Below are 57,671 nucleotides of genomic sequence, written 5' to 3'. Positions count from 1 at the left end.
TACGGCACGACGGGACTCTCGTTGGGGCAGCGGGTTTTCGGGATCACGGACTGGCATCGCGACGGGACCCTGGCCGAGTACGTGGCTGTCGAGGCGCGCAACCTCGCACCGCTGCCGGGCGACGTCGACTTCACGGTGGGGGCGAGCCTGCCGATCTCCGGCCTGACCGCGTGGCAGGGCTTGTTCCAGCACGGTCGTCTTCGAGCGGGGCAGAGCGTCCTCGCGCACGGCGCGGCCGGCGCGGTCGGGTCTGTGGTCACGCAACTCGCCCGCGAGTTCGGTGCCTACGTCATCGGTACCGGGCGGGCAGCGGACCGTCAGGCGGCACTCGACTTCGGTGCGAACGAGTTCATCGACCTCGGCAACGAGGATCTCGCCGACATCGGTGGAGTCGATCTGGTCTTCGACGTCATCGGCGGTGACGTCCAAAGGCGGTCGGCGGCGATCATCCGGCCTGGCGGGACGCTGGTGTCGGTGGTCGGACCTGCGCAGGCTCGCCCCGTCGACGGCCTCGCGGTCGACTTCGTCGTCGAGTCCGTCCCGAGTCAGTTGACGGAGATCGTCGACCGGGTGCGAGACGGGCGCCTTCGCACCCACATCGGCACCGTCGCGACCCTGGACGACGCCATCCCCGTGCTCAACCCGGCCGAGAGGCGCAAGGGGAAGACCGTCATTCGCGTGCGTGACTGAGCGCCCGGCGACAACTGCTGCTGCACCTAGTGAAACGCCTCCTGGTGGGCGTGCACCCACGCGGCGAAGCTGGTCGCCGGACGGCCCAAGATCTTCGGCACCTCGTCGGTCAGGAACGCGTACCTGCCCTCGGCGAGGCCGGCCATCCCCGCGACCGACTCCTTCGCGGTCTCCGGGGCCGTCCCGTCGCGGAGCATCATGTGATGCGCGGCATCCAACGCCACGTGCTGAGTCCTGATCTCCTTGCCCAGCACCTCGTTCAGGACGGCGATCTGCTGGTCGAACGTGAGCAGCTGCGGCCCGGTCAGCACGTATTCCTGTCCTGTGTGGTCAGCCGAGGTGAGCACTTCCGTTGCCACGGCGGCGACATCGCGCGGATCGATCACGCCGATGGCGCCTGCCGAGGTCCAGTTCGGCACCGGGTCGCCGTTCTTGATCATCGGCGCGTAGTGGAGCAGGTTGGAGGCGAAGGAGCCTGGCCGCAGAACGGTCCAGCCGAGCCCGCTGTCCCGAGTGGGCTGTTCGCTGCGGTGGTGCCAGCTGCCCGGCTCGGAGGCGCTGATCGCGGACAGTTTCACCAGCCGCCGGACACCTGCCGCCCGTGCGGCCAGCACGGCCGCCTCGTCGTGGTCGATGACCGGCTTCTGCGGCGCGGTCACCAGGAACACCCTCCACACCGGACATCGCCTCGATCAGCGAAGGCGGGTTCTCGAAGTCGCCCTGGACTATCTCGGCGCCGGGAATCTCGATCTCCCGGCGGCTCATCGCGCGGACCTTCACCGCTCGCTCGGCCAGCTGCTTGACCACTTCGCTTCCGATGGTGCCCGTGGCACCCGTGACCAGGATCATGATCAGAATCCTCGCGGCGAGCGCTGCGCGGTTCTATGAAATTCCGGCACAGTGGAGAGGTGCTGGAAGAGCGTTCTGTCGAAGTGGCGCCGCGGTTGCGCCCGTGGATCGCGGGGATCACCACATCGTCGGCGAGCGCCGAGACGATCGTGCGCGATGAACCGGACACCGCCACAACGCTGGCCCTGCGCACAGCGCCCGGCGAGAAACCCGAGCTGATGGTCATCGGGCCACGCACGCGCGCGCTGTACTACCGGGGCACACCCGGCCCGTCGTGTGCGAAGGTCCGGCTGCAACCAGGCGCGGCGAAACTGTTGCTCGGTCGTTCCGTCCGTGATCTTGTCGACCGCGTCGTCCCGCTGCGCGACATCCGACGCGAAGAGCCGGTCGGCCAGCGGTCTGACCCGGCACAGTTCCTGGAGGCGCTGATCGAGGACATGTCCGTCGGCCTGAGCAGGAATGGCGACTCGGTGGGCAAAGCCGCAGACTTGCTGTCCACAAGCGACGTACAGGCCAGCGCACAACGGCTGCACGTCAGCGAACGCCACCTGCGCAACGTCTTCGTGGACAGCGTCGGCCTGTCGCCCAAGCGGTTCGCCCGGATCGAACGCGTCAGGTCCATCCTCGCGCACGGGCCCACCAGGCCGTGGTCCGAGCTGGCGATCGAGGCCGGCTACTACGACCACTCGCACATGACCGCGGAATTCCGCGTGATCATGGGCGTGCCACCGACGGTGTTCTTCAGCCGCGGCGTCACACCCACCGTCGAGTGCAAAGGGATCTACGAATCGGTCCAGCTGATTCAGCCGTCGTAGCGCGACGCGCCTCAGCCGGGAATGTTGCGGGGGTCGCTGCTCCGCGGGTAGGTGTTCTTCTCGCTGATCGTGCCGTCCATGTTGCGGATGATGTGCTCGACTCCGTGCGCGGCGGCCATCTCACGGCCCTTGGCGATGGCCTCGTCCTTGGTGTCGTGCGTGCTGGAGGCCTGCGAGTTGCCCTCGACCTTGTTCTTCCAGGTTCCGTTCTCGTGGTAGGTCTCCACATCGCCCTGCATCACTGCCTCCTCGCTCGTCTGGTCAGAAGAGGGATGCCCAGCACCAAGATCTTCGACACGCGAACCCGGCTAGCGGTCGCGGCGGTTCTCGACGAGCCACGTCGCGGCGTGGTGCAGTTTGACGTTGGTCGACTGGGAGGCTTCCACGAGCATCCGGAAGGCGGACGCGTCGTCGAGGTCGTGGCGCTCCATCAGGATGCCCTTGGCCGAGGAGATGATGTCGCGGTTCTCGATGGCCACGTCGAGCTGTGCCTCCCGCTGCGCGCCGACCAGGGCGATCGCGGCGTGGGTGGCGAAGAGCTGACCGTCCTCTTCGGTGTGCTGGTCGAAGGCGTTGAAACGGGACGAGTAGAGGTTGAGCGCGCCGAGGGTGCGGTCTGTCACGAACAGCCGGTAGGACTGCAACGAATGGATGCCGTTCTCGGCCGCGGCCGGACCGAACGCGGGCCAGCGGGGCTCGGCGGCGACGTTGCCGACGCGGTAGGTCCGGTGCTTGGCGATCGCGTCGATGCACGGACCTTCGTGAAGGTCGTACTGCAGCTGGTCGATGGTCTCGACGATGGTGCTCGTCGGTGCCACGGTGCGGATCTTGCCGCTTTCGACCAGCGAGATGCCGGCGTGTTCGGCGCCAGGGACGTAGTCGACGACTGCCTTGACGATCGCCCGCAGCGTCGTGTCCACGTCCGGTTCCGCTTGCAGCATCCGCGCAACACTGCTGAGGGTATCGGCCAGTGCTCTGAATCTCGCGTCGTCAGTCGCGCTCATGATGCCTCCATCACCGGGTCGGCGCACTGCAGCTTCTTACCCGGAACAAATAGTGGATCAAACACATGGGCAGCGCACGCAAAGGCCGCGAGGCAGAACGACTACCGCCGTGTGGAGCGGCCAGATTGCTCCAAAGTGAGGTTTAAAACGATCTTTCCGTCTCCGGATGCGCTGCGCGGGTAGCGTGCGGCCGGCACGTGCGAATCCGTGCATTCCCCAGGCGGAGGAGCCCGTGAAAACCGTCGACGAAGGCCCGGCGTCCGTGGTGCTCGACTTGGAGGTCGAGCCGGCCATCGCGTTGTCGGCGTTGCGCGGCCACGTCGCCGGCACCTTGCGCGATCTCGGCGAGGACCACCGCTACGACGTGCTGCTCATCGTCACCGAACTGGTCAGCAACGTCCTGGACCACACGCCTGGGACCGGCCGGCTCCGCATCCTGCAGCAGAACGCAGGATGCGAGGTCACGATCGAAGTTGACGACAGGTCACCGGCACAACCCGTGTACGGGCGATCACGACTGGGGTGCGACCGAGGTCGCGGCATCGTGGTCGTCGACAACCTCGCCCGCGCGTGGGGCACCCGGCCTCTGCCGGGCGGAGGCAAGACGGTGTTCGCGTCGGTGCGCTGCCCGGACGATCAGAACGCCGCCGGCTCTTGCAGGTCCGACGAACGCGACTAGCTGTCCCAGGTCTTGTCGTATCGGGTGGCCACGCCTCGAGCTTGTTGATCAGGCGTTCGACGCGGGCAGGATCAGTTGTGCGCAGTGGCCAGTGGGCCGGCGATGGCGGCGAGTTGGAGCTTGGTCTCGTCCTCGCTACCGGGCACGGCGGTCATGATGACGATCTTGAGCTCGGAGTCGCCGTCGGTCAGGACGTCGCAGTCCACCGTGATCGGGCCCACCGACGGGTGGTCGATCGTCTTGTGGTCCTCGCGGTGCGCGGCCACCTCTCCGGTGGTCCACAGCTCGGCGAACCTCCTGTTGCCCGCGCTCAGTTCGCGGATCAGCACGGCCAAGCGGGTGTGCTGGGGGAAGCGGCCGGTGGCGCGGCGCAGGTCGGAGACGACGGCGGCGTCGGTGGCGTCGCGGTCCTGCTCGGTCACCGGCCACAGTGCGAGGTGGACGGGGCCGCCGTCCACCGGGAACCTGTCGCGGGCGAAGTTGCGCAGCCGCGGCGGCGAGGCGGAGGGGTCTCCCAGCAGGCCGGCCCACCCGCGGTTCCACCACACCAGTTGCCAGTCCGCCGCGAACACGGCGACCGCCACGTCCCCGAGCCGGGCGAGCACCCGCTGCATGCCGGGAGGCAGGTGGTCGGAGATCGCGTCGTTCGCGGGCGGGACGAGCCGGGCCAGCCGGTACAGGTGGTCCCGCTCGGCGGTGGACAGCTGCAGTGCGCGCGCCAGGGATGCCACCACCGACGACGAGGGTGTGGTGGCCCGCCCCTGCTCCAGGCGCACGACGTAGTCGACCGACACCCCGGCCAGGTCGGCCAGTTCCTCGCGTCGCAGCCCGGCTGCCCGGCGCCCTCGGGCCACCGGCAGCGCGGCGGCCGACGGGGGCAGCCGGTCCCGCCACGTGCGGATCATCGCTCCCAGCCCGGTTCCGGGGATCGTCGACATGATCTCCATCTTCCTGCATCTCCGGTCGTGCGGGTGGGCGCGAGGGTGGTACAGGTCTTCCTACCGTCGAAGCGTCCCTGGACCGCGTCTCTCATCGGGGTGATCGTCGAACGCATGACGATCACCTTCATCACCGGAGCCAACAAGGGGCTCGGTCGCGAGACCGCCCGCCGTCTGATCGAGTGCGGCCACACCGTGCTGCTCGGGGCCCGCGACCGCGAGCGGGGCGAGGAGGCCGCCGCCGCGCTCGGCGCACGCCACGTCCCCATCGACGTGACCGACGACGCTTCCGTCGCCGCCGCTGCCGCGAACGTCGCCGAACGCGAGGGCAGGATCGACGTCCTGATCAACAACGCCGGTGTCCACGGCCCCGTAGGCGACCCCGGCGACCTCACCGCCGCCGACGCCCGCGCAGTCCTCGACGTCAACGTCATCGGGGTCGTCCGCACCATCACCGCATTCCTGCCGCTGCTGCGCCGCTCGGACGACCCGGTGATCGTCAACGTCAGCAGCGGCATGGGCTCCCTCGCCCTCACCCACGACCCCTCCCGGCCCGAGTCGCACGTCGTCGCACCGCTGTACACCTCCTCGAAGGCGGCGCTGACGATGCTGACCACGCAGTACGCCAAGGGGCTCCAGGGCATCCGCGTCAACGCCGCTGACCCCGGCTACACCGCGACCGACCTCAACGGTCACAGCGGCCCCCAAACGGTCACCGAAGGCACGGACGCGATCGTCGCCCTCGCCACCGAGGGACCCGGCGCCGGCACCGGACGCTTCCTCTCCCGCCATGGCGAGATCGCCTGGTCCTGAAGCCGCGCCCCAGCCGACCGGCGATCACCCCGGCAGCGTGTCCGAGGGCAGGCAGCCGAACTTGCGCCGGTAGGCGGCGGCGAACCGGCCGTGGTGGAAGAAGCCCCAGCGTGCGGCGACGCCGGTGACGGTGCCGCCCGCGCGCAGGTCGGTGTGCACCCGCTCGAGCCGCAGTTCCCGCAGGTACGCCGTGGGGGAGAGGTCGAACGACCGCCTGAAGCCGTGCTGCAGCGTCCGCACGCTGACGGACACCTCGGCTGCCAGCGTGCCCGGTGTCCACGGACGTTCCGGCGCGTCGGAGATCAGCTCGACCGCCTTCCGGATCGCCGCGGGGACGTGGCGTTCCGGCGCGTCCAGCTGCTCGCGGTAGTTGTGCGGCTGGGTGAGCAGCAGGCCCGCGATCACCATGTTCTGCAGGTGCGTTGCGAGGAACGGGTGGTGCGTCTCCGGCCGTTCCAGCAGCTCCAGCACCTCGAGCCACGTCCGCGCGGCGAGCGTGGTGAGGTCCATCGCCGGCACGAACTCGATCGCGGCGCCGAGCGGCCGGTCGAGCTGGCGTTCCAGTTCCCGTTCCACCTCGATGCGGTCGATCATCAGGCAGAGCTGGCCGCAGCCCGGTTCCCAGCGCAGGTCGGCGGGGCGGCCCGGGGTGAAGACGGCCGCTCGCTCCAGGTCGCACTCCACCGGCGCGGCTGATCCGCATCGCTGCGAGCACCGTCCGGTGAGCGGGATGTTGACGTGGAAGTTGGTGGCGTCCACCGTCGTCAGCCGGACCGGCGCGCCGTAGCGGAGGTATCCGGCGGTGACGGCACCGACCTTGACCGCGTTGAGCCGCATGTCGAGCTGTGCCGACGGATCCTGCACGGTGAGCCGGTGCGGCAGGTAGGCGCGTTCGATGGCGATACGGGCCTCGTCGGCGTCGGTCGCTCGGGCGACGGGGAAGGCCGACAACGTGATCACTCCATCGACGATAGATCTTGCGCATTCCGGCCGGAACTCTGCGTCCTCCGGCTGGGCTAAGCATTCCCGGCGTCGTTGACTGGGGCGCGGGCACTCGGCGCGTGAGGGAGCCGTTCGTGGAACAGTACGACGTGATCGTGCTCCCGCTGGACGACATCCGGCCGGGCGCCAGGCTCGTGCGGATCTGCGGCGGCTCACCCGATCGCGCCATCATCGGGCTCATGGCCCTGGTCGGCAGGCAGATCGCCGGCGGGGCGGACCTGATCGTGCTCGAGCTGGCCGGGCGCTACGACGTGCATCCCATCACGGTGGAACTGCTCGGCAAGCTCACGGAAAGGCTGAGATCTCGGCAGGTCGGGCTCTGCCTGGTGCAGCGGCACGAGAACGTGGGTGTGGCACTGGAACAGGCGAGCGCGGAGGGCCTTCTGGTGTTGCACGAGACCGTGGAGGACGCGTTGCGGCTCTCTTGTCCTTCGAGGTGTCGGAGGTGAGTGGAACGGGCAAACCACGGCGGTGAGCGAAAGGAGCTGTCCCATGGAAGCTCGTGAGTTCTTCCACACCGTCGCGGAGCGCGCCGGGTTGTCCCGCGAGGAAGCCGCGGATCTGACCAGGTCCACGCTGAGCACGCTCGCCGAGCGCCTGAGCGCGGGCGAGACGCGGCACCTGGCCGGTCTGCTGCCGCCCTCCCTGAACGAGATGCCCGCCGGCCGTGCGGAGACGTTCGGTTTCGACGAGTTCGTCCGCAGGGTCAGCGAGCACACCGGTCTGACCGTCCGCGAGACCACCGACGGCGTCCGCGCCGTGTTCACCACGGTGCACGACGAGATCGGTGACGAGCAGTTCGAGCACGTGACGGCCCAGCTGCCGCGGGAGTTTCAGCCGGCGTCGTAGAACGTCGCCAGCGTGGTCGTCCCGTCCGGCTCGAGGACCCGCAGCACCGGGCCGTCGGCCACGTCGATCTCGTCAGGCCGCCACACCATGTGCCGCAGCACGACGGGATACCGCGCGGTCCCGCCGACGGCGATGATCGTGACGTCGTCCTTGGGGTCGTAGGTGGCGTAGACGAACGGCAGTCGTTCCACCTCGTGCTGGTCCCCGAACTCGCGATCGAGCACCTCGATCGTGACCACCTTGCCCTTGGCCTGCGCGGTCAGTTCGTCCAGCGCGTCCTTCCAGTCCTCACCCGACATGATCACCTGCTCCTTTCGGCTGATCTCGTACTGCGGCACTTCCCGGGGCCGGCCTGGTCACAGCAGGAGGTCGAACAGGCGGAACGCCGTCTCCCAGTGCCGGGTCTGCGGGTTCTTCAGGTCCGGTTCGATGATCTTGAACGTGCGGGCGAGGCCGATGCTCACGCCACCCGCGACCCGCGGCACCCAGGCCTCGGCCTCGTCGGACAACACGACGTCCGGCGGCCGGGACGTCATCTTGTCCAGCACGTCCTCGAGATCGGGGAAGAGCCCCTCGAACTCGCGGATGCGCTCCTGCAGGCCCTTGGTGATCGGGAAGTCGTAGGGTTGCAGCACGTCACGGGCGTTCGTCTTCGCGGTGACCTGGGCCATCAGGTACAGGTCGTGCAGCTTCCGGTCGACGAACTCGTTGTAGCGCTTGAGATCGTCCTTGTCGACGTCGAGACCCGCCGCGGTGCGGAAGAAGTGTTCGAACCTGGTCACGTTCATGACTGGCATCGGTGGCTCCTCGGTACTCTGGGGTCATGGCAGTGGACATGCGCAAGCGCACGTGCCCTTGGTGCACGGTGACGCACGTGTGGGCGGTGACAGAGGAGCGGCTGACGATCGCGCTCAGTGACCACCTCAAGGAGTGTCAGGGCGACGGTTCGCAGCCCCGCGACATCGAGTAGGCGCGCCTAAGGCATCACGCCCGCGAGATCCTTGGGCATGGACGCCTTGACGTCCTCCCACTCACCCTCGGTGATGTGCGCGCGCAGGACCTTCAGCACCGTCCGCACCACCTCGTCGACATCGGCGTCGTACACGAAGTCGTGACGGACCCGGCCGACGAACTCGTCGTGGTGCATCTTGATCGGCACGTCCGCGGGGCGCCAGCCCTCGTAGTACACCCCGCGGACGAGCATCGGCAGCTGAGCTCCGAGCTGCGCGGCCTCGTGGACGGTCAAGCGGTCCCTCAGCGCGTGCAGGACGCCGCGCAGTGCCGCGTAGGACTGGTTGCGGCGTTCGCGTGGCCAGCCGAACGCCTCCTCGATCTCGTGCAGCATCCGGTTCGTCTTGTCGATGGTGGCGGTGAACGGAGCGAAGCCGGTGCCGCTCATCGGACATCTCCCCTCTGCCTGGGCTGTGTCATGGCGTACGTGCCGATGCGGATGTGATGGGAGGACGCCGGTGGGCGCACCTCGCGGCGCGACCGGCGGACGAGCGACCACAGCCACAGCAGGCCGATGACCGAGATCAGTGCCAGGCCCAGCCAGTCCGTGACCGTGTAGACCGTCACCTGGGACGGGGTCGGCTCGGGCAGGGCGCCGCGCAGCAGCAGCTGGTACTGCCACGGTTCGCCGGTCAGCGCCAGGGTCACCAGCACCGCGATCATGGACATCGAGTCCCAGAGCGCGTGCAGCAGGGACACCCCGAGAAAGGCGAGCAGCAGCGGCCAGGTCAGCACGAAGTGGCGCCGGGTGCTCCACGCGAAGAGCGTGCCTCCGAGGATCGCCGTCCACAGCCCGTGCCCGACCGGTGCCAGCAGACCGCGCAGCAGCTCGGTCGTCACGAGATTGCTCAGCGACAGGCCGGACGCGGTGAACAGCGACGTCAGCGCGTACCCGGCGGACTCGAAGGCGGCGAACCCGAAGCCGACCGATGCGCCGAGGATCATCCCGTCGCGCATGGACTTCACCGCGAGGTGCCGGGTCAGCAGCGCCAGCGCCGCCAGCTTGACGGCCTCCTCGATCAGCCCCACGCCGACGTACATCCACGGCGACGGGTTGAGCAGGTAGGCCTCCAGCACGGACGCGCCCAGCACCCCGAGCACACCGCCGACCACGAACGTGCCGAACACCAGCTCCGCCGTGATCTCACCGGTGTCGCGGCGCCCGAAGGCCCACGTCACGAACGTCACCGGAACGAGAAAACTGCCCAGCAGCACCACGGTCGGGATCAGGATCGCGTTGCCGGTCAGGTACGTCACCCCGACCGCCAGCAGCCACAGCACGAGACCTGCCAGGAACATCCGCCGCCACGTCATGTCGTCGCTCCGAACGAGAGGTGTTCGTGGACGAGCCGGACCACCATCGCGCCCTCTCCGATCGCCGATCCGGCCCGTTTGATGGATCCGCTGCGCACGTCCCCGATCGCGAACACACCGGGTAGGTTCGTCTCCAGCGGGAACGGTCTTCTGCCCTTGTGCCACCAGGTGTCGCCGGTTGCGACGTGCTCGCCGGTCAGCACGAACCCGTCCTCGTCGAGCGCGACCACCTGGGAAAGCCATGCGGTGCACGGTTTGGCGCCGATGAACACGAAAAGCGCGCGGACCGGCAGCGTGTGCCGGTCGCCGTTCCGGTTGTCCTCGACGATGACGCCCTCGATGTTCTTGTCGCCCCGCAGCTCCACGACCTCGTGCCGCAGCAGCACTTCGATCCGCGGGTGCCGCGTGACCCGGTCGACCAGGTAGCGCGACATGTCCTTGTTGAGGTCGCCGGAACGCACGACGAGGTGCACCAGGGGGACGCGCTCGGCGAGGAACACCGCTGCCTGACCGGCCGAGTTGCCACCGCCCACGACCGCCACCGGGTTGCCCTGGCACGCGCGGGCCTCGTGGATCGTCGCCGCGTAGTGCACGTCGGTCGCCTCGAAGTCGGCCAGCCGCGGCACGTTGAGCCTGCGGTAGTGCGCCCCGGTCGCGATGACCACCGTCCTCGCCGGCACCTGGGAGGAGTCGTCGAAACTCACGACGTAATGCCCGTCGCGCGGGGAGAAGGTGATCGCTTCGACCGCGACGTTCACCTGCACGCCGAACTTGCGGGCCTGCAACACCGCGCGTTCGGCCAGTTCCGGGCCGGAGACGCCCGAGGGGAAGCCCAGGTAGTTCTCGATCCGCGACGTCGTGCCCGCCTGGCCGCCGACCGCCACGGAGTCGACGGCCACGACGCCCAGCCCGTCCGACGCGCCGTACACGACGGCCGCGAGTCCACCGGGGCCGGCGCCGACCACGAGCAGGTCCGTCACGTCGCCTGGCGGAGAGGCGGCGTGCAGGCCGAGTGTCCGTGCCAGTTCCCGGTTGCTGGGGTTGCGCAGCGTCTCGCCGCCGGGCACCACCACGACGGGCGTTTCCGCGGTGGTCACACCGAACCGGCGCAGCAGGACCTCGGCCTGGTCGTCCTTGTCCGTGTCGACCAGCCGGTGCGGAATCCGGTTGCGCGCGGCGAACTCCAGCAGCCGCTTGGTGTCGGGGGAGAAGCACGATCCGACGATCTGCAGTCCGCTGCCGCGGCCGATGAGCACCGCGCGCCGCATCAGGTACGCGCGCAGGATCACGTCTCCCAGCACGGGATCGTCCTGCACCACCGCGCGCAGTTGGTCCGCCGTCAGTCCGACCACTTCGCCCGGCTCGGCGACCACGGCCGTGGCGAACGACGGTTGTCGTTGCAGCAGACCGAGTTCGCCGAGGAACCTGCCGGGCCCGTGCACCCGCACGACCTGACCGTTCTCCAGCACGTGCGCCACTCCGCTGACGATCACGAAGATGTCGTGACCGGTGTCGCCCTCGGCGTACAGCACCTCGCCTTCTCGCACCGGGCGACGGGTTCCGTACCGCGCGAGCTGGTCGATCTGCTCGGAGTCGAGGCGGGGGAACGCCCCGTGCTCGTCCGGTGTCTCCAGCAGCTCAGACGTAGTTTTCGTGGACATAGCACCACCGCCAGTTCTCGCCGGGCTCGAAGGAACGCACGATCGGATGGCCTCCCGCGAACGCGTGGCGGCGTGCGTGCTTCATCGGCGACGAGTCGCAGCAGCCGACGTGGCCGCACGTCAGGCACAGTCGCAAGTGGACCCACGGCGTCCGGGCGATGAGGCACTCCCGGCAACCCTGCGGTGTCTGCGGTACGACCTCGCGCACCAGGGCGAGGTGTTCGTCCACAATGGCGGTCATCGGTCCTCCCGGGTCGCGTCGTCGAGCACCAGCGACAGGCCGATGCCCAGCAGCCAGACGTCCTTCGCGAGTGAGATGCCTTCCTCCGTCGGGCGCAGGCTCCCTTGCTTGCGCATTCCCGGCGTCTTCAGGTAGAGCCCGAGCAATCCGGCGGCGAACCCGGTGAGCGCGGCACCGGCGACCGCCGCCGGTACGAACGGCACCAGCAGCACCACGCCGGTCGTGATCTCTCCGAGTGCCAGCAGCCTCGCGAACTGCTGGGGATCGAGCTTGCCCAGCACCGGATAGGTGCTCGCGGCCCAGCCCTGCATCGACTCCGCGGCCTGGTGGTCGGCGTGCAGCTTGCCCAGGCCCGAGTTGAGCACGTACGCGCCGGTGGTGACGCGCGCGGGCAGCTGCCTCAGCAGAATGCGATTGATCATGTCTTCACCTCCGGGGTGAGCGCCTGGTCCAACCAGGCGCGCAGCTGGGGTGCGGGCAGTGCACCGGGTTGCCGGGCGATCACCTCGCCATGGCGCAGGATCAGCAGCGTGGGCACCGCGCGCACGTCGAACCGTTGCGAGAGTTGGGGTGCACGGTCCACGTCGACCCGCACGAGCTTGATCTCGCCCGCGCGTTCGTGTGCGATCTGGTCCAGCACCGGACTCACCATCCGGCACGGGCCGCACCAGGTCGCCCACAGGTCGACCAGCACGGGGACGTCCGCCTTCTCTGCCACGTCGGCGAAGTTGCCGTCGAGCGCGTCCACGATCCACGGCAGCGGCTGCCCGCAGTTGCCGCACTTGGGCCTGCCTTGTGCGGCAGCGGGAACGCGGTTGGTCTTGCCGCAGTTCTGGCACTTGATGGTCATGCGGCGGCCCTGCTCTTGCTGGTCGTGGCGATGGACAGCTCGCCGTCCACCTCGTCCACCCGGATCGTCGCGTCCTCCAGCACCTCGCCGGAGATCAGCGCCCGCGCGACGCGGGTCTCGACCTCGTGCGCGATGTAGCGGCGCAACGGCCGGGCGCCGTAGACCGGGTCGAACCCGCGCCGCGCGATGAGCTCTCGTGCCGCCGGCGTGAGGTCGACGTCGATCCGGCGCTCCGCGAGACGGGCGCGCAGTTCGGCGAACTGCAGGTCGACGATGCGTTCGAGCTGCTCCAGCCGCAACGGCGTGAACAGCACGACGTCGTCGACGCGGTTGAGGAACTCGGGGCGGAAGTGCTCGCGCAGCGACGCCATCACCGCGCCGCGCGCGTCCGGTTTGATCTCGCCGCCCGGTGTCACGCCGTCCAGCAGATACTCCGAGCCGATGTTGGACGTCATGATGATCACCGTGTTGCGGCAGTCGACCGTGCGGCCCTGCGAGTCGGTGATCCGTCCGTCGTCGAGCACCTGGAGGAACGTGTTGAACACCTCCGGGTGCGCCTTCTCGATCTCGTCCAGCAGCACGACGGAGTAGGGCTTGCGCCGCACGGCCTCCGTCAGCTGGCCGCCCTCGTCGTAGCCGACGTAACCGGGCGGCGCGCCGACGAGACGCGAGACCGTGTGCCTCTCCTGGTACTCGCTCATGTCCAGGCGCACCATGTTGTCCTCGCTGTCGAACAACGCGGCCGCCAGCGTCTTCGCCAGCTCGGTCTTCCCGACGCCGGTGGGGCCCAGGAAGATGAAGGAACCGATGGGCTTGCGCGGGTCCTTCACCCCGGCCCGTGCGCGGATGATCGCATCGGCGACCAGCCGCACCGCCTCGTCCTGGCCGATCAGCCGCTCGTGCAGGATCTCGTCCAGCTTCAGCAGCTTCTCGCGTTCGGTCTCCTTGAGCCGCGACACCGGGATGCCGGTCCACGCCGCGACGATCTCGGCGATCTCGTCCTCGGTCACGACCTCGCGCAGCAGCCGTCGCTCGCCCTGTTTGGCCGCAAGCCTTTCCTCCTCGGTCGCGAGCTGGCGCTGCAGCTCGGCGAGCCGGCCGTACCGCAGTTCCGCGGCCCGGTTGAGGTCGTAGGTCCGTTCCGCCTCCTCGGCTTCACGGCGCACGCGTTCCAGGTCACCGCGCAGTTCCTGCACGCGCCGGATGGCTTGGCGCTCCGCCTCCCACTGCGCCGTCATCGCGTCGAGCTCGGCGCGGAGGTCGGCGAGTTCCTTGCGCAGCGCCTCGAGCCGCTGCCTGCTCGCCTGGTCGGTCTCCTTGGCCAGCGCGGCTTCCTCGATCTCCAGGCGGGTCACCCGGCGGGAGATCTCGTCCAGTTCCGCGGGCATCGAGTCGATCTCGGTGCGCAGCCGCGCGCACGCCTCGTCCACCAGGTCGATCGCCTTGTCCGGCAGGAACCGGTCGGTGATGTAACGGCGGGACAGCACGACGGCGGACACCATCGCCGCGTCCTGGATCTTGACACCGTGGTAGACCTCGAGCCGTTCGCGCAACCCGCGCAGGATCGAGATCGCGTCCTCCGGCGTCGGCTCCTCCACCAGCACGGTCTGGAACCGGCGTTCCAGCGCGGCGTCCTTCTCGATGTGCTTGCGGTACTCGTCGAGCGTGGTCGCGCCGATCATGTGCAGCTCACCGCGTGCGAGCATCGGCTTGAGCATGTTGCCCGCGTCCATCGATCCCTCGGCGGCGCCCGCACCCACGACGGTGTGCAGCTCGTCGACGAACAGCAGGATCCGTCCCTCGGCGGCCTTGACCTCGGCGAGCACGGCCTTGAGCCGTTCCTCGAACTCGCCGCGGTACTTCGCGCCCGCCACCAGCGAACCCATGTCGAGTGCGAAGACCGTCTTGTCCCGCAACCCTTCCGGCACGTCACCGCGGACGATCCGTTGCGCCAGCCCTTCGACGATCGCGGTCTTGCCGACCCCGGGCTCGCCGATCAACACGGGGTTGTTCTTCGTCTTGCGGGACAGGATCTGGATCACGCGCCGGATCTCGGAGTCCCGTCCGATCACGGGGTCGAGGTCGCCTGTCCGCGCGTCGTCCACGAGGTCGCGGCCGTACTTCTCCAACGCCTCGTAGGTGCCCTCCGGCGTGGCGCTCTGCACGCGCTGGTTGCCGCGGATCTTCGTGAGCGACTCCAGGAACCTGTCCCGCGTGATGCCGTGCCTGGCCAGGATCTGGCTGGCCTTGGTGCGGCTGCCCTCCTCGGCCAGCGCGAGCAGCAGGTGTTCGACGCTGACGTAGGAGTCCTTGAGCCGCTTGGCTTCTCGTTCGGCGGCGTCCAGCACGGCCAGCAGGCGACGGGTGACGTTGATCTGTCCGGGTTGGACACCCGGCCCGGTCACCTTGGGGCGCCTGTCCAGTTCGGCGTTCACGTCGTCGCGGAGGGTCTGCACGTTCACGCCCACCTGGGCGAGCAGGCGCGGTACGAGACCGTCCGGTTGGTCGACCAGTGCGAGCAGGAGGTGTTCGCCGTCGGTCTCGGTGTGGCCGAGCCGCTGGGCTATGTCCTGGGCGGACTGCAGGGCTTCCTGTGACTTCTGTGTCAGCCTGTTCATGTCCACGGTCGTTCACTCCCGTGTAGTTGTGCTTCCAGGACACGGATTCGGTCGAGCAGGTCCAGCACGAGCCCGACCGCGGTGTAGTTGAGCGAGAGCCCGCCGCGCAGTCGCTGGATCCGCGCGAGGCGGACCACCGTTTCTGGTGGGAACCAGAGCCGTCCGGCGTCGTCCACCGCGCACTCGACCAGTCCCAGCGCGGCGAACCGGCGGATCAGCTCCGGGTGCAGTCCGGTGTGGACGGAGACCCGGTTCAGGCTCAACCGGACGGGTCTGGTCAGCGGATACATCACGAACCCCTCGGGTTGAAGTCGGAGACGGCGGCCAGTTCCTCGAAGAGCTCGCGTTCCCGCTTGCCGAGTTTCTTCGGCACCATGATCTTCACGACCGCGTACAGGTCACCCGGTGTGCCGCGCGGGTTCGGCATGCCCTCGCCGCGCAGCCGCAACCGCCGTCCGCTCGACGACGCCGGCACCACGCGGACCTTGACCTCCCCACCGGGCGTCATGATCGGCACGGTGGAGCCGAGAGCCGCCTCCCACGGCGTGACGGGCAGGTCGACCACGATGTCGCGGCCCTCCAGCCGGTACCGCGGGTCCGGGGCGATCCGCACCACCAGGAACAGATCACCCGAGGTGCCACCGCCGGAACCACGACCGCCCTCGCCGGACAGCCGGATCCGCTGTCCGTCGATCACTCCGGGCGGGATGGTCACGTCCAGTTCGCGGTCGCCGATGGTCAGCCTGCGCTGGCCACCCCGGTAGGCCTCCTCCACCGAGAGCGTCAGCACGGCCTCCTGGTCGGCACCGGGAATCGGCCCGCCCCGGCCACCGCGGCGGAAGAAACCACCGAGCAGGTCCTCGAAGTCGAAGTCCTCGAAACTGCCCTGCCCGGGCCCGCTGGTGTACACCGTGCGGCCACCGCGACCGGCGCCGGCAGCAGCTCGTTCCTCGTAGCCTTCAGGGATCCGGCGGAAGTCCGCGCCGAACCGGTCGTACCGCTTGCGCTGTTCCGGATCCGACAGGACCTCGTACGCCTCGCTGACCTCCTTGAACCGGTCCTCGGCGCCGGGATCGTGGTTGACGTCCGGGTGGTAGCGGCGCGCGAGCTTGCGGTACGCCCGTTGGATCTCCTCGCCGCTCGCCCCGCGTGGCACCCCGAGTGCCTCGTAGAAGTCCGTGGCCACGGCAGCTCACCCCTGGGCGGTGCGGGAGACGGCGACCGAGGCCGGGCGGAGGTCGCCGTAGCCAGGCCGCAGCACGCGCACGACCGTGTTGGGAGGTGAGTCCGGTTCGTCGAGCACCGTCACGACCTCGTGCCGGCGTGGGTCGAACGGCACACCGATCGCGTCCTGGCGCGGGTAGCCGAGCCGGGCGAGCACGTCGACCGCCTGGTCGCGGATCGCCCGGACGCCGTCGGTGAACGCGCCGCCGCCCGCATGGCCGAGTGCCAGCTCCAGGTTGTCCAGCACCGGCAACCACGCCGACGCCACCCGTGCGCGTTCGGCCGTTCGTTCCCGATCCAGCTCCCGGCCGTAACGCTTGCGCACGTTGTCCAGTTCGGCCACGGCGCGCAGCCAGCGGTCCTCCAGTTCGGCGAGTTCCGGGACCGGCGCCGGAGAGGGAGTGGCGCCGGTCCCGGCCTCGGCCGCGGAATCCACCACAGCCTCCGCGCCGGACTCCGGCGCGGAGGCTGCAGCGGAGCCCACGGCTTTCCCCTTGGTGGTCATGGGTCACACCCGATCGAAGTCGGCGTCGACGACGTCGTCATCCGATGGCGCACCTTGGTCCGCGGCGGGCGGGGGAGCCGACGACCGCGTCACCTGCAGGCCCTGCAGGACCTGGGTCAGCTCTCCGGTCAGTTCCCGCACGCGCTCGACGGGTGCGTCCGACTCCAGCGCCTCGCGCGCGTCGGAGATCAGCATCTCGGCACGCGCACGCTCGTGCGACGGGGCGTTATCGCCGAGATCGGACAGCGTCTTCTCGACCTGGTAGGCGATCGAGTCGAGCGTGTTGCGCGCGTCCACGGCCTCGCGCAGCCGCTGGTCCTCCGCCCGGTTCGCCTCGGCCTCGGACACCATCCGCTCGACCTCGGACGTGTCCAGGTTCGAGCTCTCACTGATGGTGATGCCCTGTTCGGCGTTGGTGTCCTTGTCACGGGCGGTCACGTTCAGGATGCCGTTCGCGTCCACGTCGAACGTGACCTCGACCTGCGGCTCACCGCGCGGCGCCGGCCTGATCCCGGTCAGCTGGAACCGGCCCAGCACCCTGTTGTCGGCCGCGCGTTCGCGTTCGCCCTGCAGGACCACCACGTCCACGGCCGGCTGGTTGTCCTCGGCGGTCGAGAACACCTCGGAGCGGCGCGCCGGGATCGTCGTGTTGCGCTCGATGATCCTGGTCATCACTCCGCCGCGGGTCTCCACGCCCAGCGACAGCGGGGTCACGTCGAGCAGCAGCACGTCCTTGACCTCGCCCTTGAGCACACCGGCCTGCACCGCGGCACCGAGCGCCACGACCTCGTCCGGGTTCACGCTCATGTTCGGGTCCTTACCGCCGGTGAGGCGGCGGACGAGCTTCTGCACGGCCGGAATCCGGGTCGAGCCGCCGACCAGGATGACCTCGTCGATGTCGTTCTCGGACACCTTGCCGTCGGCCATCGCCTGCTTGACCGGCTCGAGGCAGCGTTCCACGAGGTCGGCGGTGATCTGCTCGAACGTCGACCGCGTGACGGTCTCCGTCAGGTGTTTGGGACCGTCCTTGTCCGCGGTGATGAACGGCAGGCCCACCTGGGTCTGGGTGACCGCGCTCAGCTCGACCTTGGCCTTCTCCGCGGCCTCGTAGAGCCGTTGCAGGGCCTGCGGGTCGGTGCGCAGGTCAATGCCCGTGTCGTTCTTGAACTTGGAGGCCAGGTGATCCACCAGCCTGCGGTCGAAGTCGTCGCCGCCGAGGTGGGTGTCGCCGGAGGTGGAGCGGACCTCGACCACGCCGTCGCCGACGTCGAGCAGGGACACGTCGAACGTGCCGCCGCCGAGGTCGAACACGAGCACGGTCTCGTGCTCCTTCTTCTCCAGCCCGTAGGCCAGTGCGGCCGACGTCGGCTCGTTGATGATCCGCAGGACCTCAAGGCCGGCGATCTTGCCCGCGTCCTTGGTGGCCTGGCGCTGCGAGTCGTTGAAGTACGCGGGCACCGTGATCACGGCCTCGCGGACCTTCTCGCCGAGGTAGTTCGACGCGTCGTCCACCAGCTTGCGCAGCACCTGCGCGCTGATCTCCTCCGGCGCGTGCAGCTTGTCGCGCACCTTGAAGGCGGCCGCTCCGTTCGGGGCTTCGACGACGTCGAACGTGACCGTCGCCGCCTCCTCGGTGACCTCCTGGTAGCGGCGGCCGATGAACCGCTTGGCCGAGTAGATCGTGCCCTTGGGGTTCAGGATCGCCTGGCGCTTCGCCAACTGGCCGACCAGCCGCTCGCCGCTCTCGGTGAACGCGACCACGGACGGGGTCGTCCGGGCGCCCTCCGCGTTCGAGATGATCGTGGGCTGGCCGCCCTCCATCACCGCGATCGCGGAGTTCGTCGTGCCGAGGTCGATCCCCACTGCCTTGGCCATCAGGAACCACTCCCCGTGCCCAGCTTGGCCAGCAGCCGCTGCGCCTCGTCCGCGACCTCCTCGTCCACGACGAGGTCGTACCGGCTCGGCACCATCGCCGTGACGGAGCTGAAGTCGCGCCGGCCGCGTTGCATCCCGTAGAAGATCGCGCCCATGATGGCGCCGATCACGGCACCGAACACCAGGCCGTACAGGGCCAGCGTCAGCGCGGCGACGAGCGGGTTGACGAGGTCGAACAGGCCGAAGATCCAGCCGAACAGCACTCCGGGAACGGCACCCGACGCGGCGCCGTTGAGCAGCGCGCGGCCCCAGTTGAGCCGGCCGACGACCTGCTCGACCATGCGGACGTCGTTGCCGATGATCGCGGTGCGGTCCACCGGGAAGTTGTTGTCCGAGAGGTGATCCACGGCCCGTTCGGCGTCGCGGTAGTTGGTGAACGACGCGATCGTCCGCCGTTGGCCGGCGGCGGCCGTCGTACGCGAGTGCGAACCTGAGTGCTGGGTGGTCATCACTGCCTCCTCAGGAGATCTCGATCTGGCGAGGTTTGCTGGACTCGGCGACCGGGATGGTCAGCACGAGCACGCCGCGGTCGAAGTTCGCGGACAGGTTGGCGGCGTCGAGCATGTCGCCGAGGAAGAACTGGCGGCTGAACTCGCCGTGCGGCCGTTCGTCGATCAACACCTCGTCGTCCTCCTGCCACAGGGGGCGCCGCGAGGCCTTGACCGTGACCACGTTGCGTTCCACGGTCACGTCGACGTCCTCGCTGCCGACACCCGGAAGGTCGAGCGCGACGACGCACTCCTCGCCGCGGCGGAACGCTTCCATCGGCAGCGCTCGTGGTGTGCGGACCGTTTGCTCGGTGAGCCGGTCGAGTTCGCGGAACGGGTCGAAGCGCATGAGTGTCATGACCTCCACCGTGGCGAAGGCTCTGCTGCGGCGCGTCCGCCTGCGAGGACTAAATCGGCCCACTGTGCTGGACCCGGCAGCACAGTGACGGCGGAGATAGGCTGCTTGACAAAACGCAACCACGGCTTGGGGTAGGGGCATGGTCAGCGACGCCGGAGGTTTGGACAGTTGGGCACGGGCGCAACTGTCCAATCTCTACGGCCTGTTTGTGTTGTCGATGATGATGTTCGACACCAGGGACGCGGCGAAGATCCTCGCCCTGGCGGCGACTTCGGTTTCCTCACTCGGTCCGTGCGCGTCCGAGAACACCTATCTGATGGTCGACGGCGAGCTGGTGCACACGCCCTCGGACCAGCCCGTGGGCTCCGAGCTCGACCTGATCGTGTCCGAACTGGACGATCATGACTCCGCCGTGACGCTATCCGACGGAAAGTGGCGCTGGGCGTTCCTGTTGCGCGGCCTGAGCGGCGTCACCGGATGCCTGGTCGTGGTCGCGGTGCAGGAGCCGACGGTCGACGAGTTCTTCCTGCTCAAGACGCTCGGCCAGCAGACGAGTGCGGCGCTGGCGAACGCGGCGCTGTACCGCAAGGAACACGAGCAGCGGGTCGAGCTGCGCCGGTCCAACGACGAACGCGCGACGGTGAACGCCCAGCTGACCACGACGGTGTCCCGGTTGCGGCAGCAGGAACAGGTGCACGACGTGCTGAGTCGAGTGACCGCTCTCGGCAGTGGTGAACCGGGACTCGCGCATGCGTTGTGCGACCTGACCGGTTTGCCCGTCGCCATCGAGGACCGGTTCGGCAACCTGCGCGCCTGGGCGGGGGCGGGCCGCCCGGATCCGTACCCGAAGATGTCCGCGCGGCGTCAGGAGGACCTGTTGCGCCGTGCCGCCCGCCTGACGCGCCCGCTGCGCGAACGTGATCGGCTGATCTCGCTGGTCAAACCGCACCACGAGGTGCTGGGCGTGATCGCCCTGATCGATCCGGACAAGACCGCGCGTGACCACGAGATCTTCACCCTGGAGTACGGCACGACGGTGCTCGCGCTGGAGCTGGCCCACCAGCGCAGTCTCGCCGAGGTCGAGCTGAGGCTGCACCGCGACCTGGTGGACGACCTGGTGGTCGGCACGGACAATGAGAGCGCGTACGCGCGCGCCGACGCGCTGGGCCACGACCTGCGGGGCCCTCACCACGTCGTGGTCGTGCAGTGGCACGGTCTCCAGGCCGATGAGGCCATGTCCGACGCGACCGTTCGCGCGATGGCCGAACTGGAATGGAAAGCGTTGTGCGCACGGCGCTCCGGTGTGGTCGTGCTGCTCGTGAACGGCAACCCGGACGGTGAGGCGCTGTTCCGCGCGATGACGCGGGAACTGGGAGCCGACACCGGCGTGATCGCGATCGGCGGGCGCTGTGCCACGCCGGACGAACTGCCGCGCTCGTTCACCGAGGCGATGCGCACGCTGCGCATCCGGCAGACGTCGCACGCGCCACGCGGAGCAGCGTTGTTCGACCAGCTGGGTCTCTACCGGATCCTCGACACGGGCGACAGCCGCGGAGATGTCGCGGCGTTCGTGCGGGAGTGGCTGGGCGGCCTGATCGACTACGACGACAGCAGGTCCGCGGACATGGTCCACACGCTGTCCCAGTTCCTGGAGTGCGGCGGCAACTACGACCGGACGGCGACCGCGCTGTTCATCCACCGCAGCACGCTGCGCTACCGGCTCGGCCGGATCAGGAAGATCACCGGTTTCGATCTCGGTGATGTGGAAACTCGACTCAACGTCCACGTGGCCACCCGAGCGTGGCAGGTGCTGCAAGGGCAGGCCGGAGAGGCACAGCCATGAGTGCGACGTTCGACGGTGTGACCCTTGACGTCCACGCACACCTGTGCGTCTTCCACCACGGTCGTGATGAACGGGACTCGCTGCTGGTCCCTTTCCTGCGTGACGGGCTGCGCCGCGGTGAGGCGTGCCAGTACTTCGTCTCCGCTGGGGAGTCCGACGATGCCGTGAGCAGCCTGGACGGTCCGGACCCGCGGCTGGTGGTGCACGAGCCGAAAGGCGGTCACCTGCGCGGTGACACGCTCGCCAGCGAGGCGATGCTGGCCGACCTCGACGACTGGGCGGCGCGTTCCGGGACGATCTGCCGGGTGGCGGGCGACATGGGGTGGGTGGAGGAGTTCCTGCAACCCGCGGGACAGATGGACGCTCTGTTCCAGCACGAGCTGAACGCCGAGATGTGGGTGCGCACGCGGCCGGTGTACGTGCTCTGCTTCTACGACCTCGGGGTGTTCGGCGGTGACGTGGTCGTCGCGATGGTGAAGGCGCATTCCCAGATCTGGATGGGCGGCGTGCTGATCCACAACCCGTACCACCAGCGTGCACCGGTCTGAAGGTGTACCCGTGGTGGTGCTGAGGTACCCGACGATGCATGCAGAGGACCGTGGTGCTCGGCCTGCTCGCCGATCCCGGACTGGCCACCGACATCGTGCAGGACGTCGCGGGTGATCTGCCGCGCCGGTTGTCCCGTGACGTGGACGGTGACGTGACATGGCGGGTTGTGCCCGTGTGCGACCAGTTCGCGGCCGATGAGCACGGCACGGTGCGACATGTGGTGCAGGCCGTGCGGGATCAGGTCGTCGAGGAACGCTGCGATCTGTGGGTGTGCCTGACAGATCTGCCGCGCCGCGCGGGCACCGACCCGGTGGTGGCCGACGCGAGTGCTGACGACGGCCTGGCCGTGGCGTCGCTTCCCGCACTCGGCGGCTGGGGTCTGCGCAGGAAGACCGTGGACGTGGTCAGCGCGGTCGTGGGTGAGCTGACCGACAACGAGGTCCCGGTACCGCGGCTCGCCCGGCGGATCGACTCGCCCACCGACGACATCGGCGTGCGGTTCGTGGCCTCCCGTCCGGGCGGGAAGCTGCGCCTGATCGCGGGCATGATCAAGGCGAACCGGCCGTGGCGGCTCGCGATGGGCATGTCCAGCGTGCTCGTCGCCGCGTTCGGCACCGGCGCGTACGCGTTGATCAGCTCGACCATCTGGCAGCTCGGCGCGTCCGCGTCAGCCGCCCGGCTGGTGGCGGCGATGCTGGTGTCCATCACCGCGATGGTGATCTGGCTGATCGTCAGCCACAAACTGTGGGAACAGCCGTCCGACGAGGTCGAACGGGGACGGGCGCGGTTGTACAACCTGACCACGGTGATCACGATCGGCCTGGGGATCTTGACGCTCTACCTGGCCCTGTTCGTCCTCGTGCTCGCGGCGGGATGGCTCGTGCTCGACCCCGGCGTGCTGGCACGGCAGATCGAGCACCCTCCCGCCCTGCCGGACTATCTCGGGATCGCGTGGCTCGCGGCGTCGATCGGGACCGTGGCCGGCGCGCTGGGCGCACGGCTGGAGAGCGACGAGGCAGTGCGCAACGCCGCCTACGGTTACCGCCAGCAGCAGAGGCGCAAGAAACTCGGGGCGTGACACAGCAGGCCCATGGCGTACTGGTGAATTGCGCCTGGGGGAACGAAGCGTCGCACCTTTGAGGTACGCGATCGTCCACGCACGACAAAATGTGCTGGAGGTGAGCGTGGTGGTTCCCGTCGCCGTTGCGAAGGTGATCAGGGTCCGCGTCAGCGGGGAGATCGACGCGTACACAGTGGACAGACTGATCAAGGTGATCGAGCCGCATCTGGACATCTCGGACGCGTTGATCGTTGTGGATCTCAGCGACGTCACGTTCCTCGGCGCGGCGGGCCTGCGGGCGCTCGTGGAGGCCGAGAACCACGTGCGCCGGGTGGGATCGAGGCTGTACCTGATCTCCGCGACCGCGGCGGTGCAGCGGTCGCTCGCGTTGCTGGACGTGGTGCGCGAGTGATTCAGGAACGCTAGTTCGCTGTCGGCACCGCCAGCGTGTAGCCGTTTCCGTTGGTGGTGGTGACAGCCTGCTTGGACAGCTGCCTCACGCCCATGCCGGCACGACCGGCGATCGAGCGGTACAGCGATTCGTAGCGCGACGCCATCAGGTCCACGTCGAACCGGTCTCGCGCGTCCGAACGACATCGCTGCGGGCTCAGCGATTCCACGTCGCGCAGCCCGGAGATCAGCTCCGCCGGGGAGTCGCACACGAACCCGGTCTCTCCGTGCACGATCACCTCCGGTACGGAACCCCGGCGCAACGCCACGACCGGTGTGCCGCAGGCCAGCGCCTCCGCCATCACGATGCCGAACGGCTCCGCCCACCGGATCGGGAAGAGCAGGCATCGGGCGGCCGAGAGCAGGGAGAGCTTGCGCGCCCGGTTCACCTCGCCGAGCCACTCGACCCCGTCGCTCAGCATGGGTTCCACCACGTCCCGGAAGTACTCCAGCTCGGCGGGCTCACGGCACTTGGCCGCGATCAGCAGTCGCACACCGGCCTCTCGTGCGGCCGTGATCGCGGCCGGGATGCCTTTCTCCGGCGTCGCGCGGCCGGGGAACAACACGAAGTCCTCTTTCCGCGCGCAGAACGGGAAGTCCTCGACCCGCACGCCGTTGTGGACCATGCCGGCCCAGTGCAACGACGGTGCGGCGATGCGCTGGGCCTCCGACAGCGCCACGAGGTGCACGCTGTCGCCCAGGTCCCGGTAGTAGCGCCCCATCTCGCCGGTCACCGGTCCGTGTGCGGTGACCACGGTCGGCACGTCGCGGCCGCGAGCCAGCAGAGGGCCCGCCAGTGAGTGGTCGTGCACGACGTCCACGTCGAGGCGGTCGAGCAGGTCCGGCAGCGCGGCGGCGTGCGTGACCTCCGGCATGGCCTGCCCCATGCGTTCCGGTTGCGCCGCCGGGGAAACGGCGATGAACGAGGCGCGAGTCCGGTTGCGGCCGACGCCGATCAGGGTGACCTGGACGCCACGTCTTGTCAGCTCGTCGGTCAGGTCGGCGCACATGGACTCGATGCCGCCGTACGCGGTGGGCGGAAGCTCGAACCACGGCGGCGCCACCATCGCGACTTTCAGTTGCTCCATTCCGGACGGATCCCCGCCGCACGCGTCGTGAAACCTGACGGGACTTCGTACACGACCGAAATTCTCTCCGGCAGCCCGGAAACCCGGACCTCCGAGTCGACCTCCACGGTGACGCGCGCACCCGCGAGCGGCAGGTTGTCGATCGCGAGTGGCAGGAACTCGTCGGGCAACGCGGGCGCGAGCCGGATCTCGCCCTCCGGCACGGACGGTTCGAGCCGCAGCAACACGCGCAGCAGGTGCACCGGTGACGCCGAGGCCCACGCCTGCGGAGAGCACGATGTCGGGTACGGCACCGGGCGGGCGTAGGAGGCGCGGTCGAACCCGCAGAGCAGTTCGGGCAACCGGCCGCCGAACGCGTTCGCGGCGTCGAACACGGCGATGGCGACGCGTTGTGCGTGCTCGATGAACCCGTACCGCATGAGGCCGGCCGCGACGATGGTCGAGTCGTGCGGCCAGACGGACCCGTTGTGGTAGCTCATGGGGTTGTAGGCGCCCATGTCGGAGGCGAGCGTGCGCACACCCCAGCCGGTGAACATCTGGGGCGACAGCAGCGATGCCGCGACGTGCGGCGCCTTGTCGTCGTCGACGATGCCGGTCCACAGGCAGTGCCCGGCGTTGGAGGTGACGGCGTCGACCTGCCGTTTCTCGTGGTCCAGCGCCAAGGCGTAGCGGTTCAGCGATGGCATCCAGAACGCCTCGTTGAACCGCTTCTTCAACTCCGCCGCCCGTTCCAGCCAGTACCGGGGATCTGCGCCGGTCGCTCGGGCGAGACCGGCCCGTGCGCGAAACGCCGCGTAGACGTAGCCCTGCACCTCGCACAGTGCGAGCGGGCTTTGGGCGATCGTGCCGTCCGCGAAGTTGACGCCGTCCCAGGAGTCCTTCCAGCCCTGGTTCACCAGCCCGCGTTCGGTGTGCCGGTGGTACTCGACGAACCCGTCGCCGTCGCGGTCGCCGTAGCGATCCACCCACTCGAGCGCGCGGTCGGCGTGGGGCAGCAGTGCCTCGACCTGGTCACGCCCGATGCCCCACCGGCTGAGCTCGCCGAGCAGCACCACGAACAACGGTGTGGCGTCGGCGGTTCCGTAGTAGATGTTCCGGCCGCCCAGCGCCAGCGACACGTCCGCGCCGAACCTCATCTCGTGCGGGATCCGGCCGGGCTCCTCCTCGCTGTTGGGCTCGACCACCCGTCCCTGATGGCGGGCCAGCGTGTGCACCGTGCCGAGCGCGGGCGACGGATCGAGGGCGAGCGCCATGAGTGACGACAGAATCGAGTCACGCCCGAACAACGTCATGAACCACGGTGCTCCCGCCGCGATCACGGCGTCCTCCGGCCGGTCCGGGTCGAAGATCCGCAGCGCGCCCAGGTCCTCACGGCTCTGCCGCAATGTGCGCATCAGCGCGGGGTCGCCGAACACCCGCAGCACCGGTCCCAGCTCGTGCCACCGCCGCGCTCGCAGCACGGGTGCCGACTGCTCGATCGGGTGGTCCAGCGGGAACAACGGGGGAGCCGGCTCACCGTCCACCACCGGACGCGCGACGATGCGGGTCGACCACTCGCCGCGCGCGGGCACGAGCGCGTGGAACGTCATCCGGTCGAGCGTGTACTCGGCGTGCTCACCGCTCACCCACAGGCCACGGCTGCCACGACTGAGCCTCAGCCCGTCATCGCGCACTTCCGCGGCGTGCCGGTCGTCGAGGCGCACGCGGTCCTCCTTGACCTCGAAGAGATCCGCGAAGTCCGCCTGGACGTGCACGGACAGCGACACCGACACGTCGGCCGGCCCGTAGTTGCGCAGGACCACGTCCTCGCGCATGCCCGCGCCGACGTACCGGGTGCGTTCCACCAGCAGCGAGCTCTCGCCGCGCTGCCCGAGATGCGCGCGGCCGAGGAAGGTCGTGCGGAACGGCTCACCGGGCACCACGGTGATCGGCTCGATCGACGCGTCGTTGATCCGCACGCGCCATCCGGACACGATGCGGGTGTCCATGAAGAACGTGCCCTGCGGCCCGTCGGCGTGGATGTCACCGTCGTGCCCGCAGACGCAGAACGACGTGCCGTTGACGAGGGTGACCGTCCCGCCGGCGAGTCCCGACGACGACACCGGCGGCTGTCCTTCGAACGCCCAGCCCTCAGTCATGCTGTCCTGGCGGCGATGATCGCGGGCATCTGCCCTCCAGTGTCTGCGTCGGACATGTTCAGGTGTTCTGCGTCTCGATCACGCGCGACTGCTCGCTTCCGCCGGCGATCTCGACGCGCCGAGGCTTGCTCTCCTCCGACACCGGGATGCGCAGCGTGAGCACGCCCCGGTCGAAACTCGCGTTGAGCCCGTTCATGTCGAGGTTGTCGCCCAGGAAGAACTGGCGGCTGAACTCGCCCTGTGGCCGTTCGTTGATGATGACCTCGTCGTTCTCTCCGTGCAACGGACGCCGGGTCGCACGGATGGTGACGACGTTGCGCTCGACGGTCACGTCCACGGAGTCGGGGTCGACGCCGGGCAGGTCGATGTGCACGCACACCTCGTCACCCCGGCGGTAGGCCTCGATCGGCATCGTGGAGCGCGTCCGCGTCCCGCCGAACATCTGTTCGGCGGCCCGGTCGAGCTCGCGGAACGGGTCGAACCGCATGAGCGTCATTGTCCGTCTCCTCTCGTGGTTGCCTCCACGAGAAGGCTGGCAAACCTGCTCGTGTGCCCGCGTACGCCTGCGAGGTCGAACTTCCCGCCCCTAGTTCGTGCTCCCGAGTCAGGACCGCTCGCAGCGCCGAAGGGCATCAGCCCAGATCTTGGTCCGAAGTGGACACTTCCGCCACCGTGCAGTGGTTGGACGCGAGGTGGCCCCGCACCGCGATCGGGCGGTGCGGGGCCACCGGGGGTGGAGAAGTCCGGGCGGTTCGCGGATCGCTGCGCCCATGCGCTCGGGTGGCGTCAGTCGCTCTGGCCACCGCGGAGTTCGACTGTGCGAACGGTCGACCGGACGTACTCCGTTGCCGCGCCGATCGGTCAGGCGTTGATCTGCTTCACGTCCTGCTGGGTGTTCGCGATGGCGATCCTGCGCGGCTTCGCCTTCTCCAGCACCGGGATGCGCAGGGTCAGCACACCTGCGTCGTAGTCGGCCTGGATGTGTTCGGTGTCGAGGGTGTCGCCGAGGAACAGCTGGCGGGAGAACACGCCCAGCGGTCGTTCCGCGACCTGCATCTCGACGTTGTCGCCGGTCCTGGCCGGGCGCCGTTCCGCCTTCACGGTCAGCACGTTGCGCTCGACGTTCAGCTCGATCGCCTCAGCGGACACACCTGGCAGGTCGAACGCCACGACGAACTCGTCGCCCGCGCGGTAGGCGTCCATCGGCATCGCCGCGGGCCGTGTCCACGTCCCTGATCCGGTGAAGACCTGCTGGGTCAGGCGGTCCAGCTCCCGGAACGGGTCAGTGCGCATCAACATCGGTACCTCCTCGATCTCTCGACTGCTGTCAACGCGCACCTCCGTTGTAACACGTCGTCGGAACGATGACAAGTGGAATTGTCGTCGAAAAGATGACGAGAAGGCCGCCCGGCCCGTCGTGGCCGGGCGGCGCCCACGTCACCCCGCGGACATGCGTTCCCGCAGGCTGCGCGGCCTCATGTCGGTCCACACCTCGTCGACGTGCGCGGAGCACTCGTCCTTCGTGCCGCGGAACCCGTCCGGGCGCCAGCCCTGCGGCACCTCGTGCGTCGCGGGCCAGAGCGAGTACTGCTCCTCGTCGTTGACCAGGACCTGGTACTCGATGTCGTCCCTCATGCCATGACGTCCTTTCGTGGGTATGCGCGGAGAACGGGATGCACGGTGACCAGCACCGTGATGACCGCGATGCCGCCCGCGCACAGCAGCACCGCGCCTGGTCCTGGGACGAGCTCCGCCAGCACGCCGCCCAGTGCGGGGCCAAGAGCGGCGGCGGTGCCGACTACGACGTTCATCACGCCGCTCAGCCGGCCCCGCAGCTCGTCCGGGGTGAGGAGCAGTTGGTGGGTGGTGATCACGGTGTTCGCGGTGGGCGCGAGGAGTGCCATGCCCGCGAACAGCGCGCCCATCAGGTAACCGTTGGAGACGAACACGGCCAGCGGTGCCAGCAGGGTCAACGCCCAGAACACGCCCGCGATCGCCTGGTGCGGCGACAGCAGACCGCTGAGGCGCGGTGCCAGCAGTGCGCCGATCACGCCGCCTACGCCGAGCATCGCGGCCATCACGCCGATCTCGCCTGTCGGCACGCCGCGGGACTGCGCGAGCACGATGATCACCAGGTAGTAGGCGCTGAAGAACAGGTTGAGCGTCACCGCGCACCACGCCGTCACGCGCATCTCCGGCCTGCCCAGCACCCAGCGCAGACCGTCGAGCACCTCACGCACGAAGTGTTGGCGTTCGACCGGTTCGGACGCAGGCACTCGCACGAACAGCAGCCCCACGAACGCCAGCGAGTGCGTCAGGGCGTCGAAGACGAACGGCACCCAGCGGCCGACGGCCACCAGGAAACCGCCCAGTGCGGTGCCCGCCATCTGGCCGACGGACGACCGCGCGGCGTTGAGCGACACGGCGGTCGCGAGCTGCGACTCGGGCACGATGCGCGGCAGGCTCGCGTCCTCGGCCGGTTCGAACATCGCCCGGCAGGCGCCCAGAATCGCCGAGACAGCGACCATGTGCGGCACGGAAGCGGCGTTCTGCCACAACGCCACCGCGAGGCTCGCCACCGCGACCGCCTGCACGGCTTCGCAGACGAGCATGACGCGCCTGCGGTCCCAGCGGTCGGCCAGCGCGCCGCCGGGCAGGCCGACGACGAGCTGGGCGACCGCGTCCACCGCGAGCACCAGGCCCGAGGCCGCCGCCGAGCCGGTGACCACCAGCACGACCAGGGGGAACGCGATCAGCGTCGCGTTGAAGCCCACCTCGGACACCGCCTGGCTGCTCCACAGCAAGGTGTAGTTCCGGTTCCGGGACAACGGGGTCATCGCGCGCTCCTGCAGTCGTCGGCGATGGCGCGCAACGCCGCGGCGAAGTCTTCGACCAGTCCCGCGACCGGCCCGCGATGCACGACGCCGAACGTCATCCGCCCGTCCGCCACCTCGCCGACCACCTGCACCACGTGCGGGTCCGGATCGACGTGGTCGCGCCCGGCGGCGGGCAGCACCTCGCCGAACAACGACTCGTCCTCGGCCCGCGCGTCGAACTGACCGAGGTAGTTGAACGAGACCGGCGCCTGCACGCCCGGTACGCGGCCCGACCAGCGCAGCGCACCGTAGCCGAAACCGTTGCCGGGCAAGCGTCGCAGCTGCTTGCGCACGGATTTCACCAGCGTGCGCCACGATGCGTCCGCGACCTCCAGCCGCACCGGGAACATCGTGGTGAACCAGCCGACGGTCCTGGACAGGTCGACGTCGTCGAGCACGTCCTCCCGGCCGTGGCCCTCCAGGTCGATCGTCACGGCCTGCGTGCCCGTCCACCGCGACAGCGCCCACGCCAGCGCCGCGAGGAGCACGTCGTTGATGCCGGTGCGGTAGGCGGCGGGTGCGCCGCGCAGCAAGGCGTCCGTGTCCTCCGCGCTGAGTTCGAACGAGGATGCCGCTTCTTCGCCGGAAGCTTCGAGCGGCTCCGCGGTGATCGCTTGCCAGTGCTCGATCTCGTGGTCGAGGCCGCCGGACTCTACAAAGGACTCCAGTCGCGTCGCCCAGTCGAGCACCGACGTGGACTTGCGGCCCAGATCGGTCGGCTCGCCCCGCAGTGCCTGGTGGTAGGCGGTGTCGAGATCGTCGAGCAGGATGCGCCACGACACGCCGTCCACCACGAGGTGGTGCGCCACCAGGAACAACCGCCGCGTCCCGAACAGCGCTGCCCGCAGCAGCGGTCCGTGCGCCAGGTCGAAGCCCGCGTGCAGTTCGTCCGCCACCCGCTCGAGATCTTCCAACGGGTGCACCGACAACACCTCGACCGGCTCGAACGGCGGGTTGTACTGCCGCCAGCCGGATCCGTCCTGAGTGAACCGCGTCCGCAGCGCGTCGTGGTGTCGCAGCAACGCTTCCAACGCTTGTCGCAGCGCGGCGATGTCCACTTCCGACGTCAGCTCCACCAGATGCGACTGGTTGAAGTGGTGCGGCGCCGTGCGGTCGCCCGCGAAGAACCACCGCTGGATCGGCAGCAGCGGTACGTCGCCGACCACGTCCGCGCGGTCACCGGTGTCGATCTCGGCTGTCACGTGCGGCGCGAGCCCGGCGACCGTCTGGTGGGTGAACAGGTCCTTGGCGGTGAAGTGCAGTCCGGCGCGGCGGCCGCGGGCCACGACCTGGATGCTCAGGATCGAGTCGCCGCCGAGTGCGAAGAAGTTGTCCTCGACGCCGACCTCGGGCACGGCGAGGACGTCGGCCCAGAGCGAGCACAGTGCGCGCTCGACGTCGTTGCGCGGGGCGACGTGCGCGGTGGAGGTGAACTCCGGCACCGGCAACGCCTTGCGGTCGAGCTTGCCGTTCGGGCTCAGGGGGATCTCGTCGACCGCGACGAACGCGGACGGCACCAGGTAGTCCGGCAACGACGCCGCCAGGAACTCGCGCAGACCGTCGGTCTCGCCGACGACGTAGGCGACGAGCCGCTTGTGGCCGCCGAAGTCCTGCGCCACCACGACGGTCTCCCGCACCGACGGGTGCCGCAGCAGTGCCGAGGAGACCTCGCCCAGCTCCACGCGGAAGCCGCGGATCTTCACCTGGTCGTCCGCGCGTCCGACGAACTCCAGTTCGCCCTCGGAGTTCCACCGCACTACGTCGCCCGTCCGGTACATCCGGCCCGGCCCGAACGGGTTCGCGAGGAACCGTTCCGCCGTCAGCCCCGGCCGTCCGAGGTAGCCGCGGGCAAGCTGAGGACCGCTGACGTACAGCTCACCCGGTACGCCGACGGGAACCGGCCGCAGCAACGAGTCCAGCACGTGCACCTGGGTGCCGGGCAGCGGACGGCCGATCGGCGGCACACCGCCCGGTGTGAGCGGCGCGCTCCACGACGTGACCACAGTGGACTCGGTCGGGCCGTAGGCGTTGATCATGCGACGGCCGGGTGCCCAGCGCGCCACCAGTTCCGCGGTGCAGGCGTCACCGCCGACGACCAGCGTGCGGAAGTCGGGCAGCTCGACGTCCGGCACGGTCGCCATCGCCACAGGTGGGATCAGTGCGTGGGTGACCTTGTTGTCCCGCAAGACGTCGGCGAGCTGCTCGCCCAGCAGCGGCCCCTCCGGCGGCACAACCAGCGCCGCACCGGCGGGCAGCGACATGCACAGCTCCAGCACGGACGCGTCGAAGCTGGGGGAGGAGAACTCCAGCACGCGATCACCGGGCCGCACCTGGAAGTGCTCGATCTCGGCCGCCGAGAACGACGCGAGCCCGGCGTGCGTGACCACCACGCCCTTCGGCCGTCCCGTCGAACCGGACGTGTAGATCACGTAGGCCGGTTGCGCCAGGTCGATCGGGACGTCCAGGTTCGCCGCGTCGTAGTCGGCCGCGTCGAGCGGACCGTCCACGACGACGACCGGGCCGGCGTCGCGCAGCATGAACTCGACGCGCTCGGCCGGGTAGTCCGGGTCGACCGGCAGGAACGCCGCGCCGGTCTTCATCACCGCGAACTCGGTGACGATGATGTCCACCGACCGCGGCAGCTTCACCGCGACGATCCGCTCCGGGCCCGCGCCCAACTCGGCGAGCAACCGGGCCAGCCGGTTCGCTCGTGCGTTGAGCTCGGCGAAGCTGATCTCGCCACTGGAGTGGATCAGGGCCGGAGCGTCCGGGGTCAGGACGACCTGCCGTTCGATCAGGTGCGCGAACGAACAGGGCTCGGCCGCCGCGGCCGTGTCGTTCCAGACCTCCAGCTGGGCCAGTTCGGCCGGGGTGAGCATCGGCAACGCCGCCATCGGCCGCTCGGGCGCCGCCACGATGCCGTCGACGAGCACGGAGAGGTGCCGCGCCAGCCGCTCGATCGTGGTGTGGTCGAACAGGTCGGTGTTGTAGGTGATGGCGCCGTGCAGCGAGTCACCGGTCTCGGTGAACTCGAAAGCGACGTCGAACGACGCGGTGTGCACCGGCAGGTTGACGTCCTCCGCGGTCAGCCCTGGGAGCGTTCCGGCCCTGCTCGGTGCGTTCTGCAGCGCCACCAGCACCTGGAACAGCGGTGTGCGGCTCGGGTCGCGGTCGGGCTGCACGGCGTCCACGACCCGTTCGAACGGCACGTCCTGATGCGCGAACGCATCCTGGACGGTCGCACGCACCGCACCGAGGAACTCGGCGAAGCTCGCCGATTCGTCCACTGTGGACCGCAGGGTCAGCGTGTTGACGAAGAACCCGACGAGCCGTTCCAGCTCGGGGTGCTCGCGCCCGGAAGACACGGTGCCGACCGCGATGTCGTCCTGCCCGGTCCACCGGCGCAGCAACAACGTGCACGCGGCGACCAGCGCGGTGAACAACGTCGTGTCCTGGCCACGGGCGAGCGCGCGCAGACCGTCGGCGGGCAGCTCGACCTCCAGCGTCGCACCGTTCGTGGTGTGCGTGGCCGGACGCGGCCGGTCGGTCGGCAGTTCCAGGGCGGGCACGCCGGCGAGCCGGGTGCGCCAGTGGTCGAGCTGCTCCTCGAGCGGCAGGGACCGTTGCCACGCGGCGAAGTCCGCGTACTGCACGGGCAGTTCGGGGAGGGGCTCGCCCGTGTAGTGCGCGCTGAGCTCCTCCATGATCACTCCGCCGGACCAGCCGTCCGTGACGATGTGGTGCATCGTCAGCGCCAGCACGTGCTCGCGTGCCGATACGCGGATCAGCAACGGTCGCAGCAACGGGCCGGTCGTGAGGTCGAACGGCGTGTTCGCCTCCCGTGCCAGGATCTGCTCGACGTCGCCGATGGCCACGGGGATCTTTACCGGTGCGGGCGGATGCACCACCTGCACAGCCCTGCCGTCGACCTCGCGGAACGTCGTGCGCAGCGACTCGTGCCTGGCCACCAGCGCCGACATCGCCGCCGACAGCGCGGACACGTCGAGCTCGCCGTGCAACCGGACCGCGAGCGGCGTCACGTACTCCGTGTCACCGGGCGTGAGCTGGTCGAGGAACCACAACCGCTGCTGCGCGAACGACAACTCCAGCGAGCCGTCGCGCGGAACCAGCGGAATCGTGGTCATCCCACGCCCTGGCAGGACCTTCGCCAGCCCCTCGACGGTCGGCTGGTCGAACAGGTCACGCGGCGTCAGGTCGACGCCGAACTCCGCGCGCAGCCGCGAGATCACGCGGATGCTGCTGATCGAGTCACCGCCCAGCTCCACGAACCGGTCCGTGACACCGACCCGGTCGACCCCGAGCACGTCGGCCCAGATCTCGGCGATCGCGCGTTCGGCGTCCGTGCGCGCCTCCACGAACTCCTGCGTCGTGGCGGACTCGCGACCGGGCTCCGGCAACGCCCGCACATCCAGCTTGCCGTTGTTGTTGAGCGGCAGGCGATCCAGCCGGACGAACGCCGAAGGCACCATGTGCTCCGGAAGTGCCGCGGCAGCGCGTGCCCGCAGCTCGTCGACCGGCGCGTCACCCACCACGTAGGCGATGAGCCGCTGGTCCTTCGCGATGACGGCGACCTGGTCGAGGGCCGGGTGCAGCACGGCCTCGATCTCACCGAGCTCGATCCGGAACCCGCGGATCTTCACCTGGTGATCGGCCCGGCCGAGGTACTCCAAGTTCCCATCGGCACGCCACCGCGCCAGGTCGCCGGTGCGGTAGAGCCGGCCAGGCCCGAACGGGTTCGCGATGAACCGCGACGCCGTCAGCCCCGGCCGGTTCAGATAGCCGCGTGCCAGACCCTCGCCCGCCACGTACATCTCGCCGCTCACACCAGGTGGCACCGACCGCAGATCCTCGTCCAGCACGTAGACCCGCAGATCCGGAATCCCGGTGCCGATGAGGCTTCCCGTCATCGACGAATCCAGTGCGAGGTAGGTGACGTGCACGGTCGTCTCGGTGATGCCGTACATGTTCACGAGCTGGGCGTCGTGATGGGCGTACCAGTCCTGGAGCCGCCCCAGTTCGAGCGCCTCACCACCGAAGATCACGTACCGCAGTGCCAGCGGCACCTGTTCCTCGGCCATCAGCTGGTAGAACGCCGACGGCGTCTGGTTGAGCACCGTGACCTGCTCGTCGTGCAGCAGCTTCAGGAACGCCCGCGGCGAGCGCGACACCTCGTGCGGCACCACGATCAGCCGTCCGCCGTGCAGCAGCGGACCCCACAGCTCCCACACCGAGAAGTCGAACGCGACCGAGTGGAACAGCGTCCACACGTCGTTCTCATCGAACGAGAACAAGTGCGCGGTCTGCTCGAACAGCCGCACCACGTTCGCGTGCGGCACGACGACGCCCTTGGGCACACCGGTCGAGCCGGACGTGTAGATCACGTACGCCGGATGATCAGCAGACAGCGGCGTGACGGGGTTGGTGTCCGGATAACCGCTCAGGTCCGGCAACGAACCCAGCACCGCCACCGGATCGGCGTCGTCGATCATCCTGGCCACGCGGTCCTGCGGGTAGCTCTGGTCGATCGGCAGGTAGGCCGCACCGGACTTGAGCACGCCGAGGATCGCCACGACGAGGTCGGTGCCGCGGGGGAGCCGCAGTCCGACGTAGCGCTCGGGACCGGCGCCGGCCGCGATCAGCAGATGCGCCAACCGGTTCGCACGCGCGTTCAGCTCGGCGTAGGTGAGATCGCCGACCGCCACCCGGTCCGGCGTCCGCACGACCTGAGCCTCGAACAACTCGGGCAAGGTCACCGCGGGCCGTCCCGTGGCGGTGCCGTTCCACTCGACGAGAACCCGGTGGTCCTCCTCGGGTGTCGTCCACCGCACGTCCGCCAGCACCTTGGACGGCTCGGAGGCGAACTCCGCCAGCACCAACGCCATCCGGCCGGCCAGCGACGTGATCGTCGAAGCGTCGAACAGGCGCGGATCGTAGGTGAACTCGAAGTGCAGCATGCCGTCGTCGGCATGCGCCCGCACGGCGAACGGCAGCGTCGTGGTGTCCCGGCTCTCCACCACCTCGACGCCGAGGTCGTCGGCTTCCACCGGGTAGTTCTCGAACGCGAGCAGGCTGTGGAAGAGGTCACCGCCCAGCCGCGCCAGCGACACGTGGTCGTACGCCCGCGCCTCGCTCTGCGCCGCCTGGAGATCACGCAACCACTCCGCCACCGGGCGGTCGAGATCCACGTAGACCCGTGACGGCACGGTGTTGATGAACATGCCGATCATCGACTCGGCACCGGGCAGCTCGGCCGGACGCCCGGACACCGTGGTGCCGAAGACCACGTCGCGTTCGCCGCTCAGTCGCGCCAGCAACAACGCCCACGCACCCTGCACCACGGTGTTGGCGGTGAGCCCGTGTTCGCGCAGGTCCGCCAACGGCAGGTCGAGGCGCAGCACGGCACTCGACTCGGCCGGGCCGGAGGGCTTCCGGTCGAACGGCAGCGGCGTCGGCGTGGTGAACCCGTCCAGCACGCCGCGCCAGTACGTCTCGGCACCGTCCTGTTCGGACAGCCAGCGCAGGTGGTCGCGGAACGGCCTGCGCGCCACCGGCGGTTCACCCCGGTACTCGGCGATCACGTCGGCGAACACCTGCGCGGTGCTCCACCCGTCCAGCAGCACGTGGTGCGTGGCCCAGACGAGCCGCACGCGGTCGCCCTCCTGCGTGAAGTCGAGGCGCAGCAACGGTGACTGCTCACGCCGCACCACCTGCACCGGTTCGTCGACGCCCTCCCAGACGATGTCCGCGCGCAACGCGGGCGTGCGGGCGATCACCCGTTGCCAGGCCGCGCGGAACCGTTCGAGGTCGACGTCGACCAGCAGCTCCAGCCGGTCGACGTACGCGTCGGCGTCGTCGATGCTGTGGAACACCATGCCTGACTGCAACGGCGTCAACGGGTAGACGTCCTCGACGTCTCCCAGCGCGTCCACCTGCTCCTGCGTGAGCCGGACGAGCGGGAAGTCGGACGGCGTGTGCCCGCCCGCACTCGTGCGGCAGTGGTCGACGATCTCCCGCAACGCCACGAGCATGCCGTCGGCGAGCTGACGTGCCTCCATCTCGGCGAGCCCGTGGTCCCAGTCGAGGACGAGCCTGCCGCCCTCGACCGCGGCGGTGATCTCCACCCGGTGCGTGGGAATCTCCGGGATGCCGGTGTCGAGACGGCCGCGGAACAACCCGTCCTCATCGCCGTCGTCCCACTGGCCCAGGTAGTTGAAGCACACCTCCGGCAGGTCACCGGTCAGGCCGCTGTCCGGCGTGAGGTAGCGCAGGACCTCGTACGACAGGCCGTCGTGCGGAATCGCCCGCAGCTGTTCCTTCACCGACTTCAGCACAACGCCCCAGTCGCTCTCGGGGACGTCCAGCGCCACCGGGAACTGGCTCGTGAACCAGCCGACCGTGCGGGACACGCTGTCGTCACGGCCGTGGCCCTCCAGCGCGAACACCGGCGAGACGACCTTGCCGAGCGCGCTGAGCAGCACGTCGTTGATGCGCGTGTGGTAGACGCCCGGCACGTCGTGCAGCAACGCCGCCGTGGTCGTCTCGTCCAGTTCCACGCTGAAGTGGTGCCGTTCGGCGGGCACCGTCGACGAGCCGAGCTCGATCGCGCGCCAGTACGGTAGGGCATCGGCGAACTCGGGAGCACGGCGGTTCAGCTGGTGCGCCCACTGCGTGAACGGCAGCGTGGCCGGCGGCAGCGGCTTGCCGTGGTACGCGGTCTCCAGGTCTTCCAGCAGGATGCGCCACGACACCGCGTCGATCACTAGGTGGTGCGCGACGAGCAGCAACGAGCCGTCGACCATTTCGGCACGGAACAACGGTCCTGGCTCCGCGGTGGCCTCCTGCCTGCCATCAGTGAACCGCAGCCGCAACGCCTCGTGGTGCCCGATGACCACCTGGACCGCACGCATGAGCGCGTCAACGTCGGTGTCCGGCGCGAGTTCGAGACGCAGCGACATCGTGTAGTCGTCACGGTCGACGTTCTCGAAGAACCAGCGCTGGATCGGGGTGAGGGGCGCCGGCCCGGTGATCAGGTCGTGATCGACCGGGACCGGCGCCTCCCGTGCGGCGGCAGCGAGCGCGGCAACGGTCTGATGGACGAAGACATCCTTCGACGTGATCATCAGACCGTGTGCACGAGCGCGGGCGACCACCTGCATGCTGAGGATCGAGTCGCCGCCGAGGGCGAAGAAGTTGTCCTCGACCCCAACGGTCTCGATCCCCAGCGACTCGGCCCAGATCCGGGCCAAGAGCTCTTCTCGTTCCGTGCGCGGCGCGACGAACGCGCGTGACGTGAACTGCGGGGCCGGCAGCGCACGTCGATCCACCTTGCCGCTCGGCGTGAGTGGCAGCTCGTCCAGCTCGACGAACGCCGACGGCACCAGGTGTGCGGGCAGATACTTCCGCGCCCAGTCGCCGAGGTCCGCGGTGCCCACGACGTAAGCCACCAGCCGGGTGTCGCGGCCGACGACGACCGCCGCCGAGACGTCCGGATGGTTTAGCAGCACAGCCTCGACCTCACCGGGCTCGACGCGGAAGCCGCGGATCTTGAGCTGGTCGTCGGCCCGGCCGAGGAACTCCAGCTGCCCGTCTTCCGTCCACCGCACGCGGTCGCCGGTGCGGTACATCCGGCCTTCCCCGAACGGATCCGCGAGGAACCGTTCGGCGGTGAGGCCGGGGCGTCCGAGATAGCCACGCGCGACCTGCGCGCCCGCCACGTACAGCTCACCCGGCACCCCGACCGGGACCGGTCGCAGCTCGTCGTCGAGCACGTACGCCCGCTGGTTGGCGAGCGGCCGCCCGATCACCGGCCGTGGCCCGGCGATGCGGGACACCGTCGCGTCGACCGTGCATTCCGTTGGCCCGTAGAAGTTGTACGCCCGCACCTCGCCGAGTTGGTCCCACAGATCCTGGGGTACCGCCTCGCCGCCGATCGTGAGGATCTCCGGCGCCTGGTCCAGCAGTCCGGCGGCAATGAGCTGCCGCATGTGCGCGGGCGTGGCGTCCAGGACGTCGAGACTCCGTGCGCGCTCCACGAGCGCTGCCGCGTCGAGACGGACGTCGTCCAGGATGAGGTGCAGCTCGTGACCGCACGCCAGCAGCGCGAGACCCTCCAGCGCCGTGTCGAACGAGAACAACGCGGTGTGCGCGACCCGAAGAACCCGCGGCCCGAACAGTTCTCGATGGTGTACCACGAGGTTGGTGAGGTTGCGATGCTCGACCGCGACACCCTTCGGCGTGCCGGTCGATCCGGACGTGTAGATCACGTACGCGGTGCTCGCCGGGCCGATCTCCACGGCCGGATCGGTCTCCGGGAACGCGTCGAGATCGCCGATCTCGTCGAGCACGACCACCGGCCGTGCGTCACGCAGCAGCAAGTCGACGCGTTCGGCGGGCAGTTCGCGGTCCACCGGTAGGTAGGCGGCGCCGGACTTGAGCACCGCGAGCACGGCCACCACGAAGTCCGCCGACCGCGGCAACCGCAGCGCCACCAGGCGTTCCGGACCCGCGCCCAGCGCCATCAGGTGGTGCGCCAACCGGTTCGCCCGCGCGTTCAGCTCCGCGAACGTGAAGGTCTCGTCGGCGACCAGCGCGGTGGCGTCCGGTGTGCGCCGCGCCTGCGCCGCGAAGAGTTCGGGGAACGGCGGATCGGCGACCTCCAGCGCCGGACCCGCCTGGAGCGTGCGCTCGTCGACCAGCGAGGGCTCCCGGCCCGCGGCGACATCGGTGAGCAATCCGATGAGATGCCGCGTCATCCGCTCGATCGTGAGCGCGTCGAACAGGTCCGGGTTGTACTCGACCGCGCCGCGCAGGACGTCACCGCGTTCCTGGAACTCGAACGTCAGGTCGCACGTCGACGTGACGACGGGCGGCTGCACCTCCTCGACGGCGAGGCCGGCGATCTCCGGCACCTCGTCCGCGGTGTTCTGCAGCAGCACCATCACGTCGAACAGCGGGTTGCGGCTGGGATCGCGCTCCGGCCCCACGGCGTCCACGACCCGTTCGAACGGCACGTCCTGGTGCGCGAACGCATCCAGCACCGTCTGCCGCACGTCCGCCACGAGCTCGCGGAACGGTTTGTCCACCGTGGAGCGCAGCACGAGCGTGTTGACGAAGAACCCGACCACGTTCTCCAACTCGGCCCGCTCCCGCCCGGACGTCACGGTCCCCACCGCGACGTCGGACTGACCGGAGTACCGGCCGAACAGCAGCTGGCAGGCCGCGACCAGCGTCATGAACAACGTGGTGTCACCGTCACGCAGGCCCGCGACCGGCAGTTCGAACTCGTGCATCGCGCCGGACGTCGTGCGCACGGCAGGCCGCGGCCGGTCGGTCGGCAGCTCCAGCGGCGCCACCCCGCGCAGCTGCTCTTGCCAGTACGCCAGCTGTGTGTTGAGGTCGAGGTTCCGTTGCCACACTGCGAAGTCCGCGTACTGCACCGGCAGCTCCGGCAGTTCGCGACCCTCGTACAGCGCGGCCAGGTCGTCGGTGAGTACGGCCGTCGACCATCCGTCGGTGATGATGTGGTGCAACATCAGCACCAGCACGTGCTCCTCGGCGCCGACCCGGACCAGGCGAGCGCGCATCAGAGGCCCGGTGGTCAGGTCGAACGGCGTGGTCGTCTCTTCCAGAAGGATCGCGTCGAGGTCGCCCTCCTCCGGTCGCAACCGCAGCTCGAACGGCTCGCCGATGACCTGTACGCCGTCGCGGAAGGTCGTGCGCAGTGACTCGTGGCGTTCCACCAGCGCGTTTACCGCGTACGTCAGCGCCTCGACGTTCAGCGGACCGCGTAACCGCAGCGCGGTCGGCGTGATGTACTCGGTGCTGCCCGCCTCGAACTGGTCGAGGAACCACAACCGCTGCTGCGCGAACGACTGCGGCACGACAACCCGTGAGACGACGGGAATGGTGCTGGAGTCACCGTCCCGCAACGCTTCCGCGAGCAGCGCCACGGTCGGGTGCTGGAACAGCACGCGCGGCGACACCTGCACGCCGAACGCCGCCCGCAGCCGCGCGACGACCCGGATGCTCAGGATCGAGTCGCCGCCCAGCGCGAAGAAGTTGTCGTGCACGCCCACCTGGTCCACGCCGAGCACCTCGGTCCAGGCGGCAGCGACCGCGCGTTCGGACGAGGTGCGCGGCGCCACGAACTCCGCCGACGCGAACTCGGGCGCGGGCAACGCCTTGCGGTCCAGCTTGCCGCTCGACGTCATCGGCAGCTCGGCCAGCTCCACGAACGCCGACGGCACCAAGTTCGCGGGCAACGTCCGACTCAACGCCTCCCTGACGTCCACGGCAGGCGTGCCGACGAGGTAGGCGACGAGCTTGTCGTCCACCACCACGACCGCGGCCTGCCGCACACCGGGCACGTCGAGCAGTGCGGCGACGATCTCGCCGGGCTCGATCCGCATGCCGCGGATCTTGATCTGGTCGTCGGTGCGGCCGAGGTAGTCCAGGACCTCGCCGGAAAGCCACCGCACCCGGTCACCGGTGGCGTACATGCGAGTGCCGGGTTCGAAGGGGTTCGCCACGAACCGCTCAGCCGTCAGTCCCGCACGGCCGAGGTAGCCGCGAGCGACCTGTGTTCCCGCCAGGAACAGTTCGCCGGGCACACCCACCGGCACCGGTCGCAGCTCGGCGTCCAGCACGTACGCCCGCACGTTGTGCCCTGGCCTGCCGATCACCGGCCGGTCGTGGTCGGCGAGCGCGCAGTACGTGGCGTCGACGGCGAACTCGGTCGGGCCGTAGTAGTTGAGCCCGATCTCGCGGACCTCCTGCCACAGCGCCTCGTCCACGGCCTCGCCGCCGAGCATCAGCGTCCGCAGTCCGGTGTCGAGGAGATCAGGGACGAGCTGGCGTGCGTACGTCGGCGTCACGTCCATGACGTCGATGTCGTGTTCGCGCACGTACCGCACCAAAGCGGGCGGGTCGAGCCGCAGGTCCTCGCCGATCACGTGCAGCTCGTGCCCGGCGGCGAGGAACAGCAGGCCCTCCCACGACGTGTCGAACGAGAACGCGGCGGTCAAAGCGAACCGTTGCGGTGCATCGGGGATCAGCGTCGCCCGGTGGTCGGCGTAGAGGTTCGCGAGCTGGGCGTGCTCGATCACGACACCCTTGGGCGTGCCGGTCGAGCCGGATGTGTAGATCACGTACGCCGGGTGCGCCGGCAGCACCTCGACATCCGGGTCGTGCGACGGGAACGCACTTGTGTCAGGAAGTTCGTCCAGCACCAGCACGGGTTTCGCGTCGGCGAGCAGGAACTCGCGGCGGCCGGGCGGCAGGTCGCGGTCGATCGGCAGGTACGCGGCACCGGCCTTCATCACCGCGAGCAGCGCGACGACCATGTCTTGACGCGGCAACGCCAGGCCGACGAGGCGTTCGGGGCCGGCGCCGTCCGCGATCAGCCGGTGCGCCAGGCGGTTCGCGGCGGCGTTGACCTCGGCGAACGTGTGCGGCCACACCGCGATCGCGTCCGGTGTCGCGGCGGCCTGCCGTGCGAACACGTCGTGGTACAGCTCGCCGGAGGTGGCCAGATCGGTCTGCGGCACCAACGCGTCGAGCTCACCGGGACACGTCCACGGCAGCGCGCCGACCGGGCGCAGCGGTTCCGCCGCGATCCCGCTGAGCAGCACGTGCAGCCGATCGCTCAGCCGCCGCGCGGTGGCCGCGTCGAACAGGTGCGGGTCGTAGGCGAGGTCGAAGGTCAACCGGTCGTCGAGGTGCGCGGTCAGCGTGATTGGCAGGTTGGTCGTGTCGGTCGCGGTGACCTCCACGACGCGCGGTGCCGTGGTGTCGGAGTCGAACGGGTAGTTCTCGAACACCACGACGCTGTCGAACAGTCCGCCACCGAGCTGCGCCAGCGACACGTGCTCGTACGCCCGTGCTTCACTCTGCGTCCGCTGCAGATCACGCAACCAGGCCGCTGCCGGTTGATCATCGGCGATGACCACCCGCGTCGGCACGGTGTTGATGAACATGCCGATCATCGACTCGACCCCGGCGAGCTCGGCGGGCCGTCCGGACACGGTCGTGCCGAAGACGATGTCGCGCGAACCGCTGTGCCGTGCCAGCAACACGGCCCATGCACCCTGCACCGCGGTGTTCACGGTGATGCCGTGTTCACGTGCGGCCGTGCGCAGCGCCTCCGAGTCCTCGATGGACAGCGAGACGCGGATCGACTCGGTCGACTCGGCCTGATGTGCCTCGGCCGGCCTGCGGTCGTAGGGCAGGGGAGTGGGCTCGGCGCCGTCGAGCACCTCGTGCCAGTACCGCTGCGCGGCGGAGGTGTCCTGTTCGGCGAGCCACCGCAGGTAGTCGCGGAAGGGTCGGCGCGCGAAGGTCCGTTCGCCCCGGTACTCCGCGACGACCTCGGCGAACACCTGCGCGGTGCTCCAGCCGTCCAGCAGCACGTGGTGCGACTCCCACACCAGCCGCACGCGAGAACTAGCCAATGGCGTGATGTCGATGCGCAGCAACGGGGAAGCTTCCCGGTGCACCACCTGCACCGGCTCGTCGACGCCCTCCCACACGATGCTGGTGCGCAGGACCGGCGTCCTGGCGATCACCCGCCGCCACGCCGCGCGCAACGCGTCCGGATCGTCGACGCCGTCGAGCACCAGCTCCAGCCGGTCGACGTACGCGTTCGGGTCGAGCAGGTTGTGGAACAGCATGCCGGACTGCAGCGGCGTGAGCGGGTAGACGTCCTCGACGTCGGCCGGCAGCGCGTCGACCTGCTCCTGGGTGAGCCGGGCCAGCGGGAAGTCCGACGGCGTGTGGCCGCCGCGGCTCGTCCGGCAGTGTTCGACGATCTCCTTGAGCGACACCAGCATCCGCTCGGCCTCGGCCCGCGGGCTCTCACCGGTGTAGGACCACGTGAGGCGCAGGCACCCGTCGGCCACCATGCCGTTGACCTCGACCGGATGCCGTGCGAGATCAGGGCCGGGCACGTCGTGGCTCGGCCCGTCCCACACGCCGTGATAGTTGAAGCACAGGTCCGGCAGTTCGCCGCTCAGCCCGCTGTCCGGCGTGAGGTACCGCAACGCCTCGTACGACAGGCCCTTGTGCGGGATCGCCCGCAACTGCTCCTTGACCGACTTGAGGACCGCGCCCCAGTCACCGCTGGGGAACTCCAGCGAAACGGGGAACTGCGTGGTGAACCAGCCGATCGTGCGGGACACGTCGACGTCGAGCACGTCGCGGCCGTGACCCTCCAACGTCAGCTGCTCACGACCGAGTGCGGCGAGCAGCACGTCGTTGATCTGCGTGTGGTAGACGCCGGGCACGTCGTGCAGCAGCGCCGCTGTCGTCCGAGCGTCGAGGCTCACCGTGAAGCTGTGACGTTCTCCCGAAGCCGGGCTACCGGTGGGCTGCTGACGCCAGTGCGCCAGCGCGTCGCGGAAGTCCTGGTGCGTGAGGTGGTGCGCCCACTGCGTGAACGGCATCGTGAGCGGGTCGAGCGGCTCACCGCGCCACGCCTTCGCGAGGTCCTCCAGCAGGATGCGCCACGAGACGCCGTCGATCACCAGGTGGTGCGCGGACAGGTACAGCCGCGTGCCGACCAGCACAGCGCGCAGCAACGGGCCGTCCGCCAGGTCGAACTCGCGGTGCTCGAAGGAGTCCGCGACCTCCAGCACGGGCGTTCGCGCGCCACTCTCCATCCGGCCGTCGACGAACCGAAGCCGCAGCGCTTCGTGATGCGCCACCACGACGTCCAGCGCCCGTTGAACGTCCACATCGGACGGGACGTCGACGGCGAGCGACATCACGTAGCCCGCGCTGCCGTCGTGCTCGAAGAACCACCGCTGGATCGGCGTGAGCGGCGCGGGTCCTTCGACGTGCGCGATCTCCGTCTCGGCCGACGGCGCCGCGACCAGTGCCAGCTCGGCCACGGTCTGGTGCCGGAAGACGTCGCGCGACGACAGCTGTAGTCCCTCGCGCCGGGCCCGCGACACCAGCTGGATGGCGAGGATCGAGTCACCGCCGAGACCGAAGAAGTTCTCCTCGACACTCACGCGCTCGACGCCCAGCACCTCGGACCAGATGGCCGCCAGTGCCTCCTCGGCCGGCGTGCGCGGGGCCTGGAACTCCTCCCGCGCCAGCACCGGCGCGGGAAGCGCCTTGCGGTCCACCTTCCCGTTGGCGGTCAACGGCAAACGGTCCAGCGAGACGAACGCGGACGGCACCATGTAGTCCGGCAGGCTGTTCTTCAGCCACGGCCGCACATCGGCGTTCGTGCCCACGACGTACGCGACCAGCCGGTCATCGCGGGCGACCACGACCGCGTCGGTGACGTCCGGGTGCCGTACCAGCGCGGCCTCCACCTCACCGGGCTCGATCCGGAAACCCCGGATCTTCACCTGGTCGTCGACCCGACCCAGATACTCGATCGTTCCGTCGGCCGTCCACCGCACGCGGTCACCCGTGCGGTACATCCGGCCCGCGCCGAACGGGTTCGCGAGGAACCGGGACGCGGTCAGCCCCGGTTGCCCGAGATAGCCGCGGGCGACCTGCGCCCCGGCCAGGAACAGTTCCCCGGCCACCCCGACCGGCACCGGCCGCAGGTCGGCGTCGAGCACGTGCGCCTGCAGGTTGCGCAGTGGTTTACCGATCACCGGCCGGTCGCCCTCGACCCGGCACGAGATCGCGTCGACCGTGCATTCCGTTGGCCCGTAGAAGTTGTGGGCGTTGGTGCCGGCGAGCTCACGCCACAGCCGTTCGCCGAGCGCCTCGCCGCCGAGCATGAGCACGCGGGGGTGGTGGTCGAGCAGTCCGGCCGGGATGAGCTGCTGCAGGTAGGACGGCGTGAGGTCGAGGAAGTCGATCCGGTGCGCGCCGACGTAGGCGACCAGGGCGTCGGCGTCGAGCCGCACGTCGTCGCCGAGCAGGTGCAGCTCGTGCCCGGCGGCCATCAGGACCGGGCCCTCCCACGAGGTGTCGAACGAGAACACGGCGCTCAGGGCGACGCGCATGCGGTCGCCGCCGGCGAAGTCCGCGACGTGGCTGTGCAGGAGGTTCACCAGGTTGCGGTGCTCGACCACGACGCCCTTGGGGGTGCCGGTCGAACCCGACGTGTAGATGACGTAGGCGGCCTGGGACGGCAGGATCCGCACCGCAGGGTTCGCCGACGGCACACCGTCCGTGTCCGGTAGGGCATCGATCACCAGGACCGCCTCGGCGTCGGCCCTGAGGTGTTCGCGTCGTTCGTCCGGCAGTCCCGGATCGATCGGCAGGTAGACCGCACCCGACTTCAGCACGGCCAGCAGCGCCACGATCGCGTCCGCCGTGCGCGGCAACGACACCCCGACGACCTGCTCGGGCCGCACTCCTGACGTGATCAGCCAGTGCGCCAGGCGGTTCGCACGGACGTCGAGTTCGGCATACGTCAACGTCTCCGCGCCGCACACCAGCGCCGTGGCATGAGGCGTGCGCTGCACCTGTGTCTCGAAGATCGTCGTGAACGTCGACGTGGGCACATCGAGCGCCGTGGAGTTCCACTCCCGCATCCGATCCCGCTCGGCGGGGGTGAGCAGGGGCAACGCATGCACCGGCTGCGACGGATCGGCCACCACACCGCCGAGCAGCACGAGCAGGTGCTCCCCGAGGCGTTCCACCGTAGCCGGGTCGTAGAGGTCGGTGCTGTACTCCAGCACGCACTCCAGCTCGTGACCACGTGGGGTGAACTCCACCGTCAGGTCGAAGTCAGCCGCCCACCGCTCCAACGGCACGTCCTCGACGTCGAGCCCCGGAAACGACGGCAGGCCCTTCTCGGTGTTCTGCAACAACACCATCACGTCGAACAACGGGTTGCGGCTCGCGTCCCGGTGCGTGCCCTCGACCAGGAGCTCGAACGGAACCTCGTCGTGCAGCGCGTGGTCGTGGCGCAGCAAGTCGGTGAACCGTCCGTCCACAGTGGAACGCACGACCGCGGTGTTGACGAAGAACCCCACGACCCGGTTGAGCTCGGGACGGGTGCGGCCCGAGGTCACCGTGCCGAGCGCCACATCGGACTGGCCGCTGTAGCGGGCGAACAGCACCTGGCACGCCGCCATCAGCGTGCCGAACAACGTGGTGCCGTGCTCGCGCGCGATCCGCTCCAACCCTCCGGTGACCTCGGCGGGCACGACGAACCGGTGTGCGGAGCCGGCGCCGGTCCGCTCGGCTGGACGTGGCCGGTCCGTGGGAAGTTCGAGCGGTGCGAGGCCGGCGAGACGTTCCCGCCACCGCCCGAGCGCGTCGTCCCAGCGCTGCTCGCGGTGCCACGCCGCGAAGTCCGCGTACTGGATGGACATCTCGGGCAGCGACTCGCCGCGGTACAGCGCGGCCAGCTCGTCGGTCAGCACACCGAGCGACCAGCCGTCGGTGACGATGTGGTGTGCGCCGAGCAGCAGCACGTGGTCCTGCGGGCCGGACCGCACGACCATCGCGCGGAACAACGGCCCGGTCTCCAGGTCGTACGGCCGCGCGAACTCCGCCGTCAGATCACATGAGTCGACAACGGGCACCTCGATGTCCCGAGCCGGATGAACGACCTGCACGGCACCGCCGTCGCGTTCGGCGAAGGTCGTGCGCAGCGCCTCGTGCCGGTGCACCAGGGTTTGCACGCATCGCACCAGCTTCGGCACGTCCAGCGGGCCGCGGAAACGCAGCGCACGCCCGGAGTTGTGGTCGTTGCCGCCGGGACGCAGCCGGTCGAGCAGCCACAGCCGGTGCTGGGCGGGGGAGGTGGGCAACGGGCCGGTGCGCGCCACCGCCGGGATCGCCGGAGCGGCCGGCACGGAGCCCGCGAGGCGCTTGCGGAGCTGTTCGCGCAGGTGTGCGGGCAGCGCGGAAACGCGGTCCTGCTTGGACGTGGTCATGTGCTCGGGGATCCTCAGTTCTCGGAAGCGGTGTGCTCGAGCTCGCGCAGGATCAGTTCCTCGACGAGATCGGCGAGTGCGGCGACGGTGCGGACGGACAGCACCTCGCGTGGGCTCAGCGCGACACCGAACGCGTCACGCAGCAACGACGTGACGTGCATGCCGCGGATCGAGTCGCCGCCGAGCGCGAAGAAGTCGTCCTCGGCACCGACGCGGTCGACGTCGAGCGCCTGTGCCCAGATCGCGGCGACGGCCTCCTCGGTCGGTGTGCGCGGCGCGACGTGCTCGACCGGTGTCCACTCCGGATCAGGCAGCGCGCGCCGGTCGAGCTTGCCGTTGGGGCTCAACGGGAACTCGTCCAGCCGCACGATCACCGACGGCACCATGTACTCCGGCAGCGCGGCCTCCGCGGTCTTGCGCAACGCCTCCACGTCGGGTGTCGTCACGTAGGCGACGAGCCGCTCGTCCCGCACGACGACCACGGCGTCACCCAGCACGGCCTCGATCTCGCCGAGCTCCACCCGCAACCCGCGGATCTTCACCTGGTGGTCGGTGCGGCCCAGGTACTCCACAGCGCCGTCCGCACGCCACCGCGCGAGGTCACCGGTGCGGTACATGCGGGTGCCCACCGGACCGAACGGGTCGGCGACGAACCGCGAAGCCGTGAGCCCCGGCCGGTTGAGATAGCCGCGAGCGAGCTGGGTACCGGCGAGATACAGCTCGCCCGGCACACCCGGTGGCACCGGACGCAGTTCGGGATCGAGCACGCGCAGCGCGGTGTTCCAGACAGGCTTGCCGATCGGCACGCTGTCCGTGTCACGTCCGACGGCCCAGCTCGTGACGTCGACGGACGCCTCGGTCGGCCCGTAGAGGTTGTGCAGCGGCACGTCGAGCACCTCGTACCAGGCCTGCGCCAGATCCGGTGGCAGCGCCTCACCGCTGCACAGCACGCGTCGCAGCCCGGTGCACCCGGCGGCGGCCGGCTCACGCAGGAACGCGCGCAGCATCGACGGCACGAAGTGCACGGTCGTGATCGACTCGCGTTGGATGAGGTCGGCCAGGTACGCCGGGTCGCGGTGACCCTCCGGCTTGGCGACGACCAGCGTGACACCGGCGATCAGCGGCCAGAAGAACTCCCACACCGACACGTCGAAACTGGCCGGTGTCTTCTGCAGCACCCGGTCGTCCCGCGTGAGGCCGTACTCGTGCTGTGTCCACAAGAGACGGTTGACGATGCCGCGGTGTGGCACGACAACGGCTTTGGGCTTGCCGGTCGAGCCGGACGTGTAGATCACGTACGCGGGGTGGTCCGGGGTCAGGGCGATCTCCGGCGCGGTGGCCGGGAAACCGGACGCGTCCAGCGGCGTGTCGACCACGAGCACCGGGTCGGCGTCGCCGAGCATGAACTCGATGCGGTCGGCGGGCAGGTCCGCGTCGATCGGCAGATACGCGGCACCGGCCTTGAGCACCGCCAGCAGCGTCACGACCAGGTCGATCGAGCGCGGTAGCGACACGGCGACCACGCGTTCCGGACCGGCGCCCTCGGCGATCAGCCGGTGCGCCAGCCGGTTGGCCCGCCGCTCCAGCTCCGCGCCGGTGATCGTCTCGCCCTCGAACCGCACAGCCTCCTCGGCATGCGGCGCCAGCAGCTCCAGCAGCGTGCGGTCCGGCACCTCGTGCGCGGTGTCGTTCCACTTCGCCAGCACCAGCTCGCGTTCGCCCGAGGTCAGCATCGGCAGCGCGCCGACCTGCCGATCGGCGTCGTCCGCGATTGCGCGAAGCAGGACCTGGAGGTGCTCGCCCAGTCGTTGCGCGGTGGTCTCGTCGAACGCGGCGGGGTCGTAGCCGAGCAGCACGGTGAGCTCGGTGTCCGGGTACACCGTGGCGCTCAACGGGAAGTTCGTCGTCTCCACCGCTCGGAGGTCGCGCAGCGGCAGCCCGTCGGCCGGGTAGTTCTCGAACACCAGCACGCTGTCGAACAGGTTCACCCCGCCCTCGACGCCGCTCCACGCGTGCAGGTCGGTCAGCGGCACGTGTTCGAACCGCCGTGCCTCGACCTGCGCCGCCTGAAGGCCGCGCAGCCACGCCGCGACCGGCGCTCGGTCGTCGACGGCCACGCGCACGGGCAGGGTGTTGATGAAGATCCCGGTGATGTCGTCGACGCCGGGCAGGTCGGCGGGCCTGCCGGACACGGTGGCGCCGAAGCACACGTCGTCACGGCCGCCGTAGCGGGCGAGCAGCACGGCCCACGCGCCCTGCACGACCGTGCCCGGTGTCAGCCGCTGTTCGCGCGCGAAGGTGTACAGCGTGGCGGATTCCCTGGGAGACAAGGAGATCCGCAGGCTCGCCGTGGTGCTCGAGTCGTGCCGGCCGGACGGCGCGCGGTCGAACGGTAGCGGTGTCGGTTCGGTGAAGTCGCCGAGCACCTCGCGCCAATGGCGTTCGGCCGCCTCGTCGTCCTGACGGTGCAGCCAGTCGACGTAGTCGCGGAACGGCGGCCGCTCCACGGGCTCGCCCAGCACGTCGGACAGCACCTGGAAGACGCTCCAGCCGTCGAGCAGCACGTGGTGGAACGTCCACAGCACCTGCACCTCGCCCTCGGGCAGACGCGCCAGCGTCAGCCGCATCAACGGCGCGGTCGCGAGATCCATGCCTTCGGCGCGGTCGGTTTCCAGCAATGCTTGAAGCAGTTCCGCGCGGTCACCGGTCGTCCAGTCGAGGTGCCGGATCGGCACAGGTGTGTGCGCGTGCACGACCTGCACCGGCTGCGGTACGCCTTCCCAGACCACGCTGCTGCGCAATACGGGCGTGCGGTCCACCACGCGTTGCCACGCCGCCGCGAGCTCGTCCGGGTCCGCGGTCACGACGAAGCTGGTCTGCTGCAGGTACACGCCGTCCAGCGAGTGGAACACCATGCCCGCCTGCATCGGCGTGAGCGGGTAGACGTCCTCGACGTGCGGCAGCGCGATCCGGTCGCACGCAGCCTGGTCGAGGCGCGCCAGCGGGAAGTCCGACGGCGTGCGCCCGCCCGCGTCCGGCTTCGCGCAGTGGCGGGCGATGTCACGCAACGCCACCAGCATCTCGTCCGCCAGCCGCGTGATCGTCGCCTCGTCGTGCAAGTCGGTGCTGTAGAACCAGGTGACCTTCAGCTGGTCACCCTCGATGCGGCTGACCACGTCGATGGCGTGCGGCCGCGGCGCGTCGGGATCGGCGTCGAGGTCCATGCCGCGCTGGCTGTCGTCGAACCGGCCGAGGTGGTTGAACCCGACCTCCGGCGTCACGTCCGGCAGGCCCGCGCCGGTGAGGTAGCGCAGCGCGCCATAGCCGATGCCACGCCGCGGCACGGCCCGCAGCTGCTCTTTAACCGCTTTGAGCGTCTCGCCCCACCCTGCTTCTGGCAGCTCGAGCGCGACGGGGAACATCGAGGTGAACCAGCCGACCGTGCGGGAGAGGTCGATGCCGTCGAAGAGCTCCTCGCGGCCGTGGCCCTCCAGCGCCACCAGGACCCGTGACGACCCGGTCCAGCCGTTCAGCACGCAACCGAGCGCTGCCAGCAGGACGTCGTTGACCTGCGTGCGGTACACAGGTGGCACCTCGCGCAGGATCCGCGCGGTGTCCTGTTCGGACATTCGAACCGTGACACTGCGCTGGCTCGCGGTGGTGCCGGTGTCCGAGCTGCCGCCGGTGATCTGCTCCCAGTGCGCACGCTCGTCGTCGAACCCACCCTCTCGGTCGTAGCCGACGAGCCGCTCCGCCCACTCGCGCAACGACGTCGTCTTCGGTGGCAACGCCTCGCCGCGGTAGGCGGCGCGCAGGTCCTCCGCGATGACCCGCCACGAGATGCCGTCCACGACGAGGTGGTGCGCGGACAACCGGACCTGGCGCGGCGTCACGATCTCGGCCGCCAGCTGCGAGTGCCCGGCAGGCTCGATGCATTGGCACCACTCGCCGTTCTCCAGTGAGTAGCGCATCCGCAGCGCGTCGTGGTGTTCCACCACCGCGCGGACGGCCTCGTCGAGCTGCTCGGGGTCGACGTCCTCGGCGAAGTCCAGCAGCACCGACTGGTGGAACCGGCCCGGCTGCTCGTGCTGCTCGAAGAACCACCGCTGGATCGGCGTCAGCGGCACGTCACCGGTGACTCGGCCCTGTTCGGCGGTCGAGCCGCCGGCCGAACGCACGTGCGGCGCCAGCTCGGCGATCGTCTGGTGCCGGAAGACGTCCCGTGCGCTCAGGTGCAGACCGGCCGCCCGTGCCTTGGTGACCACGCTGATCGCGAGGATCGAGTCACCGCCCAGCTCCAGGAACCCGTCCCGCACACCGACCTTGCCGACCCCGAGCACCTCAGCGAACACCGACGCGAGCACGGCCTCGACCGGCGTGCGAGGTGCCACAAACCGGGCGCGGTCGGCCCGCAGTGCCGGTGGCTCCGGCAGGTTCTCGCGGTCGATCTCGTCCAGCACGACCCACGACGACGGGATGAGGTAGTCCGGCAGCACCTGGCTCAGGAAACCCTTGAGCTCAGCGGGATTCGCCTGCGTCACGTAACCGACGAGTCGGCCGTCGCACACCACGACGTGCGCGTCGGCGACGACGCGTAGCAGGACCTGCTCGACCACCGCCGGGTCGACGCGGAATCCGCGCACGCGGGCCACGTCGTCGGCCTCACCCGCGAACTCGACCAGGTCGCGGTCCGGGTTCGCGGTGACGGCCTCGCACAACGCGACGAGGTCGTCGGCCATGCGCTCGATCGTGCTCTCGTCGAACAGGTCGGTGTTGTACTCCAGCGTCAGCGTGAGGTCGTCGCCGCGCGGCCAGAACTCGGTGACGAGGTCGAACCGGGCGGCCGGGCGCGGCAGGTCGACCTCTTCGGCTTTGAGATCGCCGAAGTCCGTGCGCGTCAACAAAGGCTGCTGCAACGCGACGACGGCCTGCACCAGTGGCGTCCGGCTCGGGTCCCGGTCCGGCCGCAGCTCCTCGACGAGCTGGTCGAACGGCACGTCGTCGTGTGCGAACGCCTCCAGCGCGGTGTCCCGCACCTGGTCGAGGTAGGTGGTGAACGACTGCTCCGGGTCGAGCCACGTCCGCAGCACCAGCGTGTTGACGAAGAAACCGGCGACACCGTCCAGCTCGGCCCGGTCGCGCCCGGAGTTCACCGTGCCGACCGCGATGTCGCGCTGGCCGCTGTACCGCGCCATGATCACCTTCACCAGCGCGGTGAGCGTCATGAACAGTGTGGCGTCGTGAGCCCGGCCGACCGTCGCGATCCGGCGCACGAGATCGGCGCCGAGCGGGCGGCGCAGCACCGCGCCCGCCGTCGAGCGCAGCGGTGGTCGCACCCGGTCGGTGCGCAGGTCGAGCGGTTCGAGCCCGTCGAGCCGGTGCCGCCAGTAGTCGACGCTCGGGGTGGGCTGGTCCTGTTGCCACAGCGCGAAGTCCGGGTACTGCAGGTGCGGCGGCGGTAAGTGCTCGCCCGCGTACAACCTGGCCAGCTCGTCGAGCAGCACGGCGACCGACCGGCCGTCCGTGATGATGTGGTGCTGGCACAGCACGAGCACCTGGTCCCGCGTCAGCAGCGCCCGCGTCAGCGGCCCGGTGCGCAGGTCGAACGGCTGCGCCAGCTCGGCGGTGAGGTCGTCGACGAACTCCAGCGTCACCGTGCCGTGCGGGCTGATCACCTGCGTGTCGCCGTGCACCGTGGTGCGCAGCGCGTCGTGCCGGGCGACCAGCGCGTCCAGCGCCTGCTGCAGCCGGGTGAGGTCGAGTGGTCCGGTGAGTCGCACGCCGACCGCGGTGTTGCTGTCCGGTCCTTCCGCGCCCTGGAGCCGTTTCTGCGTGCGGGACAGCGGTACGGGCTGTCCCTTGTGGACACGCGGGATCTGCTCTGGCGAGTCGTCCGGGAGCACCTCGGCCAGTGCCGCCACCGTGCGGTGCTCGAAGAGCGCGCGCAACGACAACCCTCCGCCCAGCAGCGCCAGTGCCTGCGTGGCGAGCACCGAGTCGCCGCCGAGCTGGAAGAAGTCGTCGTCGCCGCCGACCGCGTCGAGCCCGAGCACCTCGGCCCAGACCTTCGCGACCCGTTCCTCCGCCGGTGTCCGAGGGGCCGTGAACCCCGGTGTCTCGGCGTGGGAGGAGGGCGCGGGCAGCGCCGACCGGTCGAGCTTGCCGTTGGGGCTCAACGGCAACGCGTCCAGCACGACGAACGCCGACGGCACCATGTGCTCGGGCAGCCTGGCCGCGACCAGCGCCCGCAGCTCGGCCCGGTCGGCCTCGCCGGTGACGTACGCGACCAGCCGTTTGAGCCCCTGATCCGTGCGCGCGACCACGACCGCCTCACGCACATCGGGGTGCTCGCGCAGCACGGCCTCGATCTCGCCGGGCTCGATGCGGAACCCGCGGATCTTCACCTGGTGGTCTGCACGGCCGACGAACTCCAGCACGCCGTCGCGCCGGCGCACGACGTCACCGGTCCGGTACATCCGGCCGGTGCCGAACGGGTTGGCGACGAACCGCTGCGCCGTGAGACCCGACCGGTCCAGGTACCCGCGGGCGAGACCGACGCCCGACACGTACAGCTCGCCCTCGTCCACCGGCCGCAGCTCGTCGTCCAGCACGTGGGCGGTGGTGCCGGGAATCTGCGCGCCGATCGGCGGGCTGCCACCGGGGATGAGCGGTTCGCTCCACGTCGACACGACCGTGGACTCGGTCGGGCCGTAAGCGTTGATCATCCGGCGGCCCCGCGCCCAGCGCTCGACCAGCTCCGGTGTGCAGGCATCACCGCCGACGATCAGCGTGCGGAAGTCCGGCAGCTGGACGTCCGGCACGGTCGCCATCGCCACCGGTGGGATCAGCGCGTGGGTGATCCTGTTGTCCCGCAACACTTCCGCGAGCTGCTCGCCCAGCAGCGGTCCCTGCGGCGGCACGACGAGCGCCGCACCGGACGGCAGCGCCATGCACAGCTCCAGCACCGAGGCGTCGAAGCTGGGAGAGGAGAACTGCAGCACCCGGTCGCCCGGCCGGACCTGGAAGTGCTCGATCTCGGCGGTCGCGAAGTTCGCGAGCCCGGTGTGCGTGACGACCACGCCTTTCGGCCGTCCGGTCGAGCCGGACGTGTAGATCACGTACGCGGGGTGTGCGAGGTCCGGCACGACACCGGGATCGGTCTCGGACAGCCCGCTCGTGTCCACTTCGGACTCGAGCGTCAGCAGTGGTGCGGCGTCGCGGAGCATGAAGTCGATCCGCTCGGCGGGGTAGGCGGGATCGACCGGCAGGTACGCCGCTCCCGCCTTGAGCACGGCGAGCTGTGCCACGACGATGTCAGCCGACCTGGGCATCCGCAGTGCCACGATCCGTTCGGGACCGGCTCCCCGCTCGCGCAACCAGTGGGCAAGCCGGTTGGCACGGGCGTCGAGCTCGGCGTAGGTGATCGTGCCTGTCGGGGAGATGACCGCGGGGGACTGCGGGTCGGCCGCGACTCTGGCGCGGAACAGCGTCGTGAGCAACATGGTGGGGAAGGAGCCTTCCGGGGGATCAGTCGGAAAAGTGAGGAATGGTCAGGCGGCGCGGCGGGCGAGCCTGCCGCCGACCTGGAGCCAGCCGATGCCGCGGTCGGGGGAACCGCGCAGGAATCGTCCGGTTTGGGTGTCATCGCCGGTGTCGACGTCGCGCATTCGGAACAGAAGTCCGTCGTAGAGCGTCAGTTCGGCGAAGGGCTCGCCGTCGACGACGAGTCGTAGTGGAGCGCTTTCACCTGGCTGAACGGAATATTCCGTATCGCCGTTGTAGAAACGTCCCAGGCAGTCCGGTAGCGGCGCGGTCGCGCGTTCTCCCAGTTCACTCAACGCGTCGTAGTCACCGACGCCGAGTTCGCGCGCCAATTCACGCCACATCGCGAATCCGGTGCTGCCATTGGTGGTGAGCGCGACCACGGTGCCGTTTTCCGGGTGCACGCGCAGGTGGCAGGACGTTCCGTCGCCCGTGCCGTCGTGGCCGAACCAGCCGCCCTCGAACAACGCCACGCCGAGCCCCCAGGCGTCGGCCATCCCGAACGGCTCCGCGCCGTCGGCGGGCATCCGCATCTCGCGCAACTCGGCGTCGCCCACCAGGCACGGCCCGTCGCCGGAGAGCATCCTCCCGAGCCGCACCAGATCGATCGCGCTCGCCGCGATGGCACCCGCGGGGGCGTCCACGAGCGTGAGCGACTGGTGCACCGGCACGACCCTGTGCCGCTCGGGGTTCACCGCATGCCCCGGCACGATGTCCTGCGGCCCGTCCGGCGCCACCACGAAGTGCGCCGCCACACCGAGCGGCCGCAACAGCACCGACGACATGGCCTCCCACCAGCTCATACCCGTGACGACCTCGATGAGGTGTCCTGCGGCGCTGTAGCCGATGTTCGAGTACGAGAACCCGTCACCCGGCTCGTGCAGAGGGTCGGCGCGGCGCAAGCACTCGGCCACGTGCTTGCTCAGCGTCGACGCGGTCACCTCGTCGGAGTCGGACGGCAGACCGCCCGTGTGGCTCAACAGATGCCGTGCGGTGAGCCGGTCGCTCAGGCTCGCCGCAGCGGGCACGTACTCGGCGAGCGGCTCGTCGAGATCGAGGTCCCCGTCCGACACGAGGATCATCGCGAGCGCCGCGGTGAAGGTCTTGCTCACCGAGCCCACCGGCACCCGTGCGGCCCGAGACATGGGCGGCCCGTCGGCGAGCTGGACGCCGAACTCGACCGCGCGCGTGATGCCGTCGCGGTGAACGGCGAGTTGTGAACCTGGAATCAGATGGCGTCTGGAGAGACTTTCCAACAATGGTTGGAGTTCACCGTCGTACATATCTCCTCGCAGTCCAAGTAGACCCCCAATATCGGCCTTCGTATCAACTTTCGTAGCGGGACACCAAGATCAGTCGGTTAGCCCGTTCAGCGGCTCGTACGCTGCCAAACCGTCAACACCGAGTGGGACCGCCAAATGGAGCACAGGCGTGGAATGACCCCCGATAGGAGGCCTTCTTAACACGATCAGTCACGCTCGGTTGTTGACCGATCCAGCGCAATCACTCGAACGGGTGCGTTTGGACTGAAACGTCTCGAAAATTTGCCTCGAATGGAGATGGATTTTTGGAAAATGTTTCGATTGCGGATCGTCACGGCCGATCACAGCGCGTGCGAATGTCGATATTCCGGAGGTTTGAGAGAGCGGACTCCTGGATTCCCGGTGCTCTCATCGCCGCGCGAAAACCTGTCGGGGTGAGGCCTGTGTGGCGGCGGAAGAACTTCGTGAACACCGTGGCCTCGGGGAAACCGAGCCGCTGCCCGATCGTGCCCGCGGGCAGGTCCGTGTGCACGAGCAGGCGTTTGGCCTCCAGCAGGACGCGGTTGTCGAGGTAGCCCTTGGCCCCGACGCCCACTCCCGCCTGGCAGGCCCTGGTGAGGGTGCGCACGCTGTACCCGAGCCGGGCGGCGTAGTCCTCCACGCGGTGGCTGCGGGTGAAATCCTGTTCGACGGCGGACTGGAAGCGGAGGAAGGCCTCTCCTCCCGCGGCCTGGTCCGCGTCTGCGCCGTGCACAGCAGCCAAGCGCAACACGAGCGCGGCGAGCAGGTGCCGCAGCACCTGGGTGTGGCGTTCGGCCTGCAGTCCGTCCCAGAGCGCGTACTCGTGTTCCAGCAGGTCGAGCAGCGGTCGCAGGCTGTCCTGCCTCGCGTCCGCCGGTGCCGAGGCGGGCCGCCACGTGCCTCGGTCCACGCCCGCCTGCTCAGCCGTGGCTTGGTCGAGGAATCCGGGCAGGAACAGCACGGCTCGTCCCTCGGCCGCGTCCAGTGACGAGTCGTAGCGCTGGACCTGTCCCGGCCGCACCCAGAGCCAGTCGCCGGGACGCAGCACGTGATCGGCGAAGTCCAGCGAGCACCGCACCGTTCCGGACAGCACCGCGATCAGCACGTGGAAGTCGGGTCGCCTGA

At 69.5% G+C, this 57,671-nt stretch carries 41 protein-coding genes and 1 pseudogene (2 of these 42 running past the window's edge); 11 read left to right on the top strand and 31 right to left on the bottom strand.

What is annotated here, in order from left to right; all coding sequences use genetic code 11:
- Positions 1–690 carry the 3' portion of an NADP-dependent oxidoreductase gene (locus ABZ345_RS06000; RefSeq protein WP_359843437.1) on the top strand. 228 nt of this gene lie to the left of the window's left edge, so 690 of the gene's 918 nt are visible here — the last part of the coding sequence; its start codon lies beyond the left edge, outside the window; its stop codon occupies positions 688–690.
- A gap of 26 nt (positions 691–716) precedes the next feature.
- Here the strand turns inward: ABZ345_RS06000 and ABZ345_RS05995 are convergent, their stop codons facing one another.
- Together ABZ345_RS05995 and ABZ345_RS05990 are read right to left on the bottom strand one after the other, a co-directional pair.
- Positions 717–1,349 (bottom strand): NAD(P)H-binding protein, encoded by a 633-nt coding sequence (locus tag ABZ345_RS05995; RefSeq protein ID WP_359843436.1) that lies wholly within the window; start codon positions 1,347–1,349, stop codon positions 717–719.
- 16 nt (positions 1,350–1,365) lie between these two features.
- Positions 1,366–1,539, bottom strand: a pseudogene (locus ABZ345_RS05990) (NAD(P)H-binding protein); the annotation flags it as partial.
- Positions 1,540–1,598: 59 nt separating this feature from the next.
- On the opposite strand from ABZ345_RS05990, the gene ABZ345_RS05985 reads away from it, so the two are divergent.
- Positions 1,599–2,354 carry a helix-turn-helix domain-containing protein gene (locus ABZ345_RS05985; protein ID WP_359843434.1) on the top strand — a complete coding sequence of 252 codons (756 nt, stop codon included), beginning with the start codon at positions 1,599–1,601 and terminating at the stop codon, positions 2,352–2,354.
- 11 nt (positions 2,355–2,365) lie between these two features.
- Here ABZ345_RS05985 and ABZ345_RS05980 read toward each other — a convergent pair whose 3' ends face one another.
- Positions 2,366–2,593, bottom strand: coding sequence for a DUF2188 domain-containing protein (locus ABZ345_RS05980; protein ID WP_359843432.1), 228 nt, complete (start codon positions 2,591–2,593; stop codon positions 2,366–2,368).
- A 69-nt stretch (positions 2,594–2,662) separates the two neighbouring features.
- Positions 2,663–3,295 (bottom strand): GAF and ANTAR domain-containing protein, encoded by a 633-nt coding sequence (locus tag ABZ345_RS05975; protein ID WP_359843430.1) that lies wholly within the window; start codon positions 3,293–3,295, stop codon positions 2,663–2,665.
- Positions 3,296–3,590: 295 nt separating this feature from the next.
- On the opposite strand from ABZ345_RS05975, the gene ABZ345_RS05970 reads away from it, so the two are divergent.
- Positions 3,591–4,037, top strand: coding sequence for an ATP-binding protein (locus tag ABZ345_RS05970; protein WP_359843428.1), 447 nt, complete (start codon positions 3,591–3,593; stop codon positions 4,035–4,037).
- Between the two features lie 71 nt (positions 4,038–4,108).
- Here ABZ345_RS05970 and ABZ345_RS05965 read toward each other — a convergent pair whose 3' ends face one another.
- Positions 4,109–4,984, bottom strand: a complete 876-nt coding sequence (locus ABZ345_RS05965; protein ID WP_359843426.1) for a helix-turn-helix transcriptional regulator — start codon at positions 4,982–4,984, stop codon at positions 4,109–4,111.
- Between the two features lie 105 nt (positions 4,985–5,089).
- Between ABZ345_RS05965 and ABZ345_RS05960 the strand changes: the two genes are divergently transcribed.
- On the top strand, positions 5,090–5,788 hold the full coding sequence (locus tag ABZ345_RS05960; RefSeq protein WP_359843424.1) for an SDR family NAD(P)-dependent oxidoreductase: 699 nt from the start codon (positions 5,090–5,092) through the stop codon (positions 5,786–5,788).
- 24 nt (positions 5,789–5,812) lie between these two features.
- Here ABZ345_RS05960 and ABZ345_RS05955 read toward each other — a convergent pair whose 3' ends face one another.
- Positions 5,813–6,748 (bottom strand): AraC family transcriptional regulator, encoded by a 936-nt coding sequence (locus ABZ345_RS05955; RefSeq protein ID WP_359843422.1) that lies wholly within the window; start codon positions 6,746–6,748, stop codon positions 5,813–5,815.
- A gap of 116 nt (positions 6,749–6,864) precedes the next feature.
- On the opposite strand from ABZ345_RS05955, the gene ABZ345_RS05950 reads away from it, so the two are divergent.
- Both ABZ345_RS05950 and ABZ345_RS05945 read left to right on the top strand, forming a co-directional pair.
- Positions 6,865–7,239, top strand: a complete 375-nt coding sequence (locus ABZ345_RS05950; protein ID WP_359843421.1) for a hypothetical protein — start codon at positions 6,865–6,867, stop codon at positions 7,237–7,239.
- Positions 7,240–7,282: 43 nt separating this feature from the next.
- Complete coding sequence (locus ABZ345_RS05945; RefSeq protein ID WP_359843419.1) at positions 7,283–7,639, top strand: DUF2267 domain-containing protein; 357 nt, start codon at positions 7,283–7,285, stop codon at positions 7,637–7,639.
- Here ABZ345_RS05945 and ABZ345_RS05940 read toward each other — a convergent pair.
- Positions 7,624–7,938 carry a DUF5335 family protein gene (locus ABZ345_RS05940; protein WP_359843417.1) on the bottom strand — a complete coding sequence of 105 codons (315 nt, stop codon included), beginning with the start codon at positions 7,936–7,938 and terminating at the stop codon, positions 7,624–7,626. The genes ABZ345_RS05945 and ABZ345_RS05940 overlap by 16 nt on opposite strands.
- A gap of 57 nt (positions 7,939–7,995) precedes the next feature.
- Positions 7,996–8,436, bottom strand: a complete 441-nt coding sequence (locus ABZ345_RS05935) for a DUF1931 family protein (protein WP_359843415.1) — start codon at positions 8,434–8,436, stop codon at positions 7,996–7,998.
- A 26-nt stretch (positions 8,437–8,462) separates the two neighbouring features.
- On the opposite strand from ABZ345_RS05935, the gene ABZ345_RS05930 reads away from it, so the two are divergent.
- Positions 8,463–8,609, top strand: a complete 147-nt coding sequence (locus ABZ345_RS05930) for a hypothetical protein (RefSeq protein WP_359843414.1) — start codon at positions 8,463–8,465, stop codon at positions 8,607–8,609.
- A gap of 6 nt (positions 8,610–8,615) precedes the next feature.
- Here ABZ345_RS05930 and ABZ345_RS05925 read toward each other — a convergent pair whose 3' ends face one another.
- Genes ABZ345_RS05925 through ABZ345_RS05865 form a run of 13 tightly spaced genes read right to left on the bottom strand, consistent with a single transcriptional unit; the run spans position 8,616 to position 19,844 of the window.
- On the bottom strand, positions 8,616–9,038 hold the full coding sequence (locus tag ABZ345_RS05925) for a DUF2267 domain-containing protein (protein ID WP_359843412.1): 423 nt from the start codon (positions 9,036–9,038) through the stop codon (positions 8,616–8,618).
- Complete coding sequence (locus ABZ345_RS05920) at positions 9,035–9,964, bottom strand: PrsW family glutamic-type intramembrane protease (RefSeq protein WP_359843410.1); 930 nt, start codon at positions 9,962–9,964, stop codon at positions 9,035–9,037. Before ABZ345_RS05920 ends, ABZ345_RS05925 begins: the two co-directional genes overlap by 4 nt.
- Positions 9,961–11,625 (bottom strand): FAD-dependent oxidoreductase, encoded by a 1,665-nt coding sequence (locus ABZ345_RS05915; RefSeq protein ID WP_359843408.1) that lies wholly within the window; start codon positions 11,623–11,625, stop codon positions 9,961–9,963. Before ABZ345_RS05915 ends, ABZ345_RS05920 begins: the two co-directional genes overlap by 4 nt.
- A complete protein-coding gene (locus ABZ345_RS05910; protein WP_359843406.1) occupies positions 11,603–11,866 on the bottom strand; it encodes a UBP-type zinc finger domain-containing protein in 264 nt (87 codons plus the stop codon). Before ABZ345_RS05910 ends, ABZ345_RS05915 begins: the two co-directional genes overlap by 23 nt.
- A complete protein-coding gene (locus ABZ345_RS05905; RefSeq protein ID WP_359843404.1) occupies positions 11,863–12,288 on the bottom strand; it encodes a hypothetical protein in 426 nt (141 codons plus the stop codon). The genes ABZ345_RS05910 and ABZ345_RS05905 overlap by 4 nt, the downstream gene beginning before the upstream one ends.
- Positions 12,285–12,716 (bottom strand): thioredoxin, encoded by a 432-nt coding sequence (gene trxA, locus ABZ345_RS05900; protein WP_359843402.1) that lies wholly within the window; start codon positions 12,714–12,716, stop codon positions 12,285–12,287. The genes ABZ345_RS05905 and trxA overlap by 4 nt, the downstream gene beginning before the upstream one ends.
- Entirely contained in the window at positions 12,713–15,340 is a 2,628-nt protein-coding gene (clpB, locus tag ABZ345_RS05895) for an ATP-dependent chaperone ClpB (protein ID WP_359843400.1), read from the bottom strand. Before clpB ends, trxA begins: the two co-directional genes overlap by 4 nt.
- Complete coding sequence (locus ABZ345_RS05890; protein WP_359843398.1) at positions 15,331–15,624, bottom strand: chaperone modulator CbpM; 294 nt, start codon at positions 15,622–15,624, stop codon at positions 15,331–15,333. The genes clpB and ABZ345_RS05890 overlap by 10 nt, the downstream gene beginning before the upstream one ends.
- Entirely contained in the window at positions 15,624–16,520 is an 897-nt protein-coding gene (locus tag ABZ345_RS05885; protein WP_359843396.1) for a J domain-containing protein, read from the bottom strand. Before ABZ345_RS05885 ends, ABZ345_RS05890 begins: the two co-directional genes overlap by 1 nt.
- Positions 16,521–16,526: 6 nt before the next feature.
- Positions 16,527–17,063, bottom strand: a complete 537-nt coding sequence (locus tag ABZ345_RS05880) for a nucleotide exchange factor GrpE (RefSeq protein WP_359843394.1) — start codon at positions 17,061–17,063, stop codon at positions 16,527–16,529.
- A gap of 3 nt (positions 17,064–17,066) precedes the next feature.
- Positions 17,067–18,938: a molecular chaperone DnaK gene (dnaK, locus tag ABZ345_RS05875; protein ID WP_359843392.1), complete on the bottom strand. Its 1,872-nt coding sequence runs from the start codon at positions 18,936–18,938 to the stop codon at positions 17,067–17,069.
- A complete protein-coding gene (locus tag ABZ345_RS05870) occupies positions 18,938–19,447 on the bottom strand; it encodes a general stress protein (RefSeq protein ID WP_359843390.1) in 510 nt (169 codons plus the stop codon). The genes dnaK and ABZ345_RS05870 overlap by 1 nt, the downstream gene beginning before the upstream one ends.
- Positions 19,448–19,457: 10 nt before the next feature.
- Positions 19,458–19,844 (bottom strand): Hsp20/alpha crystallin family protein, encoded by a 387-nt coding sequence (locus ABZ345_RS05865; RefSeq protein WP_359843388.1) that lies wholly within the window; start codon positions 19,842–19,844, stop codon positions 19,458–19,460.
- A 139-nt stretch (positions 19,845–19,983) separates the two neighbouring features.
- On the opposite strand from ABZ345_RS05865, the gene ABZ345_RS05860 reads away from it, so the two are divergent.
- From ABZ345_RS05860 to ABZ345_RS05845, 4 genes are all read left to right on the top strand, one after another.
- The gene (locus tag ABZ345_RS05860) at positions 19,984–21,687 is read left to right on the top strand and encodes a helix-turn-helix domain-containing protein (RefSeq protein WP_359843386.1); all 1,704 of its coding nucleotides are present in this window, start codon (positions 19,984–19,986) and stop codon (positions 21,685–21,687) included.
- Positions 21,684–22,235 carry an MEDS domain-containing protein gene (locus ABZ345_RS05855; protein ID WP_359843384.1) on the top strand — a complete coding sequence of 184 codons (552 nt, stop codon included), beginning with the start codon at positions 21,684–21,686 and terminating at the stop codon, positions 22,233–22,235. The genes ABZ345_RS05860 and ABZ345_RS05855 overlap by 4 nt, the downstream gene beginning before the upstream one ends.
- Before the next feature lie 38 nt (positions 22,236–22,273).
- Positions 22,274–23,314 carry a hypothetical protein gene (locus ABZ345_RS05850; RefSeq protein ID WP_359843382.1) on the top strand — a complete coding sequence of 347 codons (1,041 nt, stop codon included), beginning with the start codon at positions 22,274–22,276 and terminating at the stop codon, positions 23,312–23,314.
- Between the two features lie 100 nt (positions 23,315–23,414).
- Positions 23,415–23,708, top strand: a complete 294-nt coding sequence (locus ABZ345_RS05845; RefSeq protein ID WP_359843380.1) for an STAS domain-containing protein — start codon at positions 23,415–23,417, stop codon at positions 23,706–23,708.
- A 10-nt stretch (positions 23,709–23,718) separates the two neighbouring features.
- Here ABZ345_RS05845 and ABZ345_RS05840 read toward each other — a convergent pair whose 3' ends face one another.
- From ABZ345_RS05840 to ABZ345_RS05795, 10 genes are all read right to left on the bottom strand, one after another.
- On the bottom strand, positions 23,719–24,834 hold the full coding sequence (locus ABZ345_RS05840) for a glycosyltransferase family 4 protein (protein WP_359843378.1): 1,116 nt from the start codon (positions 24,832–24,834) through the stop codon (positions 23,719–23,721).
- Positions 24,822–26,972: a glycogen debranching N-terminal domain-containing protein gene (locus ABZ345_RS05835; protein WP_359843376.1), complete on the bottom strand. Its 2,151-nt coding sequence runs from the start codon at positions 26,970–26,972 to the stop codon at positions 24,822–24,824. The genes ABZ345_RS05840 and ABZ345_RS05835 overlap by 13 nt, the downstream gene beginning before the upstream one ends.
- A 58-nt stretch (positions 26,973–27,030) precedes the next feature.
- A complete protein-coding gene (locus tag ABZ345_RS05830; protein WP_359843375.1) occupies positions 27,031–27,468 on the bottom strand; it encodes an Hsp20/alpha crystallin family protein in 438 nt (145 codons plus the stop codon).
- A gap of 365 nt (positions 27,469–27,833) precedes the next feature.
- Positions 27,834–28,271 (bottom strand): Hsp20/alpha crystallin family protein, encoded by a 438-nt coding sequence (locus tag ABZ345_RS05825; protein WP_359843373.1) that lies wholly within the window; start codon positions 28,269–28,271, stop codon positions 27,834–27,836.
- Positions 28,272–28,409: 138 nt separating this feature from the next.
- On the bottom strand, positions 28,410–28,607 hold the full coding sequence (locus ABZ345_RS05820) for an MbtH family NRPS accessory protein (protein WP_359843371.1): 198 nt from the start codon (positions 28,605–28,607) through the stop codon (positions 28,410–28,412).
- Positions 28,604–29,809, bottom strand: a complete 1,206-nt coding sequence (locus ABZ345_RS05815) for an MFS transporter (protein ID WP_359843369.1) — start codon at positions 29,807–29,809, stop codon at positions 28,604–28,606. Before ABZ345_RS05815 ends, ABZ345_RS05820 begins: the two co-directional genes overlap by 4 nt.
- A complete protein-coding gene (locus ABZ345_RS05810; protein WP_359843367.1) occupies positions 29,806–47,721 on the bottom strand; it encodes a non-ribosomal peptide synthase/polyketide synthase in 17,916 nt (5,971 codons plus the stop codon). The genes ABZ345_RS05815 and ABZ345_RS05810 overlap by 4 nt, the downstream gene beginning before the upstream one ends.
- A gap of 14 nt (positions 47,722–47,735) precedes the next feature.
- A complete protein-coding gene (locus tag ABZ345_RS05805; RefSeq protein WP_359843366.1) occupies positions 47,736–55,223 on the bottom strand; it encodes an amino acid adenylation domain-containing protein in 7,488 nt (2,495 codons plus the stop codon).
- A gap of 48 nt (positions 55,224–55,271) precedes the next feature.
- On the bottom strand, positions 55,272–56,546 hold the full coding sequence (locus tag ABZ345_RS05800; protein WP_359843364.1) for a serine hydrolase domain-containing protein: 1,275 nt from the start codon (positions 56,544–56,546) through the stop codon (positions 55,272–55,274).
- Between the two features lie 310 nt (positions 56,547–56,856).
- On the bottom strand, positions 56,857–57,671 hold the 3' portion of the coding sequence (locus ABZ345_RS05795; protein ID WP_359843363.1) for an AraC family transcriptional regulator. It continues 136 nt past the right edge of the window; 815 of the gene's 951 nt are visible here — the last part of the coding sequence; its start codon lies off the right edge, out of view; the stop codon is at positions 56,857–56,859.

Source organism: Lentzea sp. NPDC005914 (assembly GCF_040629405.1).
Lineage (GTDB): Bacteria > Actinomycetota > Actinomycetes > Mycobacteriales > Pseudonocardiaceae > Lentzea.
This window is presented reverse-complemented; position numbering and strand designations above follow the sequence as displayed.

What these genes read in the sequence shown, in the direction of transcription:
- ABZ345_RS05870 (WP_359843390.1), bottom strand. Translation starts at nt 19,447, where the DNA reads ATGACCACCCAGCACTCAGGTTCGCACTCGCGTACGACGGCCGCCGCC.
- ABZ345_RS05835 (WP_359843376.1), bottom strand. Translation starts at nt 26,972, where the DNA reads ATGACTGAGGGCTGGGCGTTCGAAGGACAGCCGCCGGTGTCGTCGTCG.
- ABZ345_RS05820 (WP_359843371.1), bottom strand. Translation starts at nt 28,607, where the DNA reads ATGAGGGACGACATCGAGTACCAGGTCCTGGTCAACGACGAGGAGCAG.
- ABZ345_RS05980 (WP_359843432.1), bottom strand. Translation starts at nt 2,593, where the DNA reads ATGCAGGGCGATGTGGAGACCTACCACGAGAACGGAACCTGGAAGAAC.
- ABZ345_RS05965 (WP_359843426.1), bottom strand. Translation starts at nt 4,984, where the DNA reads ATGGAGATCATGTCGACGATCCCCGGAACCGGGCTGGGAGCGATGATC.
- ABZ345_RS05975 (WP_359843430.1), bottom strand. Translation starts at nt 3,295, where the DNA reads ATGCTGCAAGCGGAACCGGACGTGGACACGACGCTGCGGGCGATCGTC.
- trxA (WP_359843402.1), bottom strand. Translation starts at nt 12,716, where the DNA reads ATGACCATCAAGTGCCAGAACTGCGGCAAGACCAACCGCGTTCCCGCT.
- ABZ345_RS05910 (WP_359843406.1), bottom strand. Translation starts at nt 11,866, where the DNA reads ATGACCGCCATTGTGGACGAACACCTCGCCCTGGTGCGCGAGGTCGTA.
- ABZ345_RS05935 (WP_359843415.1), bottom strand. Translation starts at nt 8,436, where the DNA reads ATGCCAGTCATGAACGTGACCAGGTTCGAACACTTCTTCCGCACCGCG.
- dnaK (WP_359843392.1), bottom strand. Translation starts at nt 18,938, where the DNA reads ATGGCCAAGGCAGTGGGGATCGACCTCGGCACGACGAACTCCGCGATC.
- ABZ345_RS05925 (WP_359843412.1), bottom strand. Translation starts at nt 9,038, where the DNA reads ATGAGCGGCACCGGCTTCGCTCCGTTCACCGCCACCATCGACAAGACG.
- ABZ345_RS05890 (WP_359843398.1), bottom strand. Translation starts at nt 15,624, where the DNA reads ATGTATCCGCTGACCAGACCCGTCCGGTTGAGCCTGAACCGGGTCTCC.
- ABZ345_RS05960 (WP_359843424.1), top strand. Translation starts at nt 5,090, where the DNA reads ATGACGATCACCTTCATCACCGGAGCCAACAAGGGGCTCGGTCGCGAG.
- ABZ345_RS05825 (WP_359843373.1), bottom strand. Translation starts at nt 28,271, where the DNA reads ATGTTGATGCGCACTGACCCGTTCCGGGAGCTGGACCGCCTGACCCAG.
- ABZ345_RS05810 (WP_359843367.1), bottom strand. Translation starts at nt 47,721, where the DNA reads ATGACCACGTCCAAGCAGGACCGCGTTTCCGCGCTGCCCGCACACCTG.
- ABZ345_RS05915 (WP_359843408.1), bottom strand. Translation starts at nt 11,625, where the DNA reads ATGTCCACGAAAACTACGTCTGAGCTGCTGGAGACACCGGACGAGCAC.
- ABZ345_RS05905 (WP_359843404.1), bottom strand. Translation starts at nt 12,288, where the DNA reads ATGATCAATCGCATTCTGCTGAGGCAGCTGCCCGCGCGCGTCACCACC.
- ABZ345_RS05880 (WP_359843394.1), bottom strand. Translation starts at nt 17,063, where the DNA reads ATGACCACCAAGGGGAAAGCCGTGGGCTCCGCTGCAGCCTCCGCGCCG.
- ABZ345_RS05940 (WP_359843417.1), bottom strand. Translation starts at nt 7,938, where the DNA reads ATGTCGGGTGAGGACTGGAAGGACGCGCTGGACGAACTGACCGCGCAG.
- ABZ345_RS05945 (WP_359843419.1), top strand. Translation starts at nt 7,283, where the DNA reads ATGGAAGCTCGTGAGTTCTTCCACACCGTCGCGGAGCGCGCCGGGTTG.
- ABZ345_RS05930 (WP_359843414.1), top strand. Translation starts at nt 8,463, where the DNA reads ATGGCAGTGGACATGCGCAAGCGCACGTGCCCTTGGTGCACGGTGACG.
- ABZ345_RS05850 (WP_359843382.1), top strand. Translation starts at nt 22,274, where the DNA reads ATGCAGAGGACCGTGGTGCTCGGCCTGCTCGCCGATCCCGGACTGGCC.
- ABZ345_RS05800 (WP_359843364.1), bottom strand. Translation starts at nt 56,546, where the DNA reads ATGTACGACGGTGAACTCCAACCATTGTTGGAAAGTCTCTCCAGACGC.
- ABZ345_RS05840 (WP_359843378.1), bottom strand. Translation starts at nt 24,834, where the DNA reads ATGGAGCAACTGAAAGTCGCGATGGTGGCGCCGCCGTGGTTCGAGCTT.
- ABZ345_RS05855 (WP_359843384.1), top strand. Translation starts at nt 21,684, where the DNA reads ATGAGTGCGACGTTCGACGGTGTGACCCTTGACGTCCACGCACACCTG.
- ABZ345_RS05805 (WP_359843366.1), bottom strand. Translation starts at nt 55,223, where the DNA reads ATGTTGCTCACGACGCTGTTCCGCGCCAGAGTCGCGGCCGACCCGCAG.
- ABZ345_RS05860 (WP_359843386.1), top strand. Translation starts at nt 19,984, where the DNA reads ATGGTCAGCGACGCCGGAGGTTTGGACAGTTGGGCACGGGCGCAACTG.
- ABZ345_RS05920 (WP_359843410.1), bottom strand. Translation starts at nt 9,964, where the DNA reads ATGACGTGGCGGCGGATGTTCCTGGCAGGTCTCGTGCTGTGGCTGCTG.
- ABZ345_RS05830 (WP_359843375.1), bottom strand. Translation starts at nt 27,468, where the DNA reads ATGACGCTCATGCGGTTCGACCCGTTCCGCGAGCTCGACCGGGCCGCC.
- ABZ345_RS05815 (WP_359843369.1), bottom strand. Translation starts at nt 29,809, where the DNA reads ATGACCCCGTTGTCCCGGAACCGGAACTACACCTTGCTGTGGAGCAGC.
- ABZ345_RS05865 (WP_359843388.1), bottom strand. Translation starts at nt 19,844, where the DNA reads ATGACACTCATGCGCTTCGACCCGTTCCGCGAACTCGACCGGCTCACC.